Source organism: Pseudoclavibacter sp. CFCC 13611 (assembly GCF_008831225.1).
Lineage (GTDB): Bacteria > Actinomycetota > Actinomycetes > Actinomycetales > Microbacteriaceae > Pseudoclavibacter_A.
Genome location: NZ_WBKE01000001.1, coordinates 663382 through 721052, shown reverse-complemented (window position 1 = coordinate 721052; position 57671 = coordinate 663382). Strand labels below are relative to the sequence as shown.

The 57671-nt window shown below is 65.8% G+C and carries 54 protein-coding genes (1 of these 54 running past the window's edge); 14 read left to right on the top strand and 40 right to left on the bottom strand.

The genetic code is table 11. The features are described from left to right. A protein-coding gene (locus tag F8O08_RS03165) for a M23 family metallopeptidase (RefSeq protein ID WP_192497699.1) crosses the window boundary here: on the top strand, positions 1–383 show its 3' portion. Its footprint begins 166 nt before the window's first position; the window shows 383 of its 549 coding nt (coding positions 167–549); the start codon falls outside the window, past its left edge; its stop codon occupies positions 381–383. 99 nt (positions 384–482) lie between these two features. Here the strand turns inward: F8O08_RS03165 and F8O08_RS03160 are convergent, their stop codons facing one another. The 12 genes from F8O08_RS03160 to rpsP all read right to left on the bottom strand — a co-directional run bounded on the left by F8O08_RS03160 (position 483) and on the right by rpsP (position 9338). Then, positions 483–1409 carry a tyrosine recombinase XerC gene (locus tag F8O08_RS03160; RefSeq protein ID WP_158042511.1) on the bottom strand — a complete coding sequence of 309 codons (927 nt, stop codon included), beginning with the start codon at positions 1407–1409 and terminating at the stop codon, positions 483–485. Between the two features lie 20 nt (positions 1410–1429). Continuing rightward, complete coding sequence (gene dprA, locus F8O08_RS03155) at positions 1430–2665, bottom strand: DNA-processing protein DprA (RefSeq protein WP_158042510.1); 1236 nt, start codon at positions 2663–2665, stop codon at positions 1430–1432. Next, a complete protein-coding gene (locus tag F8O08_RS03150; protein ID WP_158042509.1) occupies positions 2655–4238 on the bottom strand; it encodes a YifB family Mg chelatase-like AAA ATPase in 1584 nt (527 codons plus the stop codon). The genes dprA and F8O08_RS03150 overlap by 11 nt, the downstream gene beginning before the upstream one ends. Then, complete coding sequence (locus F8O08_RS03145; protein WP_158042508.1) at positions 4235–4642, bottom strand: YraN family protein; 408 nt, start codon at positions 4640–4642, stop codon at positions 4235–4237. Before F8O08_RS03145 ends, F8O08_RS03150 begins: the two co-directional genes overlap by 4 nt. Before the next feature lie 159 nt (positions 4643–4801). Beyond that, positions 4802–5128, bottom strand: a complete 327-nt coding sequence (locus tag F8O08_RS03140) for a DUF2469 family protein (RefSeq protein WP_158031023.1) — start codon at positions 5126–5128, stop codon at positions 4802–4804. A gap of 13 nt (positions 5129–5141) precedes the next feature. Beyond that, the gene (locus F8O08_RS03135; protein WP_158038294.1) at positions 5142–5822 is read right to left on the bottom strand and encodes a ribonuclease HII; all 681 of its coding nucleotides are present in this window, start codon (positions 5820–5822) and stop codon (positions 5142–5144) included. Then, positions 5822–6577 (bottom strand): signal peptidase I, encoded by a 756-nt coding sequence (gene lepB, locus F8O08_RS03130; protein ID WP_225733452.1) that lies wholly within the window; start codon positions 6575–6577, stop codon positions 5822–5824. The genes F8O08_RS03135 and lepB overlap by 1 nt, the downstream gene beginning before the upstream one ends. A 113-nt stretch (positions 6578–6690) precedes the next feature. Further along, positions 6691–7035 (bottom strand): 50S ribosomal protein L19, encoded by a 345-nt coding sequence (rplS, locus tag F8O08_RS03125; RefSeq protein WP_158031021.1) that lies wholly within the window; start codon positions 7033–7035, stop codon positions 6691–6693. Positions 7036–7264: 229 nt separating this feature from the next. Continuing rightward, positions 7265–7948: a tRNA (guanosine(37)-N1)-methyltransferase TrmD gene (trmD, locus tag F8O08_RS03120; protein WP_158038392.1), complete on the bottom strand. Its 684-nt coding sequence runs from the start codon at positions 7946–7948 to the stop codon at positions 7265–7267. A gap of 20 nt (positions 7949–7968) precedes the next feature. Next, complete coding sequence (gene rimM, locus F8O08_RS03115; RefSeq protein WP_158042507.1) at positions 7969–8679, bottom strand: ribosome maturation factor RimM; 711 nt, start codon at positions 8677–8679, stop codon at positions 7969–7971. A 3-nt stretch (positions 8680–8682) separates the two neighbouring features. Next, complete coding sequence (locus tag F8O08_RS03110) at positions 8683–8919, bottom strand: RNA-binding protein (protein WP_158038296.1); 237 nt, start codon at positions 8917–8919, stop codon at positions 8683–8685. 2 nt (positions 8920–8921) lie between these two features. Further along, positions 8922–9338, bottom strand: a complete 417-nt coding sequence (gene rpsP / locus F8O08_RS03105) for a 30S ribosomal protein S16 (protein WP_158031018.1) — start codon at positions 9336–9338, stop codon at positions 8922–8924. Positions 9339–9555: 217 nt separating this feature from the next. On the opposite strand from rpsP, the gene F8O08_RS03100 reads away from it, so the two are divergent. After that, complete coding sequence (locus tag F8O08_RS03100) at positions 9556–10692, top strand: glutamate--cysteine ligase (protein ID WP_158038297.1); 1137 nt, start codon at positions 9556–9558, stop codon at positions 10690–10692. A 72-nt stretch (positions 10693–10764) separates the two neighbouring features. Here the strand turns inward: F8O08_RS03100 and ffh are convergent, their stop codons facing one another. From ffh to F8O08_RS03085, 3 genes are all read right to left on the bottom strand, one after another. Next, a complete protein-coding gene (gene ffh / locus F8O08_RS03095; RefSeq protein WP_158038298.1) occupies positions 10765–12399 on the bottom strand; it encodes a signal recognition particle protein in 1635 nt (544 codons plus the stop codon). Between the two features lie 118 nt (positions 12400–12517). Next, positions 12518–13585: a 6-phosphofructokinase gene (locus tag F8O08_RS03090; RefSeq protein ID WP_225733453.1), complete on the bottom strand. Its 1068-nt coding sequence runs from the start codon at positions 13583–13585 to the stop codon at positions 12518–12520. A gap of 94 nt (positions 13586–13679) precedes the next feature. Beyond that, entirely contained in the window at positions 13680–14651 is a 972-nt protein-coding gene (locus F8O08_RS03085) for a bile acid:sodium symporter family protein (RefSeq protein WP_158042676.1), read from the bottom strand. Positions 14652–14853: 202 nt separating this feature from the next. Here F8O08_RS03085 and F8O08_RS03080 point away from each other — a divergent pair, with 202 nt between their 5' ends. After that, positions 14854–15738, top strand: coding sequence for an A/G-specific adenine glycosylase (locus tag F8O08_RS03080; RefSeq protein WP_158042506.1), 885 nt, complete (start codon positions 14854–14856; stop codon positions 15736–15738). A gap of 45 nt (positions 15739–15783) precedes the next feature. Here F8O08_RS03080 and ftsY read toward each other — a convergent pair whose 3' ends face one another. From ftsY to F8O08_RS03060, 4 genes are all read right to left on the bottom strand, one after another. Continuing rightward, positions 15784–16680 (bottom strand): signal recognition particle-docking protein FtsY, encoded by an 897-nt coding sequence (gene ftsY, locus F8O08_RS03075; RefSeq protein WP_158038301.1) that lies wholly within the window; start codon positions 16678–16680, stop codon positions 15784–15786. Next, entirely contained in the window at positions 16677–20357 is a 3681-nt protein-coding gene (smc, locus tag F8O08_RS03070) for a chromosome segregation protein SMC (RefSeq protein WP_158042505.1), read from the bottom strand. The genes ftsY and smc overlap by 4 nt, the downstream gene beginning before the upstream one ends. 135 nt (positions 20358–20492) lie before the next feature. Then, a complete protein-coding gene (locus tag F8O08_RS03065; RefSeq protein WP_158042504.1) occupies positions 20493–22016 on the bottom strand; it encodes an FtsK/SpoIIIE domain-containing protein in 1524 nt (507 codons plus the stop codon). Then, the gene (locus F8O08_RS03060; RefSeq protein ID WP_158042503.1) at positions 22013–25171 is read right to left on the bottom strand and encodes an FtsK/SpoIIIE domain-containing protein; all 3159 of its coding nucleotides are present in this window, start codon (positions 25169–25171) and stop codon (positions 22013–22015) included. Before F8O08_RS03060 ends, F8O08_RS03065 begins: the two co-directional genes overlap by 4 nt. Before the next feature lie 271 nt (positions 25172–25442). Here F8O08_RS03060 and F8O08_RS03055 point away from each other — a divergent pair, with 271 nt between their 5' ends. The 4 genes from F8O08_RS03055 (at position 25443) to F8O08_RS03040 (ending at position 29417) form a co-directional block, all read left to right on the top strand. Next, positions 25443–25760, top strand: coding sequence for a hypothetical protein (locus F8O08_RS03055; RefSeq protein WP_158038304.1), 318 nt, complete (start codon positions 25443–25445; stop codon positions 25758–25760). Between the two features lie 185 nt (positions 25761–25945). Further along, positions 25946–27643, top strand: coding sequence for an alpha/beta hydrolase (locus tag F8O08_RS03050; RefSeq protein ID WP_192497698.1), 1698 nt, complete (start codon positions 25946–25948; stop codon positions 27641–27643). Between the two features lie 32 nt (positions 27644–27675). Next, complete coding sequence (locus tag F8O08_RS03045) at positions 27676–28539, top strand: hypothetical protein (protein ID WP_158042501.1); 864 nt, start codon at positions 27676–27678, stop codon at positions 28537–28539. 53 nt (positions 28540–28592) lie between these two features. Beyond that, positions 28593–29417 (top strand): hypothetical protein, encoded by an 825-nt coding sequence (locus F8O08_RS03040; RefSeq protein ID WP_158038307.1) that lies wholly within the window; start codon positions 28593–28595, stop codon positions 29415–29417. Positions 29418–29421: 4 nt separating this feature from the next. Here F8O08_RS03040 and F8O08_RS03035 read toward each other — a convergent pair whose 3' ends face one another. From F8O08_RS03035 to F8O08_RS02995, 9 genes are all read right to left on the bottom strand, one after another. After that, positions 29422–29868, bottom strand: coding sequence for an NUDIX hydrolase (locus F8O08_RS03035; RefSeq protein ID WP_158038308.1), 447 nt, complete (start codon positions 29866–29868; stop codon positions 29422–29424). 134 nt (positions 29869–30002) lie between these two features. Beyond that, positions 30003–30908 carry a bifunctional DNA-formamidopyrimidine glycosylase/DNA-(apurinic or apyrimidinic site) lyase gene (mutM, locus tag F8O08_RS03030; protein ID WP_158042500.1) on the bottom strand — a complete coding sequence of 302 codons (906 nt, stop codon included), beginning with the start codon at positions 30906–30908 and terminating at the stop codon, positions 30003–30005. Then, positions 30901–31608 (bottom strand): ribonuclease III, encoded by a 708-nt coding sequence (gene rnc, locus F8O08_RS03025; RefSeq protein ID WP_158038310.1) that lies wholly within the window; start codon positions 31606–31608, stop codon positions 30901–30903. Before rnc ends, mutM begins: the two co-directional genes overlap by 8 nt. Positions 31609–31626: 18 nt before the next feature. Continuing rightward, positions 31627–31830 carry a 50S ribosomal protein L32 gene (rpmF, locus tag F8O08_RS03020; protein WP_158031007.1) on the bottom strand — a complete coding sequence of 68 codons (204 nt, stop codon included), beginning with the start codon at positions 31828–31830 and terminating at the stop codon, positions 31627–31629. A gap of 6 nt (positions 31831–31836) precedes the next feature. Further along, positions 31837–32397 (bottom strand): YceD family protein, encoded by a 561-nt coding sequence (locus F8O08_RS03015; protein ID WP_158031006.1) that lies wholly within the window; start codon positions 32395–32397, stop codon positions 31837–31839. Positions 32398–32441: 44 nt separating this feature from the next. After that, on the bottom strand, positions 32442–34463 hold the full coding sequence (gene acs, locus F8O08_RS03010; protein ID WP_158042499.1) for an acetate--CoA ligase: 2022 nt from the start codon (positions 34461–34463) through the stop codon (positions 32442–32444). Positions 34464–34702: 239 nt separating this feature from the next. Next, entirely contained in the window at positions 34703–35956 is a 1254-nt protein-coding gene (gene dinB / locus F8O08_RS03005; protein ID WP_158042498.1) for a DNA polymerase IV, read from the bottom strand. Between the two features lie 67 nt (positions 35957–36023). Beyond that, positions 36024–36515, bottom strand: coding sequence for a pantetheine-phosphate adenylyltransferase (coaD, locus tag F8O08_RS03000; RefSeq protein WP_158031003.1), 492 nt, complete (start codon positions 36513–36515; stop codon positions 36024–36026). 145 nt (positions 36516–36660) lie between these two features. Then, positions 36661–38922: an ATP-dependent DNA helicase RecG gene (locus tag F8O08_RS02995; protein WP_158042497.1), complete on the bottom strand. Its 2262-nt coding sequence runs from the start codon at positions 38920–38922 to the stop codon at positions 36661–36663. 50 nt (positions 38923–38972) lie between these two features. On the opposite strand from F8O08_RS02995, the gene F8O08_RS02990 reads away from it, so the two are divergent. Next, positions 38973–39563, top strand: a complete 591-nt coding sequence (locus F8O08_RS02990; RefSeq protein ID WP_158042496.1) for an RsmD family RNA methyltransferase — start codon at positions 38973–38975, stop codon at positions 39561–39563. Between the two features lie 106 nt (positions 39564–39669). Continuing rightward, on the top strand, positions 39670–40113 hold the full coding sequence (locus tag F8O08_RS02985) for a DUF3515 family protein (RefSeq protein ID WP_158042495.1): 444 nt from the start codon (positions 39670–39672) through the stop codon (positions 40111–40113). Positions 40114–40117: 4 nt separating this feature from the next. Here F8O08_RS02985 and F8O08_RS02980 read toward each other — a convergent pair whose 3' ends face one another. The 6 genes from F8O08_RS02980 to F8O08_RS02955 all read right to left on the bottom strand — a co-directional run bounded on the left by F8O08_RS02980 (position 40118) and on the right by F8O08_RS02955 (position 46277). Next, complete coding sequence (locus tag F8O08_RS02980; RefSeq protein WP_192497697.1) at positions 40118–41218, bottom strand: D-alanine--D-alanine ligase family protein; 1101 nt, start codon at positions 41216–41218, stop codon at positions 40118–40120. Beyond that, positions 41215–42243, bottom strand: coding sequence for an NAD(P)H-dependent glycerol-3-phosphate dehydrogenase (locus F8O08_RS02975; protein WP_192497696.1), 1029 nt, complete (start codon positions 42241–42243; stop codon positions 41215–41217). The genes F8O08_RS02980 and F8O08_RS02975 overlap by 4 nt, the downstream gene beginning before the upstream one ends. Further along, positions 42240–42944 (bottom strand): lysophospholipid acyltransferase family protein, encoded by a 705-nt coding sequence (locus F8O08_RS02970; protein ID WP_192497538.1) that lies wholly within the window; start codon positions 42942–42944, stop codon positions 42240–42242. Before F8O08_RS02970 ends, F8O08_RS02975 begins: the two co-directional genes overlap by 4 nt. Then, complete coding sequence (leuD, locus tag F8O08_RS02965; RefSeq protein WP_158042492.1) at positions 42941–43540, bottom strand: 3-isopropylmalate dehydratase small subunit; 600 nt, start codon at positions 43538–43540, stop codon at positions 42941–42943. The genes F8O08_RS02970 and leuD overlap by 4 nt, the downstream gene beginning before the upstream one ends. A 1-nt stretch (position 43541) precedes the next feature. Next, positions 43542–45086: a 3-isopropylmalate dehydratase large subunit gene (gene leuC, locus F8O08_RS02960; RefSeq protein ID WP_158042491.1), complete on the bottom strand. Its 1545-nt coding sequence runs from the start codon at positions 45084–45086 to the stop codon at positions 43542–43544. 171 nt (positions 45087–45257) lie between these two features. Then, complete coding sequence (locus F8O08_RS02955) at positions 45258–46277, bottom strand: TerC/Alx family metal homeostasis membrane protein (protein WP_158030995.1); 1020 nt, start codon at positions 46275–46277, stop codon at positions 45258–45260. A 251-nt stretch (positions 46278–46528) separates the two neighbouring features. Between F8O08_RS02955 and poxB the strand changes: the two genes are divergently transcribed. Continuing rightward, on the top strand, positions 46529–48256 hold the full coding sequence (gene poxB, locus F8O08_RS02950; RefSeq protein ID WP_158042490.1) for a ubiquinone-dependent pyruvate dehydrogenase: 1728 nt from the start codon (positions 46529–46531) through the stop codon (positions 48254–48256). Between the two features lie 165 nt (positions 48257–48421). On the opposite strand, the gene F8O08_RS02945 is transcribed toward poxB, so the two are convergent. From F8O08_RS02945 to F8O08_RS02935, 3 genes are all read right to left on the bottom strand, one after another. Next, positions 48422–49756: a cation:dicarboxylate symporter family transporter gene (locus F8O08_RS02945; RefSeq protein WP_158030993.1), complete on the bottom strand. Its 1335-nt coding sequence runs from the start codon at positions 49754–49756 to the stop codon at positions 48422–48424. A gap of 126 nt (positions 49757–49882) precedes the next feature. Then, entirely contained in the window at positions 49883–51358 is a 1476-nt protein-coding gene (gene cls, locus F8O08_RS02940; protein ID WP_225733546.1) for a cardiolipin synthase, read from the bottom strand. A gap of 10 nt (positions 51359–51368) precedes the next feature. Further along, the gene (locus F8O08_RS02935; protein ID WP_158042489.1) at positions 51369–51677 is read right to left on the bottom strand and encodes a chorismate mutase; all 309 of its coding nucleotides are present in this window, start codon (positions 51675–51677) and stop codon (positions 51369–51371) included. Between the two features lie 74 nt (positions 51678–51751). On the opposite strand from F8O08_RS02935, the gene F8O08_RS02930 reads away from it, so the two are divergent. Then, on the top strand, positions 51752–52180 hold the full coding sequence (locus F8O08_RS02930) for a Rho termination factor N-terminal domain-containing protein (RefSeq protein ID WP_158042488.1): 429 nt from the start codon (positions 51752–51754) through the stop codon (positions 52178–52180). 92 nt (positions 52181–52272) lie between these two features. Here the strand turns inward: F8O08_RS02930 and F8O08_RS02925 are convergent, their stop codons facing one another. The 3 genes from F8O08_RS02925 to F8O08_RS02915 form a co-directional block, all read right to left on the bottom strand. Next, complete coding sequence (locus F8O08_RS02925; RefSeq protein ID WP_158042487.1) at positions 52273–52938, bottom strand: methionine ABC transporter permease; 666 nt, start codon at positions 52936–52938, stop codon at positions 52273–52275. A gap of 1 nt (position 52939) precedes the next feature. Then, entirely contained in the window at positions 52940–53971 is a 1032-nt protein-coding gene (locus tag F8O08_RS02920) for a methionine ABC transporter ATP-binding protein (protein WP_158038323.1), read from the bottom strand. 155 nt (positions 53972–54126) lie between these two features. Then, the gene (locus F8O08_RS02915) at positions 54127–55032 is read right to left on the bottom strand and encodes a MetQ/NlpA family ABC transporter substrate-binding protein (protein WP_225733455.1); all 906 of its coding nucleotides are present in this window, start codon (positions 55030–55032) and stop codon (positions 54127–54129) included. A gap of 176 nt (positions 55033–55208) precedes the next feature. On the opposite strand from F8O08_RS02915, the gene F8O08_RS02910 reads away from it, so the two are divergent. Genes F8O08_RS02910 through F8O08_RS02900 form a run of 3 tightly spaced genes read left to right on the top strand, consistent with a single transcriptional unit; the run spans position 55209 to position 57596 of the window. Then, a complete protein-coding gene (locus F8O08_RS02910) occupies positions 55209–56498 on the top strand; it encodes an aminotransferase class V-fold PLP-dependent enzyme (RefSeq protein WP_158042486.1) in 1290 nt (429 codons plus the stop codon). After that, the gene (gene sufU, locus F8O08_RS02905; RefSeq protein WP_158042485.1) at positions 56495–56941 is read left to right on the top strand and encodes a Fe-S cluster assembly sulfur transfer protein SufU; all 447 of its coding nucleotides are present in this window, start codon (positions 56495–56497) and stop codon (positions 56939–56941) included. The genes F8O08_RS02910 and sufU overlap by 4 nt, the downstream gene beginning before the upstream one ends. Before the next feature lies 1 nt (position 56942). Then, entirely contained in the window at positions 56943–57596 is a 654-nt protein-coding gene (locus tag F8O08_RS02900) for a trimeric intracellular cation channel family protein (RefSeq protein ID WP_158038327.1), read from the top strand. Positions 57597–57671 lie beyond the last annotated feature (75 nt).

The window sequence follows — 57671 nt, the reverse complement described above, 5'->3', positions numbered from 1 at the left end:
CTGCTCCGAGAACAGTGGTCAACCCATTTCGCGCACCACCGCATCCATACGGAGCGGGCCATCGCGGCATCGACGTCGCCGCAGCCGAAGGCACCGAGGTGCTCGCCGTCGACGACGGCACGGTATCGTTCGCCGGCCAGGTGGTCGATCGCCCGGTCGTAACGGTCACGCACGACCATTCCTGGCGTTCGAGCCACGAGCCGGTGCTGCCCGCTGTGGCGCAGGGAGACCACGTCGTACGGGGGCAGGTCATCGGGCACGTCGCCTCAGGAGGTCACTGTGTCGGGTGCCTGCACCTCGGGGCCCGTCACGTGGATGACTACTACTCTCCCCTTCTGCTGATTGAAGGATCCGACCCGTCGGTGCTGCTGCCGCTGCCATGACCTTCGGGTCGCATCACCGTCTCGCTCGGCTTCATTCCGAGCCCTTCGACTGCGACGAGCATGGCATCGATGGGCCGGCTGCGATGGATTTGGCTGCGATCAGGCGCGGGGATGCGCCTGCAGGTACGACGAGGCGAGCTGCTCGACAGAGACGTGCGTGTAGATCTGCGTCGTGCCGATGCTCGAGTGCCCGAGCAGGGTCTGCACGGCGCGCAGGTCGGCTCCCCCGTCGAGCATGTGCGTCGCAGCGGTGTGACGAAACGAGTGCGGGCCGGCATTGCGCGCGCCGACCGCTGTGAGTGCCTGTGTGACGACGCCGTGTACCGTGCGTGCGTTGATCTGGCCGCCTCGCGCGCCGAGAAAGAGATGATGCCCCGCATCAGGATGCGCTGCGCGCGCTAAGAGTGCACCTCGCGCCGTCTCAAGGTAGTGGTCGATCGCCGCGAGCGCGATGTCGCCGATCGGTACGACACGCTGCTTGTCTCCCTTGCCGACGACGGTGATCAGCCGGTTGTCGCGGTCGATGTCGTCCAGGGTGAGGCCGACCAGCTCGGAGACGCGCAGTGCAGAGGCATAGAGCACTTCGAGCATGGCCCAATCGCGTACTTTCACCAGGTCACCGGATGCCGCCGCCTCGTGGGCATGGTCGAGCAGCGCCCGCATCGTCTGGCGACTGTGGACGACCGGCAGGGTGCGACCGGTCTTCGGCACCTGGAGCCGCGCGGCGGGGTCGGCGTCGACGATGCCCTGTTCGAACGCCCAGCGCCCGAACGATCGTGCGACGGTGGAACGGCGCGCCAGGCTCGTCTCGGCGAGACCACGCTGCGAACTGTGCCACAGCCAGTCTCTGAGGTGATCGAGGCGCAACTGGCCGATAAGGGTCACCCGCGTGTCGGTGAGATCGGCAGCGAGGTCTTTCAAGTCGTTGCCATAGGCCTTCACCGTGTTCGCTGAAAGACCTCTGACCACCCGGAGTTCGCTCAGGTAGCGGTCAATCGCCGCGGCGACAGAGATCTCAGCAGTCATGCCACCAGAATGCCACGCGGTCAGCCGCGCAGCCACGCGCCGCCGCCACGATGGCAGGCCAGCTGCAGCAGCTCCAGCTCGTTCAGACACGATCTCACGGTCGTCAGCGGCATGCCGGAGAGCTGTGCGATGCCCAAGACGTCCTGCGCCTGTCTCGGGTGCAGCGCGTCATGCACACGCACCAGTTCAGGGCGCAGACCGTCGGTCTGTACCTGCGCCATCTCAAGCTCGGGCTGAGCGGTGAGCATCGTCAGACAGTCGTCGGCTCCAGTCACCAGCGAGGCGAGGCCGTCGCGGATGAGGTGATTCGTTCCTGCGGACATCGCAGAGAAGATCGACCCCGGCACGGCTGCGACATGGCGCCCCAACTGTGCCGCATGATGGACCGTGTTGATCGCCCCAGACCTGCGGCCGGCCTCGACCACCACTGTCATCGCTCCGAGCGCAGCGATCACTCTGTTGCGCTGCAGAAACCTCCACCGAGTCGGCGGAGTGCCCGGAGCCTGCTCGGCGATCAGACAGCCGCGGTCGGCGATCTCGCGCAGCAGCTCTTCGTTGCCGGCCGGGTACAGTCGATCGATGCCCCCGGCGAGCACCGCCACAGTGTCGCCCTGCAGGCTGAGCGCCGCGCGGTGCGCCTGCCGATCGATGCCGTAGGCGCCGCCTGAAACCACGCTGAAGCCGTGTCCTACACACCCCTGCACGAGTTCGGCGCAGGCTTCCAGCCCGTAGCTGCTGGCCGATCGTGCACCGACGATCGAAATCGTGCGAGGCCGGGTCAGCAGCGTCGGCCGGCCAAGCGCCCACAGACACATCGGGGCGTGTTCGGCGAGATCTGCGAACCGTGCGGGCCACGACGCGTCGCCTGGAATCAGCAGCGTCGCGTGCAGACTCGCCGCCGAAGAGAGCGAGTCGAGAAATCTGCGGTCGCCAAGCCGAGGGCTCCAACGCCGCAGCGCTTCTCGATACTGCGAAGTCTGCGCACCGTGTCGGCTCGAGTCATGCTGCGCTCGGATGTCGACGACGACCTGACGCAGCGCATCGACCACCCCGTGCTGACGCACCAGACTCCCGGCGACGCCGTCTCCCGGCTCGATCAGGGATGACCACCAGGCCGCAGCCAGGGCCGGTTCGATCGACTCCGCACGACCCGACTCGTGCAGCGCGTGCAGCTGGGCCGTCACCGCTGCTGTTTCTGACGACGTGAGCCCATGCACGTCGGCCATGATGTCGACGAGTGACCCGTTACCGATCATGTTCTCCTCCTCCCCGCCACGACATCGCCCTGGCTATGTGCTCGCTGTCTGGTGACCGATCGCCGGCGAGATCGCAGAGCGTCCAGGCGATGCGCAGCAGCCGGAAATATCCGCGCAGCGTGATGGTGCCGAGATCGAGTGCCCGGTCGAGCGTTGCCGTCGCCTGTGACGCGAGCCGCAGTCGACCGCGGAGCGTCTCGCCCGACACCTGACTGTTCAGCTCGTGCCCGAACGGCCGAAGCCGCTCGGCACTCGCCGCTCTGGCATGCTCGACCTGCACCCGAGCCTCAGCGCTGGTCAGCATCTCGGCGTCGTCGATCAGAGCTCGGTGGCTGCGCACCCGACCGACGCCGACTCTGAGATCGACTCGATCGAGCAGCGGGCCGCTCAGCCTGGCCAGATACCGTCTGCGCTGAGACGGCGTGCAGGTGCACGTGCTCTCTGGCTCGGTGGCATACCCACACGGGCAGGGGTTCGCCGCCATCACCAGCTGAAAGTCGGCCGGCAGGCGACCCACGATCCCGGCCCGGTGCAGCGTCAGCGTGCCCGTCTCGAGACATTGCCGCAGAGAGTCGAGCACATGGGTTCGGAACTCGGGCGCCTCGTCGAGAAAAAGCACTCCGTGTGCGCTCAGTGACACCAGCCCAGGCCTGAGTGAGCTGCCTCCCCCGATCAGCCCGGCCAGGGTGAGGCTGTGATGCGGCGCCTCGAACGGCGGCTGAGTCGGCAGTTCGCACACGCCGGTTCTCGAAGTGAGTGAGCGCACGGCGGTCACCTCGAGCTGCTCGCGCCTGCTCAGCGGGGGCAGCAGCGTCGCCAGACTGTTCGCCAACATCGACTTGCCCGCTCCCGGGCTGCCGGTGAGCATCAGATGATGCCTGCCGGTCGCAGCGACGATCAGCGCTTCGACGGCATCATGCTGACCCACGATCTCGCTGAGGTCGGGTGGCGTGTGCACACGCTCGGCGTTCGAAGGGGTCGGCTCATCAGCCTCGTCAGCAGACTCGCCACGCTGCGATCGCTCTGGCTGGGGCGCAGGCGGCCGGTCTCGTGGGTGCGGCTGGGCGCCCAAGAGCCGAATCAGCTCGATCAGATCGTCGACGCCCACGACATGGATGTCGTCGACGAACCGCGCCTCGGGCAGATTCTCGCGCGGTACGACCGCTTTCGTCACGCCGCCGCGCACGGCGCCCAGCAGTGCCGGCAGCACCCCGGGAATCGGACGGATACGGCCTTCGAGAGTCAGCTCGCCGAGCACCACGGTGTCGCGCGAGGGATGCGGGGGTACGATGCCCTGCGCGATCAAGACCGCCACGGCGATCGCCGCATCAAAGGCGGTGCCATGTTTGGGCGCACCGGCCGGCACCAGGTTGACGGTCAGCCGGGTATCCGGATACGGCTGGCCGGTATTGCCCAATGCGACACGCACCCGGTGCTCTGCCTGTGCGACGGCGGTGTCGGCCAGGCCCACGATGCGGGTCGCGGGAAGTCCCGCGCTCACGTCGGCCTCGATGTCGATGAGGCTGCCTTCGATGCCGGTCAGCGAGACCGCTCTGCACATGCCGAGGGTCATCGCACACCTCGTCGATGCTCCAGATGCAGACCGTCTCGGCGCATCCGCACGCCGATGGCGTCGATGCGCACCGGCCCGGGCCATGCCTCGTTGCTCTGCAGCCAGCGCCCGACCAGAGTGCGCAGCTGACGCATCTTGCGGGCGTCGATCGCTTCGAACGGGGTGCCGTGCTGGTCTCCGGAACGCGTCTTCACCTCGATGAAGGCGAGCGCATCACCGTCACGAGCGATGATGTCGATCTCTCCCGCACGGCCGGATCGCCAGTTGCGGTCGACGATCGTGTAGCCCAGATCGGTCAGAAACTGCGCAGCGAGTGACTCACCCCGTCTGCCGAGCGACAGACGGGAGTCGGTGGCCTTGCCCGGTCGTTTCGCTGCGCCTTCGGTGGTCTCGCGTGCTGTCATGCCACCAGTCTCGGCATGCGGCGATCACCCCGGCCAGAGCCATCACGGCACTGTGCAGAGATCCCAGCGGCACACCAGGCTGTGCAGAGAGCGTCGACGCGTCAGAACGTCGGGCGCTGTGCCCATTCGAGCACTCGAAAGACGTTCAGAAGACTGAGATCACTGTTCGTCGAGCGAGAGTTCGCTCGGCAGCTCAAGATCATGAGCGGCGAGCTCCTCCACGTTCACATCTTTGTACGTGAGCACCCGCACCTGTTTGGCGAAGCGATCGGAACGGTAGATGTCCCAGACCCAGACGTCGGTCAGATTCAGCTCGATGTAGAAGTCTGGCCCGACCTCGCGCCGCTCAAGCTTGACGTCATTTGCCAGGTAGAAGCGCCGTTCGGTCTCGACCACGTACTTGAACATGTGCACGACGTCGCGGTACTCGCGGTAGAGCGAGAGCTCTGCCTCGCGCTCGTAGTCGTCGAAATCCTGAGGATCCATATCGTCTCTCACTCTAGCTGCCCTTCTTGCTCTTGTCGCCTCTGCTGCCAGGCTGGTGCAGCCAAGTCATGCGGTGCAGCACAGATGGTCCGTGCTCGGCGATCGCAGCCATGTGCACGGCGCTGCCGTAGCCGCGATTGGTCTGCCATGAATACTGGGGGTACTGCTCGGCGTACACCGCCATGCGGTCATCGCGATCGACCTTGGCGAGCACGCTCGCGGCCGCCACGGACGCGCAGTCGCGGTCAGCTTTGGCTCGAATCACCACACGCACCTGGCACGGTGCCTGCAGCCCTGCGGTCAGCCAGTCAGACGAGCCGTCAAGAATGACCACCGCCTGCGCCTCGCGGGGCTGCTCCGCCAGCAGCGCACCGACGGCGCTCGACGCCGCCTCGCGCAGACAGGTCACGATGCCGTCGCCGTCGATGCGAGTGTTATCGACAGAGGCAACCGTCCAACCGGCCGCCCACTCCCGAATCGGCTCGACCAGGGCATGGCGACGACGGTCGGTGAGCGCCTTGGAGTCGCGCAGACCTGCGGGCCAGACTCCGGCATCCGCACATATCGCGACCGCCCCCACCGTGACCGGGCCGGCAAGCGCACCGCGACCGACCTCGTCGCAGCCGATCACGAGTGTGGCACCGTCGGCGAAGAGCCTTGTCTCGAGTTCGAGAGTGGGGTCGACCGCCGCCATCACTCAGCCGACGAAGACTGATCGGGAACGTCTGAGAACACCTCATGGTGTGCGTCGATGCCCTGCCAACGCGACGACGGCCATGAGATCACGAACGCACGACCGACGACCTGATCGACCGCGACCATCCCTCTGCCGGGTTCGTCTGTGTGTGCGCTCGAATCGCGCGAGTTGCCCCGGTTGTCGCCCATCATCCAGAGCGAGTTCGCGGGCACGGTCACGTCGAAGGTGCGCGCGCACGAGGCGTTTCCCGGAGCCAGATACGACGACTCGTCGAGCTGCACGCCATTGACGCTCAACGGCCCGCCGACGTGCTCGCACACCAGGTGGTCGCCTTCGACGCCGATGATGCGCTTGACTAGATACTGGTGGCTGTCAGAGTCACCGAGGCCGACGAACGTGAGAGCGTCCTGGATGCCCTTGCCCAGACTCCAGCCCTGTGCCGCAGCCGACGGGGCTGCCAGCCAGCCGCCCGGATCCTGAAAGACCACGACGTCGCCCCGCGAGACGCCGAAGGGCTTCGGCTGGAGTCGGTTGACCAGCACACGGTCGCCGACCTGCAGCGTCTGCTCCATCGATCCCGAGGGAATCGAGAACGTGCGCACCAGGAACGTGCGCAGCAGGGTCGAGAGTATGAGCGCTACGACGATGATCACGACGATGTCGCGCAGCATGAGCAGCGTGCGCGATGCGCCCGATCGCCCGTCGCCCGGGGTCTGCGACTCTTCTGAGTCAAGCACCTCTTCGCCGCTCACCGGTTCGCCTCTCTCTCATTCTCTGCATTTGCCGACCGAGACCGGCATGATGACGACAACGGCCAGCGGGCGCCGCACTGCGACGCATCCGCTGGCCGTTGAACGTGATTGGATCAGCGCTTCTCGCGGATCTTGGCTGCCTTGCCGCGCAGTGAGCGCAGGTAGTACAGCTTTGCGCGACGAACGTCGCCGCGCGAGACGAGCTCGATCTTGTCGATCACCGGCGAGTGCACCGGGAAGGTACGCTCGACGCCGACCTGGAACGAGATCTTGCGCACGGTGAAGGTCTCGCGCACACCGGCACCCTGGCGCTTGAGCACGACGCCCTGGAACACCTGGATACGGCTGCGGTTGCCCTCGATGATGTTGACGTGCACCTTGACGGTGTCACCGGCGCGGAAGTCTGGGATGTCGCTCTTCAGCGATGCTGCGTCGACTTTGTCCAGTGTGTTGCTCATGAGTTCTTCGCTCTCTGCACCTGCCGCAGGTCAGGAGCGTGAATACGTAACGATTCGGATTGTGTCGACGATCGCTCCCCTGCGGCAGAGACAAGCCGATGACACAATCTCTCATCTTGCCACATGCCGAGGTGAGCCGCAAACGTCTGCCCGCACTGCGCCGGATGCACCGCCCGCGCCCGCCTCTGCGTCTCAGCCCCAGCGCCAAGACTGCGCTCAGCCGCCCCCGTCAGGGCAGCAGGTCGGGTCTCATACGCCGAGTGCGGGTCACGCTCTGATCGTGCTGCCACTCGGCGACGAGACGGTGGTTGCCGCTGAGCAGAACCGGGGGCACTTCAAAGCCGCGCCATTCAGCAGGCTTCGTGTAGCTCGGGTGCTCGAGCAGGCCGCGATTGTGCGACTCTTCGACCAGCGACTCGGGATTGCCGATCACGCCGGGCAGCAGGCGGGCGACGGCTTCGACGACGACCAGCACGGCGACCTCGCCGCCGTTGAGCACGTAGTCGCCGATGCTGATCTCACCGGTGCGCCAGTGCGCTGCGGCGTAGTCGACGACGCGCTGATCGATGCCTTCGTAGCGGCCGCAGCAGAAGACGATGTGGCGTTCGTGAGAAAGCTCGACCGCACGCTGCTGGGTGAACACCGCGCCGGCCGGAGTGGTGAACAGCACCAGGGGATCGTCGGCGTCGGCCAGCACGTCGTCGAAGGCCTCACCCCAAGGCTCGGGGCGCATGACCATGCCCGCTCCCCCGCCATATGGAGTGTCGTCGACCGTGCGGTGCGCATCGTGGGTGTATTCGCGCAGACTGTGCACGCGCAGATCGATGATGCCTCGATCGACCGATTTGCCGACCAGCGACAGCTTCAGCGCGTCGAGGTATTCGGGAAAGATCGTGATGACGTCGATGCGCAGGCGCGCAGGCTCAGCGGCGCTCATACGTGGTTGGTGCGGTCGGCTTCAGGCGCAGCCTCATCGTTCGATGCGGAACTCTGCGCCTTCTCGGCGGATTTGGCATCAGGCGCAGCCGTGTCTGAGCCGGGCGCAGACTTGGCCGTCAGCTCTGCCACGACATCCGCCACCTCTTGAGCCGGCACCTCGTCGGCCTCGTCTTCGCCGTCGTCGGCGGGCTCGAACAGGCCGCCGGGCGGGGTGATGGTGACGGTGCGCTCGTCGAGATCGACGCCGCTCACAAAGTGTTTGACGAAGGGCAGCAGCACCTCGTCGCTCTCGGTCTGAATCGCGAGGATGTCCTGGCCGGGCAGGTGGTCGACTCGCGAGACCGTGCCGACGGCTTCGCCGTTGCGCATGACGACGAGATCGACGAGCTGATGGTCATACCAGGCATCGGCCTCATCAGGCAGCTTGGTCTCATCCTGATCGATGGTCAGAATGGCTTTGGCAATGCTCTCTGCCGCCGTACGATCGGGAATCTCAGCGAAGAACGCGACCGGGCTGGTGTTGTACCAGCGCAGCTCGCGCAGAGTGATGGTGCGGCCGTGCCATGAGGAATCGGCAGGCACCTGAAGATTGAATGTGGCGCCCGGAACCAGTCGCCGCTCGGGCTCATCGGTGTACAGCTCTACCTTGAGGCCACCTTTGAGCCCGTGCGGCTTGGTCAGACGGGCGATGCGAAGCTGCAGCATGACCTAAGCGTCGGTGTCGACGATGTTGACCCGCACGTGACGGCCGTCGGCCAGAGCGTCGACCACAGTGCGAAGTGCCTGTGCCGTGCGCCCTGAACGACCGATCACGCGGCCGAGGTCATCGGGTGCGACACGCACGTCGATGACCTCTGCCCGAGCGGTGTGCCGCTCGTCGACGGTGACGTCGTCAGGGCTGCTGACGATGCCACGCACCAGATGATCAACGGTCTGCTGCAGCATGCTCACGCCTCGTCGGCTGCGTCAGCGGCAGGCTCGGCTGCGGCCTCTGCGGCAGGAGCGGCCTTCTTCTCGGTCTTGGGCAGCAGCACCGACTTCTTGCTGGCGTCCCGCTCGAACTTCGCCTTGGGCTCAGGTGCCTTCACCGTGCTCTTGGCGTCTTTGTCGCCCTTGAACTTCGCCCAGTCACCGGTCAGGGTGAGCAGCTTGAACATCTGGTCAGAGGGCTGTGCGCCAACTGAAAGCCAGTACTGTGCGCGATCTGAGTCGATCTCGATCAGCGAAGGGTGACGGGTCGGCACGTAACGGCCGATCTCCTCGATGACGCGACCATCGCGCTTGGCTCGTGAATCGGTGACCACGACGCGAAACTCGGGTGCGTGGACCTTGCCGAAGCGCTTCAGACGGATTTTGACAGACACAATGCTCCTGTAATTCAGATTCGATTCGAACCCAGTCGTGGGTGTGGGGCCTCACGACGGAAAGCTCTGGATGATCGAGGGCATGCAGATGAGAGGGTCTGCGCACCCACGGGTTACCGACTGTCTATTGTGCCACACTCCGCAGCGTTTGTGTGTCACATGACGTTGTGACGCGCCATGACTTCGCGCGCACAGCGCAGACCACTACGCTTTACCCATGCGCATCGACTTCGCTCAGTCCCGCCCATCGACGCTCGGCGTCGAGTGGGAGGTCGTGCTGATTGACCGCGGCACTCGGCAGCCCGCCTCTCGAGCCGCCGAGATCCACGACGCGCTGCAGGGCACGCCGGTCGCCGCCCGCCTCGACCAAGAGCTGCTCGAGAACACCGTCGAGATCGTCACCGGGGTGCATGACACCGTGCCTTCGGCATTGGGTGAGATCGAGCAGGTGAGCACGTCGCTCTCCGAGGCAGCCGACGAGCTCGGCCTGGGAATCCTCTGTGCCGGGGTGCACCCGTTCGCCAAGGCGACGCAGCAGCCGTACACCTCGAACGAGCGCTACCAGAAACTGATCGACCGCACGCAGTGGTGGGGTCGCATGATGGCGATCTACGGTGTGCACGTGCACGTCGGCGTCGACGACCGCCGCAAGGCCGTGCCGCTGGTCAACGGTCTGCTCGGCTACCTGCCGCACCTGCAGGCGCTGAGCGCTTCGAGCCCGTGGTGGGAGGGCGTCAACACCGGCTACGCATCGAATCGCGCGATGATGTTTCGTCAGCTTCCCACCGCCGGGCTGCCGCCGCATGTCGAGACGTGGCAAGACTTCGAGGCCTTCGTGGCCGGCGCCCTGCAGACTGGAGTGATCGACCAGCTCAACGAGATTCGCTGGGACATACGGCCCGCGCCGAAGTTCGGCACCGTCGAGAACCGTGTGTGCGACGGGCTGCCGACACTGTTCGAGGTCGGGGCGCTCACCGCGTTCATCCAGTGCGCGGTCGACGAGCTCAGCGAGCAGATCGAGGCAGGCATGGTGCTCGATCGCATTCCAGACTGGGCGATCGCAGAGAACAAGTGGCGCGCGGCGCGCTACGGCCTGCCGACGGTGTTCATCGCCGACCACGATCTCAACGAGCGCAGTGTCATCGACGACACCCTGGAGCTTCTCGATCGCTGGCAGCCTCGCGCACAGCGGCTGGGCTGCGCCGAACAGCTCGCGGATGTCGAGTCCATCATTCGCGGCGGTGCGAGCTACCAGAGACAGCTGCGCGTCGCATCACGGCACGGCGATGACCTGAATGCCGTCGTCGATGCGCTGATGGCCGAGTTCGAGGCCGGGCGGCCGCTCGACCGCTGACCAGACTCAGCCGCTGCGCGCCGCCTCTCCGGCAGTTCGGGCAGCGCCACGACTCAGGGCCAGAGGGCTCGATCAGCGATTGAAGAGGCCGCCGAGGCCGGGCACCTCGTTCGGATCGATGCGAGGCGGCGCTCCTGCGGAGTCTCCCGTGCCCTCGTCACCGGCCGGGCCGCCAGCCGCGCCGAATGCCGAGCCCGCAGCGCCTGCTCCGAATGCGGAGGCCGCCTGCGTGAGCGAGCGTTCGGTCGCCTTGGACTGCTGGTCGCGAAGCTCGGCCTCTTGCTGAGCGCGCTTCGCCGGGTTGCCGCTCTTAGCCTTACCCTTCTTGCCTTTGCCTTTGACGTTCTTGCGTTTGGAGCCTCCGTGCCCCATGGCTCCCATTCCGGGCAGGTTCGGCACACCGCCGCGGGCCACCGACTTCATCATCTTGGCCGCCTGTTCGAAGCGCTGCACGAGGCTGTTCACTTCGCTGACCGTGGTGCCCGAGCCCTTCGCGATGCGCAGGCGCCGTGAGCCGTTGAGCAGCTTGGGATTCTCGCGCTCGGCCTTGGTCATCGACTGGATGATCGCCTCGGTGCGGGTCAGCTGCGACTCGTCGAACTGCTCGAGCTGCTGGCGCATGCCTGCTGCTCCGGGCATCATGCCGAGCAGCTTCTTCATCGAGCCCATCTTCTTGATCTGCTGCATCTGCTGCAGAAAGTCGTCGAGAGTGAACGCCTCTTTGGCGATCTTCTCGGCGACTTTGCGCGCCTCTTCTTCGTCGAAGGTGCGCTGAGCCTCTTCGATGAGCGTGAGCACGTCGCCCATGTCAAGAATGCGTTTGGCCTGACGATCGGGGTGGAAGATCTCCAGGTCGTCGAGACGCTCACCGGTCGAGGCGAAGAGAATCGGCTTGCCCGTGACGCTCACGACAGAGAGGGCGGCGCCGCCGCGGGTGTCGCCGTCGAGCTTCGAGAGCACGACACCGGTGAAGTCGACGCCCTCGTTGAAGGCCTGAGCCGTGGCGACGGCGTCCTGACCGATCATGGCGTCGATCACGAAGAGCACTTCGTCGGGGTCGATCGCCCGACGAATGTCGCTGGCCTGCTTCATCATCTCGGCGTCGACGCCGGTTCGGCCGGCCGTGTCGACGATGACCACGTCGTACTGCTTGTCGCGAGCGTACGAGATCGAATGCTTGGCGACTTTGACCGGGTTACCGATGCCGTTGCCGGGTTCGGGGGCGTAGACCGGCACGCCGGCCTGCTCGCCGACCACCTGCAGCTGACCGACGGCGTTGGGACGCTGCAGGTCGGCGGCGACGAGAATCGGCGTATGGCCATCTTTCACCAGGAACTTGGCAAGCTTGCCCGCGAAAGTGGTCTTGCCTGCACCCTGAAGGCCGGCGAGCATGATGACCGTCGGCGGCTGCTTCGCCAGCTGCAGCCGTCGAGTCTCGCCACCGAGGATGTTGGTGAGCTCTTCGTCGACGATCTTGACGACCTGCTGGGCGGGGTTTAGCGCCTGGTTGACTTCGTCTGAGAGCGCACGCTCGCGCACTTTGGCGGTGAAACCTTTGACCACGGTGAGCGCGACATCGGCGTCGAGCAGGGCGCGGCGGATCTCGCGCACGGTGGCGTCGACATCGGCCGGAGAGAGCTTGCCCTTGGTGCGCAGGTGCGCAAAGGTCTGGACCAGCCGTTCAGAGAGGTTCGAGAAAGTAGCCATATCGGGTCGATTCTAGCCGACGCGGGCGCATCACGCGGGGTCGGCTCTCAGCGCGTGCTCGGGACGCCCGGAATCTGAGATTCGACAGGGCCCGAAGCGCACCGAGAGCCCGGGGGGCTCACCCGAAGATCGCACGCACCTCGCGGTAGCGCTCAGACGGCACCTGCTTCGTCTCAGCCAGCTCGGCGAAAGGCACGCTGACGATGTCGGTGCCGCGCAGTGCCACCATGCGCCCCCACTGGCGACGAGCGACGAGCTCAACGACTTCGATGCCCAGTCGCGTGGCCAGCACACGGTCGAACGCGGTGGGCACTCCCCCGCGCTGAATGTGGCCGAGAACCGTCGCCCGGCTCTCGATTCCCGTGCGCTCCTCGATCAGCGGGGCGAGAACCTCCCCGATGCCGCCGAGCCGGGCACGTCCGAATCCGTCGAGGCCCTTGTCAGAGAATGCCTCGTCCATGTCGGGCAGTGTGAACCCCTCAGCGACGACGACCATCGGCGAACGCCCACGATCGCGCACCGAGGTCACCCACGCGCAGATCTGGTCGAGGCTCTCGGCCTGCTCTGGAATCAGAATCGCATGCGCGCCGCCGGCCGTGCCCGCGTGCAGCGCGATCCATCCGGCGTGGCGGCCCATCACCTCGAGCACCATGCAGCGCTTGTGCGCATTGCCGGTCGTGCGCAGCCGGTCGATCGACTCGGTGGCGATCGACACCGCAGTGTCGAACCCGAAGCTGTAATCGGTGCCGTCGAGATCGTTGTCGATCGTCTTCGGCACCCCGACGATCGGAATGCCGTCGTTGCGCAGCAGGTTCGCCGCTCGCATCGTGCCGTCTCCGCCGATCGCGATCACCGCATCCACACCGTGCTCGGCCAGGGTGCGCAGAATGTTCTCGGGTCGGCCCGCCTCGGTTCTGTATGGGCCGATGCGCGAGGTGCCGAGAATGGTGCCGCCCTCTTTGGCGAGCCCGCGCACCCGAGCGCGATCGAGCGTGATGTAGTCGCCTTCGATCATGCCGCGCCAGCCGTCGAGAAAGCCGACGAACTCCTGCCCGTAGACCTCGGTGCCTTTGAGCACCGCGCCTCGGATCACCGCGTTGAGCCCGGGGCAGTCACCGCCAGACGTGAGGATGCCGATGCGGCGCGGCATCTGTTCCAGAGCGGTCGGGTCGGTCAGTGTCTCCATGTGGCTCCCCTTCGAACGGCGGCTGTCGTCGGCTGCTGCGACGTGCACCACCCAGCGTATCGGCACAGAATGACGACACTATGAACGGAGCCGCTCACCTCTCCGTCGGAATCGGCTTGCGCGCGAGCCATGCCGCGACGAGCGCTCCGCTGATGTTGTGCCAGACAGAGAAGACCGCAGGTGCGAGCGCGGCAGCGGGGTTGAAGTGCACCGTGGCCAGCGAGGCTGCCAGCCCCGAGTTCTGCATTCCCACCTCGAACGCCAGCGCACGGCGCGCGGCGTGATCGAGGTGCACCGCTCGCCCGGCGAGATAGCCGAGCAGCAGCCCGATGCCGTTGTGCAGCACGACTGCGAGAATGATCAGCAGCCCTGCCTGCGCGAACGCGGCCGCGCTTTTGCCCATCACCGCAGTGACGATCGTCGCGATCGCGATCGCCGACAGCCATGGCAGCACAGGCTTGATGTAGTCGATGATGCGCCCGAACAGGCTGCGCACGATGACACCGGCGATCACCGGCAGCAGCACCGTCTTCAGGATGTCGAGAAACATCGCCTCGACCGGAATCGACATGTACTGCCCCGCGAACGCCAGTGTCAGCAGCGGCATCAGCAGAGGTGCGACCAGGGTCGAGACGGTCGCCACAGACACCGAGAACGCCACGTCGCCCTTCGCAAGGTACGTCATCACATTCGAGGCGGTGCCGCTGGGCGCACAGCCGACCAGGATGACGCCAACGGCCAGTTCGGCGGGCAGCTGCAGCGCCCACACCACGAGCAGCCCGGCCAACGGCATGATGACATAGTGCGCGACCAGTCCGAGCAGCACGACCAGCGGCCGTTTGGCGATGCGTTTGAAGTCGGCGCCGGTGAGGGTGATGCCCATCAGAAACATGATCAGCCCCAGCAGATACGGCACGATCGGGGTGATCGGGGTGAACGTCGCAGGCAGGCAGAAGCCCAGCACTGCGGCGACGATCACGATCGCTGGGAACACCGTCACGGCGAGAATCGCGTTGCGATCACGCTTCGGCCGTTGTGCGGATGCTCCGCTGCCGGAGCGCTGCAGAGGTGCGTCAGGTGATGGTTCGGTCTGGTCGGTCTTCTTCACGGCGCACAATGCTACTCTCCGCGGTCGTGTGCCCCGTCTGCCGCACTCGGGGCTCTCTCCGGCCGTTGGCTGCCTCGCCCTGCGACGGCGGATGGGCAGGGAGAGCCGAGGCTTCTGCGCGTGGCGACCAGAGCATCCGGCGAAGGCTACAGTGGTGTCGATGCTCCCCAGCTCTTCTCTCTTCGCCGACGACCTGATCGCCTGGTATCTCGATGAACGCCGCGATCTTCCCTGGCGCGCCGAGGAGGCGACGCCATGGGGCGTGCTGGTCAGCGAGTTCATGCTGCAGCAGACGCAGGTCGACCGTGTGCTGCCGCGCTGGCACGAGTGGATGCAGGCGTGGCCGACGCCCTGCGACCTTGCGGCTGCGAGCGCCGGCGATGCGATTCGTGCGTGGGATCGGCTCGGGTACCCGCGTCGGGCGGGCTGGCTGCACGCTGCCGCCCAGCAGATCTGCGCCGAGCACGCGGGCGAAGTGCCAGACGACCTCGACACACTGCTCTCGCTGAAGGGCGTCGGCGACTACACCGCCCGCGCCGTGCTGGTCTTCGCGTTTCACCAGCGGCATCCCGTCGTCGACACGAACATTCGTCGTGTGCTCGCCCGAGCCGTCGACGGCGAGGCGGAACCGGGCGCCCCAAGACCGGCGCACGACCTGCCGGCGATGTCGGCGCAGCTGCCGCAGGACGCCGAGCGCACGCGCCTGGCCACCTACGCGTTCATGGAGCTCGGAGCACTCGTCTGCACCGCCCGCACACCGAGTTGCGAAGTCTGCCCGATTCGTTCGCGGTGTGCATGGGTCGCAGCCGGGTCACCGCCGTCAGCGGCGCCGAAGCGTCGCACACAGGCGCGATTCGAGGGCAGCGACCGGCAGGCGCGCGGCCGCATCATGGCGCTGCTGCGGGCCGCCCGCGAGCCGATGGCGGTCAGCGCACTGCTGCAGGATGCTCCGGATCGCCCGCAGGCCGAACGCGCGCTCGCCTCTCTGGTCGCCGACGGTCTCGCCGTCGAGAGCACGCACGATGGCGGGTTCCGGCTGCCCTGAGTCGCCGACGGCACGCGGCCGCCCACCGCAGGCTGTCTTCGGCGGCTACCCCACCAGCTCGGCGGCGAAGGTGTTCGCGTTGAAGGCTGCGATGTCGTCGATGCCCTCACCGAAGCCGATCAGTTTGACCGAGATCCCGGTGGTCTGCTGCACGCCCACGACGAAACCGCCCTTGGCCGAGCCATCGATCTTCGAGAGCACGATGCCGGTGACGCCGGCATGGTCGATGAACGCCTGGGCCTGGCTCAGCCCGTTCTGCCCGGTCGTGGCGTCGAGCACCAGCAGCACCTCGGCGATCGGTGCGAGCTTCTCGACGACGCGGCGAATCTTGGTGAGTTCGTCCATCAGACCGGCTTTGGTCTGCAGGCGGCCGGCGGTGTCGATGATGACCACGTCGGCGTCGACGTCGATGCCGTGCTGCACAGCCTGGTACGCGACCGAGGCTGGATCCTGCCCCTGCTGCTGCGGCCGCACCACCTCGGCGCCGGCCCGCTGGCCCCAGGTGGCCACCTGTTCGACGGCGGCCGCACGGAACGTATCGGCCGCACCGATCACCACACGCTTGTTCGCCCGCGTGATGAACCGTGCGAGCTTGCCGATCGTCGTCGTCTTGCCGACGCCGTTCACCCCGACCACCAGCACGACCGCAGGCAGCAGGCGGCCGGTGGCAGCATCCTGCGGGCGGGTCAGACGCAACGTCGGGTCGTTCGCACTCAGCCGCTCGGCCAGCTCGTCACGCAGCACGTTGCGCAGCTCGCGTTCGTCGGCGATCGCCAGTCGCTCCACGTTCGAACGCACCGCCTCGACGATCGACTCTGACGCCTCAGCGCCGAAGTCGCCGAGAATGAGGCTGTCTTCGAGGTCTTCCCAGCTGCTCTCGTCGATGGGCCGCGTGCCCTGAAAGAGAGTGCGCAGACTGCCTCGCAGTGACCATTTGCTCATTTCCCGCTCCTGTCATGACCGTCTTGCTCATCGCGCCTGTCGTCGTCTGCCGCCCGGTCGCCCTCGCCCGCAGTGTGGTCGGCATCGTATTCGTCGTGCTCCATGCGCTGTCCAACCACGGCCGACACACCATCCTGCCGCATCGACACACCATACAGTGCGTCGGCAATCTCCATCGTGCGCTTCTGGTGGGTGATGACGATGAGCTGGGAGTCTCGCCGCAGTCGTTCGAACACCGAGAGCAGACGCCCCAGGTTCGCGTCGTCGAGCGCGGCCTCGACTTCGTCCATGATGTAGAACGGGCTCGGTCGGGCGATGAAGATCGCGACCAGCAGAGCGACCGCCGCCAGCGACCGCTCACCGCCCGAGAGCAGCGAGAGCCGGTCGATCTTCTTGCCTGCCGGCCTGATGTGCACGGCGATGCCGGTGGTCAGCGGATGCTCTGGGTCGGTCAGCGTCAGCGACCCGCGCCCGCCGGGAAACAGCACTGGGAAGATCTCGTCGAAGGCCCGCTGCGTGTCGTCGAACGCCTCTGTGAAGATCGACTGCATCTTCTCGTCGAGCTCGTCGCTGATGGCGATCAGATCGGCTCGCGTCTTGCGCAGATCGACGAGCTGGTCGTTCATGTAGTTGTACCGCTCTTCGAGCGCGGCGAACTCTTCGAGCGCGAGCGGGTTCACCCGCCCCAAGCGGCTCAGCGCACGCTGGGCCTTCACCAGCCGCAGCCGCTGCTGCTCATGGTCGTAGGGCACGGTCTCGACCGTCTCGTCGGCGTCGGCCCACTCGCCCGTCACCGGAATCGGCAGGTGCGGCCCGCTCTCGGCGATCAGCACGTCGACGTCGATGTTCAGTTCGGTGCGCACGCGTTCTGCGGCCGAGTCGCGGCGCACCCGCTGCTCGTGCTCACGCAGCTCGATGCCGTGCGCGCGTTCGGCGAGCAGTTCGAGCTGATGCTGCTGCTCGGTGATGCGTTCGCGCAGCTCGCGCAGCTGTCCGTGCTGCTGGTTGCGGGCCACCTCGTGCTCGGCGACGGTGAGTCTCGCCTGCTGCAGCGACGTGCCGATGTGCGCCATGATGTCGGGCAGCAGCGCCTGCACGTGCTCGGCGCGCTCCAGCTGGATGCTGCGGATCGCCTGCTCCCGAGCCTGTGCCTCGGCCTGCGCCTTCGACTGCTCGGCGTCGCGCTGCAGCGTCTCGGCGCGACGCTGTTCGGCCTTCGCGCGTTCGCGGGCGGTCTCGACCGAGACGCGCACCTCCATCTCGTGCGCTCGAGCCGCTTCAAGTGCGTCGAATGCAGGCTGGCGGTCGATGGGGTCGCTCAGCGGCTGCGGCTCGGCGTCGAAGGATGCCAACGCCGCGTGCGCCTGCTCACTCGCGTCGGTCGCCTCGTCGAGTCGCGTTCGCGCCTGCTCGGCCTGTGTCGTGAGACGCGCGAGTTCCGCCTCAGCGCTGTCGACCTGAGCACGCAGCGATCCGAGCCGTTTGGCCGTCTCGGCCGCGCGAGCATCCGCCGCACGCAGCTCGGCGAGCGCCTGATCGCGTTCGGCGCGCCGGGCATCCCGCTCGTCGCGGGCGACGTCGATGCGCGCGCTCGCCGACGCGACCGAGGCACGGGCCTCATCGGCGGCGCGCAGAGCTTCGTCACGCTGCGCCAGCAGCTGCAGTCGTGACTGCCCGGCATCGCCGCCGCCGCGCACCAGCGCACGGCCGATCACGTCGCCCTCGGGTGTGACGACCTGCCAGTCTCCGGCGGGCAGTGCGTCGAGCACGGCGACCGGGTCGACCACTGTCGCAGCGCTGTCGGTGACCTCTTTCTCTCGAACGATCACAGTGTGGGCGAGGCGCGCGAGCACTCCGGACGGCCCTTGTGCGACATCGGGCGCCCATGCCACCCCGGGCGGCAGCGTCGGACGGTCACTCAGTGCGCCTGCGGTCTCAGGCGCCGCGGGTTCGGCGACGACGCCGGTGACCTGTCCCAGATCACCCGCGCGGGCATCGCCCAGAACGGCTGCACCAGCTGCGCTGGAGTCGACCAGCAGCGCATCGGTCAGCGCGCCGAGCGCCGCGGCGACGGCCGCCTCGAAGCCTGCCTGCACCTGCAGTGCGTCGGCGACGCGCCCGCGCACGCCGATGGTCTCGGCATGGATGATCTGTGCCGAGCCGTCGCGCGATTCGAGGGCCATGGCGAGCGCCGCGGCACGGGCCTGCTGCGAGTCTGCCTCAGAGGTCGCCTTCGCCTGCAGATCGCGTGCTGCCGTCAATGCCCGTTCGGCGGCTTCGAGCCGGTCGGTCGCGGCACGGTATGCGGCGTCGAGGCCCGTGGTCAAGCTGCCCGATGTGTCTGACCCGTCAGGCGTCGGCTCTGCCGTCTGTTCGGCGGCGGTGGCCTCGGCGAGCGCCTGTGCCCGCTGGTCGCGGCGCTCGGTCGCCTGCTGCACCGCCGAGCCCTGCGACTCGACCTGTCGTTCAGCGGCCTCGACCTTGCCTGCGGCGACTTCGACGGCGTTCGCGAGCGCCGATCGACGCAGTTCGTGGCGGCTGATCAGAGCGGCCTGCTCGGCGATCTGTGCGTCGACGGCCTGCAGCGCGTCGAAGGCCTCGCGGGTGGCCGCCCGCTGCTCGTCAAGAGCTGTCGACAGCTCGGTCGCACGCTCGGCGAGCTCTCGTGCGGCGCTCCGAGCGCTGTCGGCCTGATCGAATTTCGCGGCGACGTCGAGGTCGAAGGTCTGCGGCCGCACCGAGAGCAGCGCGACCCGCTGCTCGGCGATCGATCGCAGCGAGCGAAAGCGTTCGGCCGCCGACTCCAGGCGGTGCACGACTGCACGCGAACGCTCCAGCTCGTCTGAGACCGTGGTCGCCTCGAGCTCGGTCTGACGGCTGCGGCTCGCCGCGACGGTCTCGCGCAGCACACCCTGCTCGTTCTCAAGAGCCTGTCGCTGGGTCGCGAGAGTGCCCAGATCGGTGTCGAGCTCTACGATCTCGGCGGCGAGCAGCCGAGAGGTCGCGTCACGCACCTCGGCCTGGATCTGCTGTGCCGAACGTGCGATCTCGGCCTGGCGGCCGAGGGGCTTCAGCTGGCGTCGCAGCTCGGCGGTGAGGTCGCTCACCCGCTGCAGGTTGGCCTCCATGGCATCGAGTTTGCGCACCGTGCGCTCTTTGCGGCGGCGGTGTTTGAGAATACCGGCGGCCTCTTCGATGAAGCCGCGGCGCTCTTCCGGCGACGCGCGCAGCACCTGATCGAGCTGCCCCTGGCTGACGATGACGTGCATCTCGCGGCCGAGGCCCGAATCGCTCAGCAGCTCCTGCACGTCGAGCAGTCGGCACGACTGCCCGTTGATCGCGTACTCGCTGCCGCCGTTGCGAAACAGCGTTCGCGAGATCGTGACCTCGGTGTACTCAATCGGCAGCGCGCCGTCGGTGTTGTCGATGGTGAGTTCGACCTGGGCGCGGCCGAGCGGCCCCTTCTTGGCAGTGCCTGCGAAGATGACGTCTTCCATCTTTCCGCCGCGCAGCGTCTTCGCACCCTGCTCGCCCATGACCCATGCCAGGGCGTCGACGATGTTCGACTTGCCCGACCCGTTGGGGCCGACGACCGCGGTGACTCCAGGCTCGAACTCGAACGTGGTCGCGTGCGCGAACGACTTGAACCCTTTCAGGGTCAGTCTCTTCACATACACGTCGAAGGCTCGCTTTCTCTGGGGCCACCTGCCGTCAGCCTGGTCGGTCGGCGGTCTTCCTCGCTGCATACAGGCTACCGGGTGCGCTCCCGGCGCCTGCACCATGGCATCCGCTCACCGTCTCGCGCGCCCGCCCTATTTCGCCACCTGAACCAGGCGGGTCTGCCCGCCGGCAACGAGATAGCCGCGCCCTGCTGGCCACCGAGACGTGTCGTCGGCAGGCACGTTCGCCCTGAGGTAGCGGTCGCTGTCATCGGTCTCGGGGCGCAGCAGCAGACCGCATCTGATGGTTCGCACGGCGCCGTGCAGCTCCCAGGCGGCGGGCAGCGTGGCTGGGTCGACGTCGACCAGGCAGGTGATGCTCTCTCGTCGGCAGTGTGCGACAAGTGCAGCGAGACGGGACTCGGCAGGGGTGCCCACGAAGTCGGCGGTGTGGTCGATCACGATCATCAGCTGATCGCTGTCGAGCGCTGGCCGTGTGGGCTCTGAAGTCTGGGCCGACTGCTTCGGCTGCACGTCGGTGCGTCTGGGGGCGGCAGACAGCCAGTCGTCGTCGGCAAGCCAGCCGGCGGTGTCGAACTGCGCCAGACTCGGCCGTTCAACCGGGGGCTCAACCGCCCCCAGTATCTCGTCGATCACGGTGATCACCTGGGCTTCGTCGTTCGCGACGCGCGACCATGAGATCGCCGCGTCGAGGGGTGACGTCTTCGGCGTGATGAGGATGCTCTCTGCCGCAGGCCGGGTTGTCGCGAGTGCTCGTGTGAGCACACCGAGCACCGCGGAGTTCTCGTCGCTCGAGCGCCCCTGCACCAGAAACGGCTCGTGTGACGGCAGACCGACCGGCGCGAGGGTGTCGTCAGCCACTGCGAAGACCGGAGCCTGATCGACGTCGAAGGCCGGCAGCGAATCGAGCGCGACCGTCTCGGGCAGACGACGGATGCTCGGTGTCGGCTCCGACCCCATGTCGGCCAGACGCGCGGCCACTTCGGCGAGCACCGCGGCCTGTTCGGTCACGGTGACGGCGCCGTGTGGCACCCCGATCTGCGTTTCGAGCCCGCCGCAGATGCCGCCGATGACGATGCCGCGGCCGGGAGGCGCATCATCGAGCACGCTGGTGTCGATGTCGAGCAGGCCGCCGAGGGCGGCATCCGTCATCCTGAGCGCGAGGGTCTGCCCCAGGCTGGACGCGATGGTCGCGGGCAGCCCGCTGGGTCGACTCGTGGTGAATGCGAAGTGGATGCCCACGTCGCGCCCGGACGCGAACAGCGCGGCAAGCGAGCCGATCACGTCGAAGCCTCGCGCGAACTCGTACTGCTCTTGCATGGCCGCCAGGTCGTCGATCAGCACGTAGACCCGGGGCAGACCGTCGGCTGTCGCCGTCGGCAGTTCGTCGATGGCCGAGGCTTTGGCTCGTCGCAGCAGCGCGATGCGCTCGGTGGCAGTGGCGTCGAGCTGACGCAGCAGGCGTTGGATGCGTTCGCGATCGTCTGCGGCGATGACCGCACCGACCGTCGGCAGCGTGTCAAGCTGTTCGAGCCCGGCCCCAGCGGCATCGATGACATAGATGTGTGTGGCCGCAGTGCCGCTCGGCCGATCGCTCAGCTGCCAGGCAAGGGTGCGCAGCACCTGCGTGCGGCCCGAGCCGGCGCTGCCGATCACGCATAGATCTGCTGCCGCTGATGCTGCGGGTCGTCGGCCAGCCCCAACACGATCTCGTGGGCACTCTGCGGTTGCTGGGCTGTCTCAGTGCTCGCAGACGGCCCAGACAGCCCAATCGACCCACAGGTTTCAGACGACTCAGGCAGTGGCAGCGCGAGCCGACTGGGCAGCGCGTCGAGCCACGGGCGACGCGGTGCATCAAGCCGCAGCCCCTCGGCGGCGGCGAGCATCGCGTCGCGCATGGCCTCGATCTCACGCTGCGCCTGCGCACCAGTGCGGTCACGCGTTGCGGGCTGCAGCCATTGTCGAGCCGTCTGAAAGGGCAGCTCGGCGATCGTGATCTGTGCGGCTTCACGGCCGAGGATCATCGGTGCGCCCAGATACGCCGTCTGAAAGTGCTGCACGCGCCCAGGACCGACGCGCACTGCGGCTCGACCTGGGGTGCTCGCCGAGAAGTGCGCGGCGTCCGGTATGCCCAGCACATCGGTACTGTCCTGCTCGTCTGCCATCCGCAGGGCGACTCGCAGGTTCGCATTGGCTCGAAGGTTGTCGTTGACGACGCCCGACGGGCGCTGGGTCGCGAGAATCAGGTGCACCCCGAGCGAGCGTCCGCGGGCCGCGATGTCGACGATGCCGGTGACGAACTCGGGCACGTCAGCCACGAGCGCGGCGAACTCGTCGACCACGATCACGAGCGTGGGCGGGGTGCGCGGGTCGCGCAGACGCTCCATGCCGCGCAGGTCTTTGGCTCCGACGGCATTGAACAGGTGCTCGCGTCGGGTGAGCTCTGCACGCAGCGATATCAGAGTGCGCTGCACGAGGTGCGGGTCGAGGTCGGTGACCAAGCCGACGGTGTGCGGCAGACCGACACACTCGGCGAATGCCGCCCCGCCCTTGTAGTCGACGAGCAGAAACGTCAGACGATCAGGTGCGTACTCAGCGGCCATGGCCATGATCCACGTCTGCAGGAATTCGCTCTTGCCACTCCCCGTCGTGCCACCCACTAAAGCGTGCGGCCCCTGTTCGCGCAGGTCGAGGGCGAAGGGGCCGTTCGTGCCGACGCCGAGACGTGCGGTCAGCCCGGAGCCGGCGTTCAGAGCCTGCGCCCGAGTGCCGCCAGTGCCCCACCCGGACATCAGCGAGTCGTTGGCCTTCCAACGCCTTTCGATCGCCAGCGGCTCTGAAAGGTCGGTGTCGCCGATCTCGCTGAGCCGCACGCGAGCAGGCAGGTCGGTCTCGTCGACGACGAGCGCACCGCTGTCGACCAGCGGAGCAAGTGCGCGAGCGATCTGAGTGGCGCGGTGCGCATCGAGTCTGTCGAGTCTGGTGACGGGAATGCTGCTGGCCGAGCGCACGCGGTGCAGCGCAGCGGTGAGGTCGTCGCCGATGTGCAGCCAGGTGCGGCATGCCGCTGGCAGAGCCTGCGCCGACTCGCCCAGCCAGAGCACATGCATATCGACATCGGGCCCCGCCTCGGCGATGTGCACAAGCCTGGCGGGGTCGACGCCGGGGTTGCCGATCACGACGGCGATCACCACAGGCGAATGCTCAGGCGGCGCGGCGGCTTCGTGATGATGCCGAATCGGGCGCTCCCCCGCCGGCAGGTGTGAGCGGGCCTGGCCGCGCGTCGGCGACATGCTGCGTTCTCCGAGCACCTCTTCAAGTCGCGTCGTCAGCTGCTGAGCACCTTCGGCGGTGCTGGCCAGATGGTCTCCCGAGATCGGCGAATGTGGCGAGGCGGTGTGCGGCAGCCACTTGAGCCAGCTCCAGCCCGACAGCTGATGTGGCTCGCAGAACGCCGCCACCACGACATCCGCAGGCGAATGCGACGTGGCGACCTGAACGATCAAGGCACGCAGAGCCTCTTCTGCGACACCGGCAGACCCCGTCACACCGATCGCACCGGCGCTCGACAGCTTCTCGAGTACGGGCACGTCGCTGATCGTCTCGAAACGGTCATGCAGATCGACGATCTGCGCCCAGATGTCATCGGGCAGCTCGCCTCGTTCAGCGGCCGGAATCGCGGTGAGGCTCAGATCAGTACCCGCCCCGAAGCGAAGTTCGAGAAACGTCTGGTGTTCGGGCCGTCGGTTCCAGAGAGCCGCGCCCGAACCCGGATTCGCCTGTTGACGCACCGCTCGCTCACGCTGCTGCTGCTCGGCGAGTTCGTCTGCGAGTTTGCGCACCGACTGCCGGTATTCGGTGAGTTCACGCCGATACTCACGCCCCGAGACGAAGCGACTGTCGAGCCAGGTCGCAGCCAGTGTCAGCGGAGAGAGCACGACGAGAATCAGGCTGTACGGCGACTTCGTGAGCGCGAACATCGCGATGCCGCCGAGCAGCGGTGCCAACGCCGCGAGCACGGGCATGCGCGACGAGTGCTGCCGGTGCGGCTGCGCTGGCAGCGCAAGATCTCTGGGCTCGAACCGTGGCACGATCTCGGGTGCCGGAATCACCGCGACCCGAGGCGCGAGAGCAGTCTCGCTCTGCATCTGTGTGAGCCCCGGTGCCAGCGCGTCGTAACGAAACAGTCTGGTGCCAAGCGTCAGCCGGTCGCCGTTGCGCAGGGGCGCATCCGTGACGATCTCGTCATTCACCTCGATGCCGTTGGCACTGCCGAGATCGTGCACAGAGGCGGTGCCGTCATCGGCAATGGTGATCTGAGCGTGGCGGCGCGACACATCGCGCGTGGTCAGATGAACCCTTGTGGCGGGGTCACGACCGATCAGATTCTCACCCACGACCAGCCCGTAGGCACGTGGCGTTCCCGAAGTGTCAGAGCGACGGCGGCGCGACGGCGCGCCCGCCTGCCCGGGTGGTATGAGCTCGATGAGGTGACCCGCCAGCGGATACTGGCGCCGTGCATCGCTGTTGGGCGCTGCATCGTCGACGACTGAGACGATGCAGCCCGGCTGCAGCGCAGACTCGCCCAGTGTGCGATGCCGGTCGAGAATCAGCGGCGTCGACTGGCTGGCGATTCTGACCCGCAGCGTCGCCTGTGCCTGGGCTGTCGGCCCTATGGTGCGCAGTGGATGTGACGGCGGAAGATACCCGCGCAGTCGATCGGCGATCTCGCCGAAGAGTGTCGCGGTATCGGTGGTGATGACGATATCGGTGCGTTGCGTGCCGGTATCGAGAGTGCATGCGATGCGCACAGACGGCCCCTTCCCCCCCTGCAGTTTCGACGGTCTCGGTCGCGATGACTCAGCGCCGCTCGATGTCGAATCTGCTAGCCTGTTCGCAACTTTATCGACGAGGCGGAGCGTCGGTTTTCGGCGATGTGGATAACTGGCAGTTCGTGACCGACCTCGGCCGGTACCTCACTCAGACTGCTGCCGCACTCGAGCAGGTCGACCAGGATCTCGCCTCGAAGATCGGCTGAGCGGCTCGACGCAGACGAGTTCGTTGGTTTCTGGGGGGGTCATTATGACGGTTGCGATGCTGCGCCTCGATCATGCCGTGCTCAGCGACGTGAGCGCACGGTTGTCTGCCTGCAGCGCAGAGCCTGCGCTGAGCGCGCTGCGCCATATCGTCACGGCCGAGGGCGTTGACTACGGTGACGCAGATGTGCAGGCAGCGCTGTCAGACGCCGGCTGTGCGCTGTCTCAAGCCGCAGTCGTCGTCTACGAGGGCACCGGCTATGGCAGCACTGCGGCGGCTCGAATCTCGTCTGGCGTCATTGATGCCGACATGGCAGCAGGGCTGGCTGCCGACCAGCTTTCTCGCGGTGGCGGTGGCATGTGATCAGTGTTGACGTGGTGTTGACCGGGGATCATCCAGGGCGTGGTGATGCTGCCGGGATCGACGGTCTGGCACGACATCTGCAGTCGCAGGGCTCTGCTGTGCGTGATGTGTCTGAGCGTGTCGGCGGGGCGATCGGTGCTCTCAATGGGCAGTCGTCGTCAGCGTGCGATCGGCTGGGCATGCTGTTGACTCGACCACGCGATCTCGCATCGCATCTGGCAGATGCGGCGGATGCTGTGGCTGTGGCCCTGCGAGACTACGGCGAACGTGTGCGGCAGGCACGTTCGCGCGGTGACGCCGTGCGCGACCGAGTCTCTGATCTGCTGCGCCAAGTGGATTCCTGCGCGTTCCGGTTGCAGGCATGCGGCGTGCTGGTGTCGAGCAGTGACTGGCATGCGCCTGCGTCGGCGATGATCAGCCCGGTGCCCGGGGTCGCAGCGGATGCGACCATAGAGCAGCAGCGCGCCCACGACCAAGCCGTCGGCAGGGCAGATCAGGCTCGCAAAGTGATCGCTCAATGGCAGCGAGTAGAATTCGACATTCAGCAAGAGATCGCCGCCTGGCAGCACCTGCAGGCCGAACGTGCCACAACCAATCAGACCATGGCCGCCCGCGTTCGTGGCATCAACCTCGTCGCCCAGGTCGGGCAGACCCCGTACGGCAACGGCCTCGTCACCATGCGCGCCACCTACGGCTGGGCCGAAGACACGCAAGCAGCCACCGCGTATCTCACACAGATCAGCGGCGCTCCCGCCGACGTCGCCCGCTACTGGAACACACTCGACGACCACACCAAACAGACGCTCGTCGACGCCGACCCCGACCTGATCGGCAACCTCGAAGGCGTCGAATACCGATGGCGCGACGTGGCCAACCGGGCACGCATCACACGAGACTACGAACAGGCCAAAGCCGACTACGAGGCCATGCTCAACAGCTCAGACCCAGATAAGCCGGATTGGGCCGATGTCGCAGACCGCCTCGCGAAGTATGAGGCTCTGTACCATCTGATCACTGACGAATCGTCATCCCAGAGCGCGCAGGTCGCATTCTACGACCCCAGCGACCGGCAGAACCCCTTGGCCGCTGTGGCCAACGGTGACCTCGATCGCGCAACGACCATCAGCACACTCGTACAGGGCATGGGTTCCAGCGTACGCAGCGTCGAAGGCGCCTTTCGCGCACTGAGCGGGTTCACAAACGCCGCCCGTGGAAATGTGGGAGTGGTGTGGAACGGATATGAGTCCCCAACACCTGCAACGGTATTGGAGAATGGATATGCGCAGAGTGGCGGCGAACAACTGGCTGCATGGCTAACTGAACTCCACCATGGATATTCTCGCGCCGGAACCGCCGCCACCCCAGACAGCCGTTCACCTGCAGTGTTGAACGTCGTCGCCCACTCCTACGGCACCACCGTCACAGCCTTCGCACTCAAGCTTCTTCATGAGGTGGGCTCAACAACACGCGTGCACGACTTCGTATCTCTCGGCTCGGCTGGTCTTCCCGACGGGGTGACGAATACAACACAGCTCGCCGCCGACACGGTCTACGCCACACAGGCCGACCAAGACCATGTCGCTGAATGGGGGCGCCCCGCTCCCGGAGCGCACAGCGAGAACCCGGTCGAAGACGTTGAAGGTGTTCGAGTGTTCTCATCCGAAGCAGACCCTGCACAAGGCACCAAAAGCGTCACCGACCATGATCTGACACCCACGGACGGAAAAGTCGCCTACCTCGACCCCGAAGCAAACTCAAGACGAGAGGCGTCGAAAGTCCTCGTTGACGGTGACGATTCGATCGGGACAGTAATGACTCGGGAAGAGATCACTCGGCAGCGACTCGCGCGTGCCTGGGATGCCTACGATCCGGACTTGGAGTGAAGACTTCCGCTGCAAGTTTGAGGAGGAACTCGATGTCCAGTCTGAGACGATTGTGCGCCTTAGTAGCATCACTCGTAGGGTGCGCCCTGTTGGTGGGGTGTTCGTCGCTGCCGCTGTATTCGGCGCCGAAGACCTATGCGCAGCCTGAAGGGGTCTGGGCTGACCCTGCCGATGCGAAGGTCGAAGCGTTCCGTCTGATCGACCTGATGCAGGACGCCGTCGGATACGTCCCCGTCAACACCTGGGAAGCACCATTCACTATCACCCCGTATTCGACCAGATGCGAGTCATCAGCAGGAACATTCGTCATGCGCGCATCGGGCGTGCGTGCGCAACAGATCCCGGATTCCATGCGTGACACGACCGCAGTACACGGATGGGCGATCATCGATCACATCGCCGCAGCACTCGACGCAGCCGGATACGGACCCGTGCAAATCCAGGGAGCTCGCGACGGCAACGGCGACAACCTCAGCCACGACGGCGCCGACACCGCTGCTGCAATCGCAGAACGAGACGACGGGCTGCTCATCCTCGTGACCAACTACAGCGCCTACGTCATGCTTGAAATCTACTCGCCGTGCTACGACAAGCAGTCTGTGTCTGACGATGCTGTGTACCCGTACCCGACTTGGGACTATCAGCAGCACCCGATTCCCGGCGTCACCCATCTCGATGGGAAATACGCACCCTGGGCGGCCATCGCCACCCAACACGAACTCACCGAACAGCAGACCGAACACCTCAAACAAGAATGGGAATACTACGGCGGCGCCACCACCACACCCGCACCAGACCCCACACCACAAGACCACCAAACACCAACACCAACACCAAGCCCAAGCCCCAGCCCGACACTGGCGCCCACGGCAACATCCACCCCTCGCAGACCATGACCCACACCCAACAGCCACGCCCTCGCACAGCATCACTACTCACCAGTATCACCATGGCGTGCGCCCTGTTGGTGGGGTGCTCGTCGCTGCCGCTGTATTCGGCTCCGAAGACCTATGCCCAGCCTGAAGGGGTCTGGGCTGACCCTGCCGATGCGAAGGTCGAAGCGTTCCGTCTGATCGACCTGATGCAGGACGCCGTCGGATACGTCCCCGTCAACACCTGGGAAGCACCGTTCACTATCACCCCGTATTCGACCAGATGCGAGTCATCAGCAGGAACATTCGTCATGCGCGCGTCGGGCGTGCGGGCGCAGCAGATCCCGGATTCCATGCGCGACACGACCGCAGTACACGGATGGGCGATCATCGACCGCATCGCCGCCGCCCTCGACGCAGCCGGATACGGACCCGTCAACATCCGCGGCACCCGCGACGGCAACGGCGACGACCTCAGCCACGACGGCGACGACTTGGCCAGTGGCCTTATGGAGCACGAAGACGGGTTATTAATCAAGTTCGTCAATTTCGGCTCCGATATTGAGTTCACAATCGCCTCTCCCTGCTACGACAAGCAGTCTGTGTCTGACGATGCTGTGTACCCGTACCCGACTTGGGACTATCAGCAGCACCCGATTCCCGGAGTCACCCATCTCGATGGGAAATACGCACCCTGGGCGGCCATCGCCACCCAACACGAACTCACCGAACAACAAACAGAACACCTCAAACAAGAATGGGAATACTACGGCGGCGCCACCACCACACCCGCACCAGACCCCACACCACAGGACCACCAAACACCAACACCAACACCAAGCCCAAGCCCCAGCCCGACACTGGCACCCGCGGCAACTTCCAGCCCGAGGCCCGAAAACTGACGAGCTATCGCTGGCCAGCGCGCTCGGCTGCGATCGGCAACAGCACGTCGCGGCTCAACGGAGCAACCTCCACACCCGGCCGTGCCGGATCTGCCCAGACGACCTCGGCGATCTCTCGATGCGCGCAGAGGGCTGCAGCATCGCCGAAAGGAGTTCGAACGAAGTAGGCGTCAGCGTCGACACGCGTGTGATCCTCGTTCAGCGCAGGGGCATCGAATCGCCCAAGATGTTCGAGATCACTGGGGTCTAGGGTCAGGCCCAGCTCCTCCCCGACCTCCCGCACGACTGCCTGCAGTGGCGTCTCGCCAGGTTCGAGTTTGCCGCCGCACTGCATGAAACCAGTCGTGCCTCGTTTGCGCACGAGCAGGGTGCGGCCAGCGCTGTCGTTAAGCACCATCGCAGCGATGCGCAGCACGTGTTCCTGGTCGTGATTCTCAGCTTTGTCGTTCATGGCTTTCCTCTTTCTATAGAAGCTCTGCAGCGAGGTCAGGTGCAGCAGCGCAAGAGTGACTGATCCGCACAGAAGTGCTTACCACCGGCACTCTAGCGCTGAAATCCGCAGGTACTGGCACTCCCCGCTCGGTCTCACCTCAGCCGCTGGCAGTACGTGCACAGATGCGAATGCCGATTCATGAACGCCACGCGCTTGATCGGCCTCCCGCACCGCGGGCACGGCTGCCCGGTCTGACCATAGGCGCTCAGTTCGATGGCGAAGTACCCCGACTCCCCGTTCACATGCTTGTACTGCTCGTCGAAGCTCGTGCCGCCGACGGCGACCGCCCGACGCAGCACCGCGACCACCGCATCCACCAGACGCAGCGCACGCGCCTGACTCAGCGAGTCGGCCGGCTGTTCGGGGTGCACCCGCGCTGCCCAGAGCGATTCGTCGGCATAGATGTTGCCGATTCCCGAGACGGTGGTCTGGTCGAGCAGCACGCGCTTCACAGCCGACCGGTGACGTCGGATGCTGCGCGCCAGCCGTGCACGATCGAAACCGGCTTCGAGCGGGTCGGGTGCGATATGCGCGGCCTGCCGCGGCACGAGACCACGCAACGCGAACCGGTCGGCGACGAGGACGTCGACCGCCAGCGACCCGAAGAGACGCTGATCGTGAAAGCTCAGCTCGCGGCGTCGGCCCGACTCAACGACCGTGTCGATGCGGATGCGCTCATGTCGCAGCGGCGGCGCGTCAGCAGACAGGTCGTGGGCGAGCAGCTGCCCGCTCATGCCCAAGTGCGCCAGCAGCGCGGGCGGCGGGGCCGATTCGACTGAGGATGCGTCAGCGAGTTCCAGCGGAATCCAGAGGAATTTGCCACGTCGCTGCGGCTGCCCGAGGTGCGCGCCGATCAAGGTCTGGATGAAGTCTTGGCTGTCGCCGGGATGGCGTTTCAGCGAACGCTCGTCGAAGACGCGAACCGCGTCGATTCGATGGCCGGCGAAGAGATGCTCGATGCCGAGGCGAACCGTCTCGACTTCTGGAAGCTCAGGCATCCGCTTTCTTGAGCTCGGCGTCGGTGATGCACTTCCAGGCGTTGAAGGCCGCGGCCATCTCGGCCTGCTTCTTGCTGGTGCCTTCGCCGTCGCCCTTCACCGTGTCGCCGCAGTGCACGCTCGCGGCCCAGCGACGCTCATGGTCGGGGCCCGTCGACGAGACGGTGTAGACGGGAAATGGCAGACCGTGCTCTGATGCGGATTCCTGCAGAGTGGTCTTGGGATCCATGCGCGCCGCCAGCGTCTCGATGCGCGGCAGCAGCGGTGAGAGCAGGCAGAGCACGAACGGCCGTGCCTTCTCGAGCCCACCGGTCAGGTAGGTGGCGCCGATCAGCGACTCGACCATGTCGGCCAGCAGAGAGGCCTTGTGGTGACCGCCGGTCAGCTCTTCGCCGCGCCCCAGCAGCAGGTAGCCGCCGATGCCGCGGTCTTCTGCGATGAACGAGAGCGCATTCGTGCTGACGATCGCAGCACGACGCCGCGAGAGCTCCCCCTCAGAGAGGTCTGGGAACTCGTGGAACAGCAGGTCTGTCGCAACCAGCTGCAGCACGGAGTCGCCGAGAAACTCCAAGCGCTCATTGGTTGGCAGACCGCCGTTCTCGAATGCGTACGACCGATGGGTCAGTGCGCGCGTGAGATAGGGCTCGTCGATCTGCACATCGAGCCGCTCCAGCAGCTCGACTTTGTCACTCTCGTTCACCGCTTGCTCCGCGTATGACTACGCGTCAGCGACCTTGCGACCCTTGTACTCGAAGTAGAGCGGGGTGCCGGCGGAGTCTTCGACGACCTTCGCGCGGTGCGGCAGGCTGTAGACGACCTTGCCGTTCTCGACGGTCTTGACGAGGTTGGGCACCTCGGCCTTCCACTGTGAGCGGCGGCTACGGGTGTTGCTGCGTGAGAGCTTGCGCTTTGGCACTGCCATGATCGATCATTCCTTCTCTGAATCGGCACGCGACGACGACGCGTCGTTCGGTAACTGAGCCAGTTTACCCAGATCTGCCCATCGTGGATCGATTTCGTCTGCGACAGCAGGCTCGATCGGGTCTCCGATGGAGTAGATCTCGGCAGCAGGCTCGTCTCCCACTGGTTTCAGAGGAAGATTCAGAACGATCGCATCGCGGATGCTCTGGCTGAGGTCGACATGTTCGTTCTGCAGAACCTGGATCTCGCCGTCGCCGTCATCGCGTGTTAAAGCTGCTTCTGAATCAGGATACGCGAAAAGGTCACGGAATTCGACTTCATCACGCCAAGACAGCGGCTCGAGCGTGCGCGAAGACTCCCCCACCACCTCGAAATCGATCGTGGCGGTGACCAGAATGCCCTCGTGCACCGACTCGAGTCGCAGATCTGCCTCGATGGGCGACCCTTCGGTCACCCGTGCCAGGCCGACGCCCAGATCGGCCTCTGCCGGCACCGTCACCTGCAGGCTGCGCATCGCGCCGGGTTTGCCGACCAGGTCATGAACGTTGATGAGATAGGGGTTCGCCATGGTGCCCAAGTCTAGACCAGCGCGAGGCAGCAGCTCTGCGACGTTCAGCCGTTCGTCGCCTGCACCTGTTCGGCGATCGAGGTGATCACCTTGGGGTCGGCCACGGTCGTGGTGTCGCCGATCAACCGGCCCTCGGCCAGATCTCGCAGCACTCGTCTGATGATCTTTCCCGACCTCGTCTTCGGCAGGTCGTTCACGATGTAGACCCGCTTGGGCCGGGCGATCGCGCCGATCTGCTGCGCGACGTGCTGCCGCAGCTCAGCCGGAGCATCTGCCGTCGAGACCAGCTGCTGGTTGCGTTTGAGCACCACGAAGGCGATCACGGCCTCACCGGTGTTCTCGTCGGCCACCCCGACCACGCCGGCCTCGGCGACCGCATGATGACCCACCAGTGCTGACTCGATCTCGGCTGTCGACAGGCGGTGCCCTGAGACGTTCATCACGTCGTCGACCCGACCGAGCAGCCAGATGTCGCCGTCGTCGTCGTACCGGGCGCCGTCTCCGGCGAAGTACCGATCGCCGAACGTCGCCCAGTAGGTGTCGACGTAGCGGCGGTCGTCACCCCAGATGCCGCGCAGCATCGAGGGCCACGGCCGATTGGCGACGAGCAGCCCGCCGTTGCCGTTGCCCACCGGGGCGCCACTGTCGTCGACCACGCCGAGACTGACGCCGGGCACCGCCTTCTGCGCACTGCCCGGCTTCATGGTCGTGACGCCGGGCAGCGGCGACGCCATGATCGCGCCCGTCTCGGTCTGCCACCAGGTGTCGACGATCGGCGCCGCGTTCGAGCCCACCACCTCGCGATACCAGAGCCAGGCCTCGGGGTTGATCGGCTCGCCCACGCTGCCCAGCAGACGGATGCTGCTGAGGTCATGATCGAGCACGACCTGCCGCCCGACCCGCATGAATGCGCGAATCGCCGTCGGCGCGGTGTACAGCGTGGTCACCCCGTACCGCTCGACGATCTGCCACCAGCGACCCCAGGTCGGCGTCTCGGGCGTGCCCTCGTACATCACCTGGGTGGCCCCGTTGACCAGCGGGCCGTAGACGAGATAGCTGTGCCCGGTGATCCAGCCCACGTCGGCCGTACACCAGAACACGTCGGTCTCAGGCTTCAGGTCGAAGACGACCCGATGCGTGAACGAGGTCTGTGTGAGGTAGCCGCCCGTGGTGTGCAGAATGCCTTTGGGGCGCCCAGTGGTGCCGCTCGTGTAGAGAATGAAGAGCGGGTTCTCGGCGGGAAAGCCCTGTGCCTCGTGTTCGGCGGATGCTGTGGCGACGGTGTCGTGCCACCAGAGATCCCGCCCGTCGGTCCAGTCGACGTCGTTCTCGCCTCGACGCACGACGAGCACGTGCTCGACGCTGTGCCGCCGCTCCGGGTGCAGGCCGAGCGCGGCATCCACCGTCGGTTTCAGCGGCGAGACCCGCCCCTTGCGCCAGCCGCCGTCGGCAGTGACCACCAGCCGCGCCTCGCAGTCGTCGATTCGAGCCCGCAGACTGTCGGCGCTGAACCCGCCGAAGATGACGGAGTGGATGGCGCCGACGCGGGCGATGGCCAGCAGCGTCGCGACGGTCTCGGGAATCATCGGCAGATACACTGCGACCCGATCGCCCTGCCCGATGCCGAGCGCGGTGAGCACGTTCGCGGCGCGCTTCACCTCATCGAGCAGCTGGGCATAGGTGATCGTTCGTCGATCGCCCGGCTCTCCCTCCCAGTGCAGCGCGACTCGGTCGCCGTTGCCTGCGATCACGTGCCGGTCGAGCGCGTTGTACGAAGCGTTGATCTCGCCGTCGTCGAACCATTTCGCAAAGGGCGGGCTGCTCCAGTCGAGCGTGCGGGTGAACGGCTTGTGCCAGTGCAGCGTACGAGCGCGGTCAGCCCAGAACGCCTCTGGATCGGCCTCGGCCTGCAGGTAGACGTCTGCGGTGCAGTTCGCCTGTGCAGCGAACGCCTGATTGGGAGGAAACCGATCGACGAGATCGAGATGGTGGCTTTCGATGACGCCATGCTGGTCGGTGATGAAGATGCGGTTGATCTGAGCCGTCGCTGGTGCTGGTTCGTTCATGGGCCCTCCTCGTTGAGCGCTCCACGGTGCCGAGCGGTGCCCGAAGTCGGTTCGTCTCTCACCTCGAACGGCCCCATTGCCGTCAGAGACGAATCCGGTTCGCGACACCACACCGTGATGGGTAGCTGTCAGACTAACGCAGCGCCCCGAGCGCACCACACGTGAGAACGGTGTTGCAGCGAGAAGAAATGCATTCCTGCACGCCTGGCGAAGAACCGAGGTTCTGCCGGCCGGCTCGCTCAGTGATCGGCTGTCGGCCCGTCACGACGCATCAGGCGAGCCGGGCGCACCGCACCGGGGCCGAACCGGTCGACCACGGCGTCTACCGCCTGATCGGTGACACGCCACTGGTCGTCGTCGCTCCACAACGCGGTCTCGGCGCCGTCGGCTCCGACCGGCGCGAGCTGTTCGAGCCGCACGCCGATCAGTCGAATGGCGCTGTTGGCCATGCCCGACTCGTCGAAGAGACGCCAAGCGGTCTCGAACACTGTGCGACCGGTCTGCGTGGGCTCGCGCAGCGTCTGCGAGCGGGTCACCGTGTGAAACGCGGCATCGCGCACCTTGATCGCCACGGTGCGCGCCACGGTGTGATGCCTGCGCGCTCGGGCGCAGGTGCGTTCGGCCAGATCGAGCACGGCTGATCGCAGCCGGTCGCGACCCTCGTTCGTCGCCGCGTCGATGTCGTCGTCGAAGGTGCGTTCGTGCCCGATCGACTTCTCAACGCGGCCGGGACTGACCGGTCGTCCGTCTCGACCGTGGGCGAGCTCGCGCAGACGCGTGCCTTGGGCGACGCCGACCGCGCGCAGGAGCACCTGTTCGGGGGCCTGCGCCAGATCGGCGACCGTCATCAGCCCGAGACGCTGCAGCTTCTCGGCGGTGCGACCGCCCACACCGGGCAGCGCGCCGACCTCGAGCGGTGCGAGAAAGGCCAGCGTCTGGCCAGCGGGCACGATGAGCATGCCGTCGGGCTTCGCCATGCCAGAGGCGAGCTTCGCGACGAACTTCGATGTGGCGACGCCGACCGAACAGTGCAGCCCGGTGGCCGCGAACACTTCGCCGCGAATGCGCTCGGCGATCTGGCCAGCCGACCCGAACAGCCGCTGAGCACCTCGCACGTCAAGATAGGCCTCGTCGACGCTGACCTGCTCGACCAACGGGGTGAAGCGCTGCAGCACCTGCATGACCGTGGCCGACGCGGTGCGGTAGCTCTCGAAGTGCGGTTCGATCAGCACGGCGCGTGGGCAGAGCTGCCGGGCACGGGCCAGCGGCATCGCCGAGTGGATGCCATAGCGGCGGGCCTCGTAGGTCGCCGTCGTGATGATGGATCGCGGCCCATCGTGGGCGACGATCACCGGAAGGCCGTGCAGATCGGGCCGTTCGAGCAGTTCGACGCTCGCGAAGAAGGCGTCCATGTCGATGTGCAGAATGTGTGCGGTGCCGTCGTCGACCGACGCGTCTGAGACGCGACGGTGCGAGCCGTCCTGTCTGCTCACCGACGGCCTTGGTCAGGCAGACTCGTCCGGCTCGGTCGTTGATCTCTGCAAGCGCTCTCGAACCGGCTCACTGCTGCCTCGAATGTTCGCGATAGTGGCGCGCGACCGGCTCGGGCACGTACGGAGAGACGTCACCGCCGAAGTCGGCGAGTGTGCGCACCAACGAGCTCGAGACGTGCGAGTGCTCGGGCTCGGGCAGCAGAAAGACCGTCTCGACCGCACCGAGGTTGCGGTTCACGATGGCCATCGGCGTCTCGTAGCTGACGTCGAGATCGCCGCGAATGCCCTTGACCAGAACGTTGGCCTGCTGCTGGTGGCAGTATTCGACAAGCAGCCCCTCAGAGAGAGTGTCGACGCGTACCTGCGTCAGGCCGGCATCGTCGAGTGCGGCGCGCAGAAACTCGACACGCTGACGCAATGAGAAGGCGGGGGTCTTCTTGGGGTTGTGCACCACGAGCGCGATGACATCGTCGAAGATGCGCGCTGCCTTGGCGAACACGTCAAGATGGCCGAGGGTCACCGGATCGAACGAGCCCGGGCATACAGCAGTCGAAGTCATGGCAACAGCGTACGCTGCACCACCGACACATACGGTCTCGGTGTCGGCCCCGGCGCCCTGGCCCCCGCTCAGGTTCGCGGCACGACCGTCTGCAGGCTGATCGCGCCGCCACGAGACAGGCCGCGAGGCAAGGCACGACGCTCTGTTACGAAGCACTCAGGTAGTGCTCGTCGGTCTCGGCGACCGCAGCGCGGATCGCGCGTTCGAGCGCCTCGGGCAGCGGCTCGCCGGTCTGCAGCTGCTCGTGAGCGGCCTGGCGTGCCTGCTCGATGATCTTGGCGTCGCGAGTGACCTGCAGCGCGCGCAGCTGCGAACGAGAGCCCGACTGTGTGGCGCCCAGCACGTCGCCCTCGCGTCGCAGACTCAGGTCGAGCTCGGCGAGTTCGAATCCGTCGGTCGTGTTCGCGACGGCGTCGATGCGCGCTCGGGTCGGCGTGCCCTCGGCTGCCGTCGTGACGAAGAGCGCCAGCGACGGATGCTCGCCTCGTCCGACGCGCCCACGCAGCTGATGCAGCTGAGCGACGCCGAAGCGGTCGGCGTCGAAGACCACCATCGCGCTGGCGTTCGGCACGTTCACGCCGACTTCGATCACCGTCGTGGCCACCAGCACGTCGAGACGACGCTCGACATAGTCGCGCATGACCTGTTCACGCTCTTCGGGCTTCATCCGGCCGTGCAGCGCCGCGACGCGCAGGTGTCTGGTCGCCGGGTGCTCGGCCAGCACGCGCAGCACCCGGTCGACGCTCCAGCGTTGCGCCGGCACGCCGGAGGCTCCGACGGCCGTGCCTGTGCCGGATGCGCCGACTGCGCCCGGTGCCGCTGCCTCGGCGTCGTCGATGAGCGGCGCGACGATGTAGCCCTGTCTGCCCTTCTCGACTTCTTCGGCCAGACGCTGCCAGACGCGCTCGATCCAGGCCGGCTTCTCGGCGAGCGGCACGACGAAGCTGGCCACCGGGCGGCGCCCGGCTGGCAGCTCGTGCAGCGACGAGATGTCGAGGTCACCGAAGACGGTCATGGCGACGGTGCGCGGAATCGGCGTGGCAGTGAGCATCAGCACATGTGGATGGTGCACGCCCTTGGCCTTCAACGCCTCGCGCTGCTCAACGCCGAAGCGATGCTGCTCGTCGACGACGACCAGCGCGAGATTCTCGAACTGCGTGGAGTCGCTCAGCAGCGCGTGCGTGCCGACGATCAGTCGTGAGCGGCCAGAGGCCACTGCCAGAGCCGCGTGACGACGTTGGGCCGTGGGCAGACTGCCGGTGATCAGCTGCGGCATCAGTCGCTGCCAGAGCTCATGCCCGAGCATGCCGTGCAGGCTCGCCAGATGCTGCGTGGCGAGCACTTCGGTGGGCGCGATGAGCGCCGCCTGCCCGGCGCCGTCAGCCGCCTGCAGCATGGCCCGCAGTGCGACGAGGGTCTTGCCCGAGCCCACCTCGCCCTGCAGCAGCCGATTCATGGGCGATCCCTGTGACAGCTCTGCGCTGATGGTCTCGCCGACGGCCCGCTGACCGGCGGTGAGGTCGAACGGCAGGATGCGGTCGAGCTCGTCGAGCATGCCGCCCGGCACGTGCGGAAACGCCTCGGCGTGCTGTGTTTCGAGCTCGGCGCGCTGACGCAGCAGTGCGGTCTGCAGCACATAGGCCTCTTCGAAGCGCGCTGAGCGCAGCCCGACGCGCAGCTGCGCATCGTCTTTCGGTCGGTGCACCGCTTCGAATGCGGCGCGTCGGTCGAGCAGCCGATGTCGGCGCCGCACGGCCTCGGGCAGCAGCTCGGGCAGATCTGCGAGACCGTCGAGCACGATGCCGATGCTGTTCGCGGTCTTCCAGCTGGGCAGGGTCGACGTGGCGGGATAGATCGGCAGCGGCTGACGTGCCCACGCGTCGGCCTGGTCGTCGGCGGCTTCGTCGACGACTGGTGCGTCTGAGGCCTCTGAGGCGTCTCCGTGATCGCGATCGGCCGTGTCCCGCCGGCGATCTGTGCCAGCGGCCGGTTCAGCGGCGAACAGCTCGTAGTCGGGGTGCGCGAGCTGCAGTGACCCGCGGTATTCTCCGATGCGCCCCGAGAACACGCCGCGCGCACCGGGCTGCAGCTCGGCGGCACGCCATGGCTGGTTGAAGAAGGTCAGGGTGAGAAAGCCCTGGCCGTCGGTGATTCGCGCCTCGGTGATCTTGCCGTGGCGTGCCCGCATCTCACGTTCGCGCGTTTCGACCACCTCGGCCACGATGGTGACCTGCTCGCCGGGGTGCAGAAACCGAATCGGGGTGAGCTCTCCGCGATGCGCATACCGACGCGGAAAGAGGCTCAGCAGATCGCCGACGGTGCGCACCTCGTATGCACGCGTGAGCGCTCGCGCGGTCTTCGCACCGAGTACCCGCTCAAGCGGGGTCTCGAGCGCGTCTGCAGGCATGCTCTCAGTGTAGAGGCACGCTGTGACACTCGCCGTGGCACAATGACCGCATGACTCGTCTGATCGCCGGCGTCGCCGGAGGCCTCTCTCTCGCGACTCCGGATTCGCGCACCCGCCCCACCACAGGTCGTACCAGAGAGGCGCTCTTCTCGCGTCTCGACGCGAGGCTCGATTTCACCGACCTGCGCGTGCTCGACCTCTACGCCGGGTCGGCGGCGCTGGGCCTCGAAGCGATCTCACGCGGAGCCGAAGAGCTCGTCGCCGTCGAGGCGGGCCGCACCGCCGCATCCGTCGCCCGTCGCAACGCACAGGCCGTCGGCGACGCGCTCGACCAGGCCTCGGCGCGACCGGCCCGCATCACCGTGGTCGAGCAGCGAGTGCAGAGCTGGCTGTCAGGTGCACCGGCCGCACACTTCGATCTCGTCTTCGTAGACCCGCCCTACGACGTCAGCACCGCCGCGCTCGAGACGCTGCTCGTCGACCTGCTGCCGGCGCTCTCGCCGCTGGCCGACGTCGTGATCGAACGCAGCTCGCGAACGCCCGATCTGCACTGGCCTGCCGGGTATGTCGGGCAGCCGCCCCGCCGCTATGGCGAGACGGTGCTGTGGTTCGGCGAGTCAGAGGATGCACGGGTAGGCTGACAGGGTGTCTGCCCGTCGAGAGAACCCGTCCGTTGCCGCTTGCGAGCGTTCAGCCGTGCGCGGCGCACCGACAGTGACCGACGCTCGCTCTCGTCGTCGGTGCTTGATGACTGCGCTGGCGTCGATCGGCGCAGTCGCTGCGCTCGCGCCCGCGCTGAGCGGATGCACCGGTACCGTTCCGATGGAGCCTGCGCCCAAAGCCGATGACCCGGCTTGCGCAGAGATTATCGTTCGTCTGCCTCCGACACTGGGCGAGCAGCAGAAGCGCCGCACCAATGCGCAGGCGACCGGGGCTTGGGGCAAGCCGGCGACGATTCTGCTGACCTGCGGGGTCGTCGAGCCAGAGGTCAGCAGCCAGAGCTGTGTGACCGTGAACGACGTCGACTGGCTCGTCGACGACACAGACGACCCGACCTACCGGTTCACCACCTATGGCCGCAGCCCGGCCACTGAACTGGTCATCGACTCGACTGCGGTGTCAGGCAACAGCGTGCTCGCCGAAATCTCGCCGGCGGTGCAGCGCATTCCTGCGACGAAGCACTGCCACTGAGGTCTCAGCGCAGCGGCTCGTGTTCGAGTGCCTGATCGATGAGATCGGTGATCAGATCTCCGTAATCGAGGCCGGATGCGTGCCACAGCTGGGGGAACATCGAGATCGGAGTGAACCCCGGGATGGTGTTCACCTCGTTGACCACGACCCCGTCAGAGGTCAGGAACACGTCGACGCGACACAGGCCGTGGCAGTCGAGAGCCTCGAACGCCGCTTTGGCCACTCGACGCAGCTCGGCGAGCTCGTCGTCGGTGACGCCTGCCGGGCACACCGTACGTGCCGGGCTGTCGGCCAGGTACTTGGCCTCGAAGTCGTAGAACCCCTCGCCTGAGACGACGATCTCGCCGGCCACCGCGCTGACGCGGGTGCCGGAGCCGTGCAGTGAGCCCAGCACGCCCAGTTCGATCTCGCGACCGGTGACCCCTGCTTCGATCAGTGCTTTGTCGTCTTCGGCGAACGCGATCTCAAGCGCCGCATCCAGCTCGGTGTCGCTGGTCACCTTCGAGACGCCGACGCTCGAGCCCGCACGGGCAGGCTTGACGAAGAGCGGCAGGCCGAGCCCTGCCGCTCGACCGTGCACCTCTGCGGGTGCGACGCGAAATTCGTCGGGGCGCACTGTCACGTAGCGGCCGACGTCGATGCCGGCGGCCTCGAGCACGATCTTCGTGTACTCCTTGTCTGTGCCGACGGCAGATGCGAGCACCCCCGACCCGACATAGGGCAGATCGGCCATCGCGAGCAGCCCCTGAATCGTGCCGTCTTCGCCGAACGGGCCATGCAGCAGCGGCAGCACCACATCGATCTCGCCGAGGTCGGTGACGGTGCCGTCATGGGCGATGGCACGCAGGTGGTGATCCTCTGTGCCGCTGGGCCAGATCACGGTCGTGTCAGAAGGGGCCAGTTCGGGCAGCTGTCCGTCGACGAGCTGAAAACGCTCGGCGTCGTCGGGCTGCAGCACGAAACGCCCTGAGGCAGTGATGCCCACCGGCACCACGTCGAAGCGTTCGCGATCGATCGCGCCGAGCACGCCGCCTGCCGTCGCGACGCTGATCGCATGTTCGCTCGAGCGACCGCCGAACACGACCGCGACTCTCTGCTTCGTCATCGGATCTTGTCTCCTCCGGCCGTGGCATCGGCCAGGGCCTCTTCGTTGCGGGGTGTGATGTGCACGGTGAGGTCGGCCGGATTCATGCGCCCGTCGAGCACCTGAGCCACTTGGCTGACGATCGGCATCTCGACACCGTGCTCACGGGCCAGATCGAGCACGGGCCGCACAGATCCGATGCCTTCGGCCGTCTGCTGCATGCGATGCACGACTTCGTCGAGCGGATGCCCTTGGCCGAGCAGACGCCCGGCGGTGTGGTTGCGTGACAGCGGCGACTCGCAGGTGGCGATCAGATCGCCGAGTCCGGCGAGCCCGACCAACGTCTCAGGTCGACCGCCGAAGGCCACGGCGAACCGACTGATCTCTTCGAGCCCGCGGGTGATGATCGCGGCCTTCGTGTTCTCGCCGTAGCCGACGCCCGCGACGATGCCGACGGCCAGCGCGATCAGGTTCTTCAGCACCCCGCCGTACTCCGTGCCGACCACATCGTCATTGGCGAATGCCGAGAAATACGGATTCGTGACGTGCTGCGCGACCCACTCCGCCAAGGCCAGATCGGTCGACGCCACGGCCGCGGCCGCCGGCTGCTCCGAGGCGATCTCACCGGCGATGTTGGGGCCGCTCAGCACGCCGAGCCGTGCGATGTCCCAGTCGATCTCGTTGACGAGCACCTCGCTCATCCGCAGCATGGTGCCGCGTTCCAGCCCTTTGATCAGGCTGACCAGCACGGCGTCACTGGGCAGGTGCTCTCCGATCGCCGAGAGACTCGCCCGCAGCTGCTGCGAGGGCACTGAGAGAAAGACCAGGTCGCTTCGCGACAGTGCGGCTGACGGATCTGTCGTCGCGTGCAGCGTCTCGGGCAGCGTCACATCGGGCAGGTACTGCTCGTTGCGGTGCTGCTCGTTGATCTGCGCAGCGACCTCGTTGCGCCGGGCGAGCACTGTGGTCTCGCAGCCCGCGTCAGCGAGCACCTTCGCGAAAGTGGTGCCCCAGGAACCGGCGCCGACGACCGCTGCGCGGATCACTTGACGTCTCCGGCGGGCTCGATCGGTTTGGGCCCACGCAGGGTCTCGACTTCGGCGGTGATCGCAGCCATGACATCCGCCGTCGCCTCGGCGAACTCGGCACCGGTGCGCAGGTTCGCGAAGCGCTCCGCGGGAATCGGTTCGCCGATCTGCACGGTGAAGTGTTTGCGGGGAAAGATGTGCAGCCCTTTGCCATACGGCGGCAGGATCTCTTGAGCGCCCCACTGCCCCACCGGCACGATCGGCACGTTCGCCTCTTGAGCCAGGCGCACCGCACCACTCTTGCCCTTCATCGGCCAGAGGTCGGGGTCACGCGTCAGCGTGCCCTCCGGGTAGATCTGCACGGTCTGTCCTTTCGCCAGCCACTTGGCCGCCGATTCGACCGACGCACCTCCGTGGCCGTGACGGTCGACTGGGATCTGACCGGAGTCGCTCAGCACCCAGCCGACGATCGGCAGTTTGAACAGCGAGGCCTTCGCCATGAAATGCGGCATGCGACGCGCCTCCCAGACGAAGCGGATCATCAGCAGCGGGTCGAGCTTGGTCACGTGGTTCGCAACGAGGATGTACGGCCCATCGGGCAGACGGTCGAGTCCACGGAACTCACAGCGCGCAAGGATCTTCGACACCGGCACGATGATCAGCGCCACGACGTACGCGATCAGGGGGTACTCGGTCTTGCGCCGTCGTTTTCTCGTCATGACCTCGCCGGTAGTGTCTTCGGGCGCCAAGCGGCGCGCTTGTCCTCGAAGCGGCTGATCGCCTCTTCGTCTCGCAGGGTCAACGAGATGTCGTCGAGACCTTCGAGCAGCCTCCATCGTACGTCGTCGTCGATGCCGAACGAGAACTCCTCATCGCCGACGCGCAGCGTGCGGGCGACAAGGTCGACCGTCGCCTCAAGCCCTGGGTCTTCGTCGATCAGCGCCCAGACCCGTTCGGTGTCCGCCTCGCTGAGCACTCCGGCGACCAGCCCTTGTTTCCCGGCGTTGCCACGGAAGATGTCGCCGAATCGCGGTGAGAAGACGGCGCGGAATCCATAGTCGTGCAGCGCCCAGACGGCATGTTCGCGCGACGAACCGGTGGCGAAGTCCGGGCCGGCGACCAGAATGCGCGCCGGTGCGAACGCGGGGTCGTTCAGCATGAAGTCCGGGTTCTGCCGCCAGCGGTGGAACAGCGCGTCTTCGAAGCCGGTCTTGGTCACACGTTTCAGATAGACCGCAGGCAGAATCTGGTCGGTGTCGACGTTCGACAGCTTGAGCGGCGCGACGACGGCGGTCAGCGTGGTGAACTTCTCCATGTCAGCGCACCTCCAACGGCAGCAGCCGGGTCTGTGGTTCGGGCATCGGTCGTGCGCTCTCCGGATGCTCGCCGAGCGGAGCGAAGTGCCTGCTGCGCCGCAGCTGCTCGTTCGAGATGCCCAGATCGCTCGGTGACGACAGCGTGCCGCGAACAGCGGTGGCGGCGGCGACCAGAGGCGACACCAAATGAGTGCGCCCGCCCTTGCCCTGTCGGCCTTCGAAGTTGCGGTTCGACGTCGACGCCGCCCGCTGCCCGGGTGAGAGCTGGTCGGGGTTCATGCCCAGACACATCGAGCAGCCTGCGAAACGCCACTCGGCACCGAATGATGTGAAGATGCGGTCGAGCCCCTCGGCCTCTGCCTGCATGCGCACTCGTGCCGATCCCGGCACGACCATCACGCGCAGCCCCTCGGCCTTGCGCCGTCCGTCCATCACCGAGGCGGCCTGTCTCAGGTCTTCGATTCGCCCGTTGGTGCATGAGCCGATGAACACAGTGTCGACCGCGATGTCGCGCATCGGGGTGCCGGCTTGGAGCCCCATGTACTCGATCGCACGGCGGGCTTCACGCTGGTCGTTCTCGTCGTCGTAGGATGCCGGATCGGGCACCGATGACGACAGCGCCACGCCCTGGCCGGGGTTCGTTCCCCACGTCACGAAGGGCTCCAGCGTGTCGACGTCGATGTCGACCTCACGGTCGAAGACGGCTTCGGAGTCACTGTGCAGCGTGCTCCAGTAGGCGACTGCGTCGTCCCACTCCTGCCCCTGAGGAGCGTGCGGGCGTCCTTTGACATAGGCGAAGGTGGTCTCGTCTGGAGCGACCATGCCGGCTCGGGCCCCGGCTTCGATCGACATGTTGCAGATCGTCATGCGACCCTCCATCGACAGCGCCCGGATGGCTGATCCGCGGTACTCGAGGATGTATCCCTGACCTCCGCCGGTGCCGATCTTCGCGATGACGGCGAGGATGATGTCTTTGGGCGTCACTCCGGGGCGAAGCCTGCCTTCGACGTTGATCGCCATGGTCTTGAACCGCTTGAGAGGCAGCGTCTGCGTCGCCAGCACGTGCTCGACCTCGCTGGTGCCGATGCCCAGCCCGATGGCGCCGAACGCGCCATGCGTCGAGGTGTGCGAATCGCCACAGACCACGGTGATGCCAGGCATGGTGAGCCCGAGCTGTGGGCCGACGACGTGCACGATGCCCTGGTCGTCGTCGCCGAGCTGATGCAGTCGCACGCCGAACTCTTTGACGTTCTGGCGCAGCGTGTCGATCTGCACGCGACTGACTGGATCGGCGATCGGGCGGTCGATATCGATCGTCGGTGTGTTGTGGTCTTCGGTTGCGATGGTCAGATCAGGCCGACGCACAGGACGACCAGCCTGGCGCAGGCCGTCGAACGCCTGCGGACTCGTCACCTCGTGCAGCAGATGCAGGTCGATGTAGAGCAGGTCTGGTGCCCCGTTCTCACCTGCTGTGACGACGTGGGCGTCCCAGATCTTCTCGGCCAGTGTGCGAGGGCGAGATGCTGAGTGCTGTGTCTCTGACATGTTGGTCATACTCTTCTCCATTCGGCTTCAGACCACGGTGAGACTCCGCGACGAGTGGATCTGTCAGAACTCGATCTCGTCGCGGCACCCAAGAAGAAGCCGCTGGAACTGCATGGCCGAGATTTTACCACGCAGGTCGGCAGCAGCCTGCGTCCGCCTGCGAGAGGAAGCTCAGAGACGCACGCCCGGCATCGGCCCTCGTTCCCCGCTTCGCCGTGCGTCTCGACGAGCTTTCATCAGACTCGCCACGGTGGCGGTGACCATCGACACCAAGATGACCGAGAGTGATGTCCATGTGCTGATCTCAGGGGCCCAAGTGATCGGCTGACCGCCGTTGACGAACGACAGCTCGTTCACGTGCATCGCGTGGAAGACGAGCTTCACGCCGATGAACGCCAGGATGAATGCGATGCCGTACTTGAGATATTCCAGCTTCTCGAGGAGTCCGCCGAGCAGGAAGTACAGCTGGCGCAGGCCCATCAGGGCGAAGACGTTGGTGGCGAAGACCAAGAAGGCGTTCTGTGTGATGCCGAAGATCGCGGGAATCGAGTCGAGTGCGAAGAGAAGATCAGTGCTGCCGATCGCCAGAAAGACGATGACCATCGGCGTCCAGAAGCGCTTGCCGTCAATGGTCGTGCGCAGCTTGGAACCATCGAACTCGTCGGTGATGGCCACACGCTTGCGAAGCGTGCGAATGAGCAGGTTGTCTTCTTGCCCCTCGTTGTCGTTCTCCTTGCCGAACGCCTGCTTCCATGCGGTGTAGACGAGGTACGCGCCGAAGAGGTAGAAGACGAAGCTGAAGCTCTCGATCAGCTGCGCGCCGAGCAGAATGAACACGCCACGCAGCACCAGCGCCACGATGATGCCCACCATGAGCACCTCCTGCTGGTACTTCTTCGGCACACCGAAGCGAGACATGATGATGACGAAGACGAAGAGGTTGTCGATGCTGAGCGAATACTCAGTGAGCCAGCCGGCGATGAACTCGCTGCCGTGCTGGGCATCGCCGATGACGAACAGCGTGCCGGCGAAGATCAGCGCCAGCAGCACATAGAAGCCAACCCAGAGGCTCGCCTCTTTCATCGATGGCACGTGTGGTCGTTTGACGACCAACAGCAGATCGGCCACCAGAATCAGCAGCATGACGATCGTCGAGCCGATTTCGAACGAGACGGGCAAAACGGGTTCCATAGACGGAGGTTTCCTCTCGAGGCCGGTCAGATGCACCGACCGATGGTGCACTGGTATGGCCGAAAGTCTCTCCCACGTCGCTCGGACGCCCGCCGGCCGGTCAGATGATGGCATCTGGCGTATTGACGACCAAACGATATCGGGATACTCCCCTTCGCAGGTGGCAACTCTAGCATGTCTCGCCGAGAGCCACAGCGGTATAGTCGGCAGCGTCGCGTTAACCCCACTAGACCTTGTCAGAGGAGAGCACCATGACGACGATCGCTCAGAATCTCATCGACACCCTTGAACAGAACGGTGTCTCACGAATCTACGGAGTCGCAGGTGACTCCCTCAACGGCATCACCGATGCCATCCGCACCAGCGACGGCATCGACTGGGTACAGGTGCGTCACGAGGAGTCAGCGGCCTTCGCCGCAGGCGCGGAGTCGCAGCTGACCGGAGAGATCGCCGTCTGCGCCGGCTCGTGTGGCCCGGGCAACCTGCACTTGATCAACGGACTCTTCGACGCCAACCGCTCCCGCACTCCAGTGCTCGCCATCGCCGCACACATCCCCAGCGAAGAGGTCGGCACCGGCTACTTCCAAGAGACCCACCCGCAGGATCTCTTCCGCGAGTGCAGCGTCTACGCCGAGCTGGTCTCGAACGCGAAGCAGATGCCTCGGCTGCTCGAGATCGCCATGCGCACGGCGATCGAGCGTCGTGGTGTCGCCGTTCTCGTCATCCCCGGAGACGTCGCACTCACCGAAGCTCTCGACAGCCGTGTGACGAAGATCGCACCGACGCATCCCGTGGTGCGCCCCAGCGACGACGAGCTGCAGAATCTCGCGAACGTGCTCAACGGAGCCGACAAAGTGACCATCCTGGCCGGTGCCGGCGTTCAGGGCTCGCATGACGAGCTGGTGCAGATCGCAGACACGCTCGGCGCGCCGGTCGTGCACGCGCTGAGAGGCAAGGAGTTCGTCGAGTACGACAACCCCTTCAGCGTCGGCATGACCGGGCTGCTCGGCTTCGCGTCGGGGTATCGGGCCATTGATGCGGCTGACGTGCTGCTCATGCTGGGCACCGATTTTCCGTACCCACAGTTCTACCCCGAGAATGCGACTGTCATCCAGGTCGACATTCGTGGTGAGCAGCTCGGGCATCGCACACCGCTCGACATCGGTCTGGTCGGCGATGTCGGCGACACTGTGCGGGCTCTGCTGCCTCTGCTTGACCGCAAGCAGAACCGCGAGCATGTCAAAGACGCGCTCAAACACTACAAGTCGACTCGCGCGAAGCTCGACGAACTCGCGACCCCGGGCCGCCGCGATCACGGCCCGCTGCATCCGCAGTACGTCGCGAAAGTCGTCGACGAACTCGCGTCAGACGACGCCGTGTTCCTGGCCGACGTCGGCTCTCCTGTGGTTTGGGCCGCACGCTATCTGACCATGAACGGCCACCGCCGTCTGCTCGGCTCGTTCACGCACGGGTCGATGGCCAACTCTGTGCCACAGGCGATCGGCGCGCAGATGGCGTACCCAGATCGCCAGGTCGTCACGTTCAGCGGTGACGGCGGACTCACCATGATGCTCGGCGACCTGCTGACGCTGACGCAGTCGAAGCTGCCGGTCAAGATGGTCGTCTTCAACAACTCGTCGCTCAACTTCGTCGAGCTTGAGATGAAGGCCGCTGGCTTCGTGAACTACGGCACCGGCCTGGAGAACCCGAACTTCGCCGACCTCGCCAATGGCGCCGGCATCTTCGGCCAGCGCGTCGAGCGTCCGAGCGAGCTCAAGCCCGCCCTTGAGGCGGCATTCGCCCACGACGGGCCTGCGCTGATCGACGTGGTCACCAACCGGCAGGAGCTCTCAATGCCTCCGACGGTGAAGGCGGAGCAGATGAAGGGCTTCGCGCTGTACGCCATCCGCACGGTGATGTCAGGACGCGGCGACGAGCTGCTCGACCTCGCGCAGACCAACTGGCGTCAGCTGTTCTGACGCACTGAGACGGCGACGCGCCGACGATTCTCTTTGGTGCATGACGAAGGGGCTCGCCCCGGAATGAGGATTCCGGGGCGAGCCCCTTCTGTGTCTACAGACTGAACGGTGTCTGCAGACTGACGAGGCGCACCTGCTGCCGCAGGCCTGACCCGTCAGCAGCGATCAGTGACCGCCGTCGAAGTTGGCCTCGTCGAACGGATCCTTGCCGCTCAGCACCTTCTTGACCTGCTCGTGATCGATCTCTTTCGTCCAGGTGCCGACGAGCACGGTCGCGATCGCGTTGCCCGCGAAGTTCGTCAGAGCGCGAGCCTCAGACATGAAGCGGTCGATGCCGACGACGATGCTGACGCCGTTGACCAAGTCGGGACGAGCCGCCTGCAGACCGCCGGCCAGCGTGGCGATGCCGGCGCCGCTGACGCCCGCAGCTCCCTTCGAGGCGATCATCATGAACAGCAGCAGACCGATCTGCTCCTGAATCGACATCGGGTTGCCCATGGCGTCAGCGATGAACAGCGACGACATCGTCAGGTAGATGGCCGTGCCGTCCAGGTTGAAGGAGTAGCCGGTCGGCACGGTGATGCCGACGACCGCTTTGTCGACGCCCAGGTGCTCCATCTTGCCGATCAGACGCGGCAGTGCGCTCTCTGATGACGAGGTGGCCAGAATCAGCAGGAACTCCTTGCCCAGGTACTTCAGGAACGAGAAGACGTTCACACGTGCGACGAGCCAGAGGATCGCTCCCAGAATGACGAAGACGAACAGCGCACAGGTGACGTAGAAGCCCACCATGACCGAGACCAGACTGCCGAGACCGCCCCAGCCGGTCGCTCCGATCAGGGCGGCCAGACCGCCGAACGCACCGATCGGCGCCACCCACATGATCATGCTCAGAATGCGGAAGACCACTTTCTGAATCGCACCGATGGCCTTGAGAATGGGTTCGGCGGCCGATCCCATGCCCTGCAGGGCGAACCCGGTGAGCAGTGCGACGAACAGCCCGGGCAGTACGTTGCCGCTGGCGAACGGCTCGACGAGGCTCGCCGGAATGATGCTCAGTATGAAGTCTGTGAGATTAGTTGCCTCACCGCTGGCACCGGGGATCTTGGCCGGGTTGGCAAGCAGCTCGGAGACGTCCAGGCCGGTGCCCGGCTTGATGATGTTGCCCACCACGAGACCGATCGCGAGGGCGACGACTGACATGATGATGAAATACCCGAGGGCCAGCCCGCCGATCTTGCCGACGGTGGCGGCTTTGGCGATCGAACCGATGCCGAGCACGATCGTGCAGAAGATGATCGGAACGATCATCATCTTGATCAGCGAGACGAACCCGGTGGCCAGCGGCTTCATCGCCACGGCGGCATGCGGCGCCACGAACCCGAACACGATGCCCAGGACCGCTGCGACGATCACCAGCACGTAGAGCCACGTGGTCTTCGGCTTTTTCTGTTTGGGCCGGTCGACGCCGCCCTTGGACTTATCAATCTGTGTGTTCATGACTGATCGCTCTTTCACTCTTCCCCATTGAAGCGACGCACGATCGCGGTGACCGTGTGCTGACGTCGGTGGTCAGGCCAACGACGAACGTATACACGATACACCTGTCGAGCAGCTGTCCGACTGCTACTGCAACGCCGATGTCAGACGACAGATGTTGTCGGCCATGCGCTTGTACCACGGGCGCGTGCTCCACTCGCCCAGAGTCAGCTGAACGCTGCTGCTGCGATAGAGTCGCGCGATGTCGCCCAGCACGTTCGCCGTGGCTTCGCCGTAGAGCAGCACTGTGACCTCCATGTTCAGCGTGAACGAACGCATGTCCATGTTGCTCGAGCCGAGAGCCGAGACCTGATCGTCGACGATGACGTACTTCGTGTGCAGCAGCGCCGGTGCTCGATAGCGCCAGATGCGCACTCCCATTTGCAGCAGCTGTTCGTAGTAGGAGCACTGCGCATGATGTACGAGAAACTGGTCTGCCATCTCTGAGACATAGAGGTCGACATTGATTCCTCGAGCGCGAATGTTCGCCATGGCGTACAGCATGGCGTCGTTGGGCACGAAGTAGGGGCTGACGATCTCGACGCTGTGGCGCGCGTGATAGAGCAGCGCCAGAAACATCTGCAGATTCGACTCGCTGGCGTAGCCCGGCCCGCTGGGAACCACCTGGCACTGCACCGGCCCGCGCAGCTCATGGACGTTGCGGGCGAAACGTCTCTGCAGCGACTCCTCGATGACCTCTTCGCCGACCTCGATGAACCAGTCGGTCGCGAATACCGCGTCGAGCTCGGCGACCACCGGCCCCTCGAAGCGGGCCATCAGGTCGATCCAGCGCATCCCCCGTCTGATCGCCTTCGGCTTGTGGTAGCTGGGATGCACCAGATTAAGCGACCCGGTGAAGCCCACCTCGCCGTCGACGGTGACGATCTTTCGATGGTTGCGCAGGTCGGGCCGCTGCATGTGCCCTCGCATCGGTTTGAACGGCAGCGTATAAGCCCACGACGCACCGATGGCATCGAGCTCGCGCCGAGTCTGGGCGAAGCCGCGGGTGCGGCGTGAGGCCCAATAATCGATGAGGATGCGTACAGTCACGCCGCGCTGCACGGCTCGTCGCAGCGCGGCGAAGAACGGCGCGGTCGTCTCGTCGTAGGCGAGGATGTAGAACTGCACGTGCACCCGTTGCTGCGCGCGGTCGATCTCTGCGATCATCGCGTCATACGACTCCAGGGTCTCGTGCATGATGTGCACCTGATTGCCGCCGACGAGCGGCATGCCGCCCAGCCGCTGGTTGAGATCGATGACTTCGACGAACCAGTCGGGCGCATTGCCCAGCGCCGTCTCGACGTGCAGCGTCGGCGACTTGCCGTTGATGCGCAGGGCGGCCTCACGCTGCTTCTCGCGGCGCTGCTTCGGCAGGTGGTTCGTGCCGATGGCCAGAAAGAGCAGAAAGCCGATCAGCGGAAAGAACGTGACCGTCATCAGCCATGCAGTGCCCGATGCGGGCGTGCGGTTGCGCGGCACGATGAACAGCGCCACGAGTCGCAGGGCCAGGTCGATGACGATCAGGATGCCAAGCACCCAAGTGAGCACGGTCGGGAATTCCACGAGCAGACGCTCAGGGCTTCAGACGGTTCGACGCCTCGGTGTGGTGATGGATCACTTCGGCGATGATGAAGTTGAGGAACTTCTCGGCGAACTCCGGGTCAAGGTTGGAGTCGACGGCGAGCGCTTTCAACCGCGCGATCTGTTGATGCTCGCGGTCGCTGTCAGTCGCCGGCAGGCCGTGTCGCGCTTTGAGCACACCGACCTCTTTGGTGCATTTGAAACGTTCGGCCAGAATGTGAATCAGCGCGGCGTCGAAGTTGTCGATGCTCTCTCTGATCTCGCTCAGTCGCACCGGAATCTGTTGTTCGTGTTGCACCATGTCTCCATCCTAGTTAACGCGCAGTTGATACGATCAGCAGGCCAGTGCAGTTCTATTGGGAAGGCTGGATCACGATGTCGAAGAGCAAGAAGGCCGAGAAGGCTGCCGAAGAGGCCTTTGAGAAGGCTGCGAAGGCAGTGAAAGAGGCTCGCCGCCTCGCCGACAAGGCCGGCAAAAGGGCCAAGAAGCAGGCCAAACAGCTGGAGTCGACGCTCGAGAAGCTCGCCAAACGCGCACAGGAGCGCCTGGCAGAGCGTTCGACGGTCACGACCCCTGAGGTGGCCGTGCCGAAGGCTCCGAAGAAGGCCGAAGCTGCGGGCAAGGTGGCGAAGCCCGCTCAGCAGGGCGCGTCGAAGTCGAAGGCAGCCGCCGCGAAGCGACCCGCTCAGTCTGATCTCAGCACGAAGACGGTCGTCGAGCTGCGCGCGCTGGCACGCGAGCGCGGTCTGAGCGGCTACTCCCGTCTGACCAAAGCCGATCTGATCGCACTGCTGCAGCGCTGATCGCGGCAGCAGCACGGCATCCGCAGTTCTGGCGCGGGTGCGTCTGCAAGGCCACCCGGGCACGCCCACCGGCGCCCGGGTAGCCTTGCCGTTTAACGCCGAAGTCGTCGCCGCGAGAGCCAGTTGCCGAGCCCCTGCACCACCTGCACGATGATCACAATGATCACGACTGTTGTCCAGGTGATAACCGGATTCGCCTGCCGGTAGCCGTATTGAATCGCATAGTTGCCGAGGCCGCCGGCCCCCACGACGCCGGCCACCGCAGACATGTCGATGATCGCCACGAAGGCGAAGGTGTAACCGAGGATCAGAGCGCCCAGCCCCTCGGGGATCAGCACTTGGAAGATGATGCGCGGCAGGCCGGCCCCCATCGCCCGGGCAGCTTCGATCACACCGGGGTTGACGGTGACCAGGTTCTGCTCGACCAGACGTGCGATGCCGAAGGTTGCCGCGAGCACCATGGTAAACGTCGCCGCCTGGATGCCGATGCCGATGCCGACGACCGCGCGAGCCAGGGGCTGCACGGCTGCGATGAAGATGACGAATGGAATCGGGCGGAAGAAGTTCACCAGCACGTTGATGATCTGGAAGACGAACCGGTTGGCCAGCAGGTTGCCTTTGCGCGTCAGGTACAGCACGAGGCCGAGCACTAGCCCGAGCACGCCGCCCAGTGCGACAGCGATGACGACCATGTAGAGCGTCTCGCCGGTCGCCGCGATGAGATCTGGAATGGTCTGGTTCCAGTCGATGGGCTTCATGTCAGGCCACCTCTTCGATGTTTGCGTCGTCGACGGCTGTCGCGATGAATTCGGCGACCACCGGCGTCGAGCCAGTGACCTCATAGAGCAGGTAGCCGAAGCCGCGGCCCTGGATCGTGCTGACCCCGCCGTAGATCAGCTCGAGATCGAGGCCGTCGCGGTCTGCTGCGGCATGTTCGAGAGCCTTCTGAGCAGTGTCGCCGTCGAGCACCCGCACGCTGAGCAGGCGGCCGGGGTGCAGAGCGCGGAGCTCCTGCATCTCGGTCTCGGGCGGGGTCGGACTCACCAGTGTGCGCACGAATCTGCGCGTGACGTTCTGCTTCGGGTTCGAGAACGTGTCGTAGACCTCGCCCTGCTCGACGACGCGCCCGTGCTCCATCACGACCACGTGGTCGGCGATGCTGCGCACGACGTCCATCTCATGCGTGATGATGACGATCGTGACGCCGAACTCGCGGTTGACCCGGCTCAGCAGGGCGAGCACCTCTTGAGTCGTCTCGGGGTCGAGCGCGCTCGTCGCCTCGTCGGCGAGCAGGATGCGGGGTGAGGTCGCGAGCGCACGAGCGATGCCGACACGCTGCTTCTGCCCGCCGGAGAGCTGCTCGGGGTAGTTGCGGCTGCGATCGCTCAGACCGACGAAGTCGAGCATCTCCTGGACGCGCGCCTGACGTTCGGCACGATCTCGCCCGGCGACTCGCAGCGGGAACTCGATGTTCTTCGCGACGGTCTTCGACTCAAGCAGGTTGAACTGCTGAAAGATCATGCCGATGTCGAGGCGTGCCCGTCTCAGATCTCGCTCGTTCAGCGCGGTGATCTCGCGCCCGTCGACCACGATGCGACCTGACGTGGCCGGTTCGAGCGCATTGATCAGTCGGGCGAGCGTGCTCTTGCCGGCACCGGAGTAACCGATGATGGCAGTGATGCTTCCTTCGTCGACCTCAAGATCAACGTCGTCGACGGCCAGAATCGGCTCGGCTCCGCGCTTTGGCGCAGGGTAGGTCTTCGACACCCCGTTCAGAGTGATGAGTGCCATACTGACTTTCCTTCCGGCGTGTGGGTTCCCTGCCCGAGGATACCCGGTGGGCGGTGTGCTGCAGGCTCAGACGTCATTCACCAGGCACCACGCCCAGAAAGACCGGAGGGCCGGAACCGAGTTCCGCCTCTCCGGTCTTCTCTGGCTGATCGAGATCAGGCCTTGTTCGTGATCTGATCCTGTGTCGTCTTGAGCAGCTCCTGCAGCTCAGACGCCGAGGTGGTCAGAGGCGTCGCAGTGTTACCTGAGGCCTCCTGCAGCGCGGCCTGCACGTCTGCGTTTTCCTGGAAGATCTTCACGAGCTTGAGGTAGGTCTCGTTGTCTTTGTCTTCAGCACGGGAGACGAAGATGTTGATGTACGGCTTGGCGCTCTCAGCGTCGGGCTTCGACTGCGCGAGCGGCTCTTTGCCCACGAGATCGGCGTTCTTCAGGAAGTCATTGTTGACGACCGCACCGTCGAGGTCTTGCAGACCATTCGCCGTCTGATCGGCGGAGAGCTCCTTCACCTTGACCTTAGACGCGGCTTCGTCGACGTCACGGGAGTCTGCGACGGCAGTCCACTCTCCTTTCAGCTTGATCAGCCCGGCGTCGACCAGCACGCCCAAGGCGCGAGCCCGGTTGGTCTCGTCGTTGGGCACTGCTACGGTGCCTCCCTCTGGAATCTGGTCGATGCTGTCATGCGTCTTCGAGTAGAGACCGAGCGGGTAGATCGCCGTCGCGCCGATCGGCGTCAGATCCTGGTTGTTCTTCACATTGGAGTTGGCCAGGTAGATGATGTGCTGGAACTCGTTGAGGTCGAGCTCTTTCTCGGCGAGTGCCGGGTTCGGCTGGGTGTACTCGGTGAAGTCGACGATGTCGACGTGGATGCCCTCTGCCGTGGCGGCCTTCTCGAATGCGGCCCACTGCGGGTCGCTCTTACCGACGACGCCAATCTTGACCGGGTTCGACTCGCTGCCCTTCGCAGCGTCAGAGCTGCCGCCGCTTGCGCAGCCGGTGAGCATGGCTCCGACCAACGGGATCGCCACGGCCAGTCCGAACAGTTTCTTTTTCGAGATTCTCAAGGTGCTGCCTTTCATCGTGAGTACAACCATTCAAGTCTGGCGGTCAATCGGGATCGGGCAAAATCTCGCTGACAGTTTGTGAAACAATTCGTCATCGTGGCGCGCAGGCGCGTACCCTTTCGTCCGGCTGACGACCGATCTATCCTTGGATCAGCCCTTAACGCAAAGGATTCTGCATGTCTTCAGTCGAGACTCTCCTTCCAGAAGAGATTGAGAGAATTCGCAACGACTTTCCCCTGCTCGAGCGACGCATCGGCGATCACCAGCTGATCTATCTCGACTCGGGCGCCACAGCGCAGCGGCCGATCAGTGTGCTCGACGCCGTGCAGGAGTTCGATGAGATGCGCAATGCCGCAGTTCATCGCGGGGCGCACACTCTCGCCGGCGAGGCCACCGAGCTCTTCGAAGAGGCGCGGCACAAGGTTGCGTCGTTCGTCGGTGCAGACGACGACGAGATCGCATGGACGAAGAACGCCACAGAGGCGTTGAACGCCGTCGCCTATGGGTTCGTCAATGCCACGGCGGGTCGCGGAGGCGAGGCCGCGCAGCGGTTCGTGCTGCGGCCCGGTGACGAGATCGTCGTCACTGAGATGGAGCATCATGCCAATCTGGTGCCTTGGCAGGAGGTGGCCGCGCACACCGGCGCCACGCTGTGCTACATCCCGTTGTCAGACAACGGCGCGCTCGACATGGATGCAGCCGAGGGCCTGATCGGAGAGCACACCCGGGTGCTGGCGTTCACTCACGTCTCCAACGTGCTCGGCACCATCAACCAGGTCGGCCGCCTCGTCGAGCTGGCGCAGGCCGCCGGCGCCTACACCGTGCTCGACGCCTGCCAGTCGGCGCCGCACCTTCCGCTCGATCTGCACGCACTCGGCGTCGACTTCGCCGCCTTCAGCGGGCACAAGATGCTCGGGCCGACAGGAGTCGGCGCGCTGTACGGTCGCAGCGAGCTGCTCAACGCGCTGCCGCCGTTCATCACCGGCGGGTCGATGATCACGACGGTGACCATGGAGCACACCGATTTCATGCCTGCGCCCACCCGCTTCGAAGCGGGAACGCAGATGGTCGCCCAAGCCGTCGGCTTCGGTGCCGCCACTGACTACCTGTCGCACATCGGGCTCGACCGCATCGCCGCGCATGAGCATGCGCTCGGTCAGCGTCTCGCCGAAGGCGTCTCGCAGATTCCGGGCGTGCGTCTGCTCGGTCCTGCCGCCGGCGTCGATCGTGCGGGTATGGTCTCGGTCGATGTCGACGGTGTGCACGCGCACGATGTCGGGCAGTTCCTCGACGATCGCGGGATCGCCGTTCGCGTGGGCCATCACTGCGCCCAGCCGGTGCATCGACGCTACGGCGTCACCGCCTCGACGCGGGCGAGCGTCTACCTGTACACCACCGAGGCCGAAGTCGACGCCTTCCTCAACGGGCTCTCAGACGTTCGCGGTTTCTTCGGAGCAGACCGTTGAGCGGCCTGCAGGATCTCTACCAGACCGTCATCATCGAGGAGTCGCGGGAGCGCCGCGGAGACGGCACATTTGCCGACGGCACTTGGACGGGGCATTCCCACCAGGTCAACCCCACATGCGGCGACGAGATCACGCTCGGCGTGCGGTTAGACGCCGACGACCGCATCGAGTCGATCGGCTGGCAGGGTGACGGCTGCTCCATCTCGATGGCGAGCGCATCGCTGCTGACCGATCTGCTGCAGGGCAAGTCGCGCGACGAAGCCCTCGAGCTGATCGGCGAGTTCCGCGACGTCATGCACTCTCGTGGTCAGCGTGAACCGGATGTCGAGCGTTTCGGAGACGCGGTCGCTCTCGGCGGCGTCAGCCGCTATGTGATGCGTGTGAAGTGCGCGATGCTCAGCTGGGTCGCGTTGGAGGACGCCCTGCGCAAGTCGGAGCGCTGAGATGGATGCGGACGCGATCATTCGCATCGTCTATCTGATCGGCATCAGCTCGTTCGCCGTCAGCGGCGTTCTCGCTGCTGCGCGTGCGCACCTCGACTTCTTCGGTGCGCTGCTGGTCGGGCTGCTCTGCGCCGTCGGTGGCGGCACGCTCCGTGAGACGCTGCTCGGCAACACTCCGGTCTACTGGATGCACGATCCCGTCATTCTGGCCACGGTGCTCTCCGTCGCCATCGCGGCGTTCGTCCTCGTCCGCTTCGTCATCATTCCCCGCTGGCTGCTCGAACTGACCGACATCGCCGGTCTGGCGATCGTGTCGGTCATCGGGGCCAAGGCCGCGATCGCGGCGGATGCGACGCCGCTGGCCGTCTTCATCCTGGCTGTGCTCACCGGGGTGACGGGCGAGATCATTCGAGATCTGCTGGTCGCGCAGTCTCCCCCGACGCTGCTCGTGCGAGAGATCTACGCCGCCGCGTCGTTCGCCGGTGCGGTCATGTACTGGGTGCTGCACGTGGCTGGCATCGGAGACCTCACTGCGACGGTGGTCGCCGTGCTGACCATCGCCACGATCCGTGTGCTCGCGATCTGGCGTGGCTGGCACCTGCCCAAGGCACGCCTGCGCGTGCAGCCGAACTCCGGCATCGCCGACGAGCTCTGACGCAGAGAGGCGGGGGCCCGCGGGGGCCAACCGGGGGGGGCGGGGCCCCGCCGCCCCCGGGGGGGGGGGGGGGAG

Bases quoted from the DNA above. Each gene is read 5' to 3' on its own strand.
- F8O08_RS03160 (WP_158042511.1), bottom strand. From the start codon at position 1,409: ATGACTGCTGAGATCTCTGTCGCCGCGGCGATTGACCGCTACCTGAGC.
- dprA (WP_158042510.1), bottom strand. From the start codon at position 2,665: ATGATCGGTAACGGGTCACTCGTCGACATCATGGCCGACGTGCATGGG.
- F8O08_RS03150 (WP_158042509.1), bottom strand. From the start codon at position 4,238: ATGACCCTCGGCATGTGCAGAGCGGTCTCGCTGACCGGCATCGAAGGC.
- F8O08_RS03145 (WP_158042508.1), bottom strand. From the start codon at position 4,642: ATGACAGCACGCGAGACCACCGAAGGCGCAGCGAAACGACCGGGCAAG.
- F8O08_RS03140 (WP_158031023.1), bottom strand. From the start codon at position 5,128: ATGGATCCTCAGGATTTCGACGACTACGAGCGCGAGGCAGAGCTCTCG.
- F8O08_RS03135 (WP_158038294.1), bottom strand. From the start codon at position 5,822: ATGGCGGCGGTCGACCCCACTCTCGAACTCGAGACAAGGCTCTTCGCC.
- rplS (WP_158031021.1), bottom strand. From the start codon at position 7,035: ATGAGCAACACACTGGACAAAGTCGACGCAGCATCGCTGAAGAGCGAC.
- rimM (WP_158042507.1), bottom strand. From the start codon at position 8,679: ATGCTGCAGCTTCGCATCGCCCGTCTGACCAAGCCGCACGGGCTCAAA.
- F8O08_RS03110 (WP_158038296.1), bottom strand. From the start codon at position 8,919: ATGCTGCAGCAGACCGTTGATCATCTGGTGCGTGGCATCGTCAGCAGC.
- F8O08_RS03100 (WP_158038297.1), top strand. From the start codon at position 9,556: ATGCGCATCGACTTCGCTCAGTCCCGCCCATCGACGCTCGGCGTCGAG.
- ffh (WP_158038298.1), bottom strand. From the start codon at position 12,399: ATGGCTACTTTCTCGAACCTCTCTGAACGGCTGGTCCAGACCTTTGCG.
- F8O08_RS03090 (WP_225733453.1), bottom strand. From the start codon at position 13,585: ATGGAGACACTGACCGACCCGACCGCTCTGGAACAGATGCCGCGCCGC.
- F8O08_RS03080 (WP_158042506.1), top strand. From the start codon at position 14,854: ATGCTCCCCAGCTCTTCTCTCTTCGCCGACGACCTGATCGCCTGGTAT.
- ftsY (WP_158038301.1), bottom strand. From the start codon at position 16,680: ATGAGCAAATGGTCACTGCGAGGCAGTCTGCGCACTCTCTTTCAGGGC.
- F8O08_RS03055 (WP_158038304.1), top strand. From the start codon at position 25,443: ATGACGGTTGCGATGCTGCGCCTCGATCATGCCGTGCTCAGCGACGTG.
- F8O08_RS03045 (WP_158042501.1), top strand. From the start codon at position 27,676: ATGTCCAGTCTGAGACGATTGTGCGCCTTAGTAGCATCACTCGTAGGG.
- F8O08_RS03040 (WP_158038307.1), top strand. From the start codon at position 28,593: ATGGCGTGCGCCCTGTTGGTGGGGTGCTCGTCGCTGCCGCTGTATTCG.
- F8O08_RS03035 (WP_158038308.1), bottom strand. From the start codon at position 29,868: ATGAACGACAAAGCTGAGAATCACGACCAGGAACACGTGCTGCGCATC.
- mutM (WP_158042500.1), bottom strand. From the start codon at position 30,908: ATGCCTGAGCTTCCAGAAGTCGAGACGGTTCGCCTCGGCATCGAGCAT.
- rpmF (WP_158031007.1), bottom strand. From the start codon at position 31,830: ATGGCAGTGCCAAAGCGCAAGCTCTCACGCAGCAACACCCGTAGCCGC.
- F8O08_RS03015 (WP_158031006.1), bottom strand. From the start codon at position 32,397: ATGGCGAACCCCTATCTCATCAACGTTCATGACCTGGTCGGCAAACCC.
- acs (WP_158042499.1), bottom strand. From the start codon at position 34,463: ATGAACGAACCAGCACCAGCGACGGCTCAGATCAACCGCATCTTCATC.
- coaD (WP_158031003.1), bottom strand. From the start codon at position 36,515: ATGACTTCGACTGCTGTATGCCCGGGCTCGTTCGATCCGGTGACCCTC.
- F8O08_RS02995 (WP_158042497.1), bottom strand. From the start codon at position 38,922: ATGCCTGCAGACGCGCTCGAGACCCCGCTTGAGCGGGTACTCGGTGCG.
- F8O08_RS02990 (WP_158042496.1), top strand. From the start codon at position 38,973: ATGACTCGTCTGATCGCCGGCGTCGCCGGAGGCCTCTCTCTCGCGACT.
- F8O08_RS02985 (WP_158042495.1), top strand. From the start codon at position 39,670: ATGACTGCGCTGGCGTCGATCGGCGCAGTCGCTGCGCTCGCGCCCGCG.
- F8O08_RS02980 (WP_192497697.1), bottom strand. From the start codon at position 41,218: ATGACGAAGCAGAGAGTCGCGGTCGTGTTCGGCGGTCGCTCGAGCGAA.
- F8O08_RS02970 (WP_192497538.1), bottom strand. From the start codon at position 42,944: ATGACGAGAAAACGACGGCGCAAGACCGAGTACCCCCTGATCGCGTAC.
- leuD (WP_158042492.1), bottom strand. From the start codon at position 43,540: ATGGAGAAGTTCACCACGCTGACCGCCGTCGTCGCGCCGCTCAAGCTG.
- leuC (WP_158042491.1), bottom strand. From the start codon at position 45,086: ATGTCAGAGACACAGCACTCAGCATCTCGCCCTCGCACACTGGCCGAG.
- F8O08_RS02955 (WP_158030995.1), bottom strand. From the start codon at position 46,277: ATGGAACCCGTTTTGCCCGTCTCGTTCGAAATCGGCTCGACGATCGTC.
- poxB (WP_158042490.1), top strand. From the start codon at position 46,529: ATGACGACGATCGCTCAGAATCTCATCGACACCCTTGAACAGAACGGT.
- F8O08_RS02945 (WP_158030993.1), bottom strand. From the start codon at position 49,756: ATGAACACACAGATTGATAAGTCCAAGGGCGGCGTCGACCGGCCCAAA.
- F8O08_RS02935 (WP_158042489.1), bottom strand. From the start codon at position 51,677: ATGGTGCAACACGAACAACAGATTCCGGTGCGACTGAGCGAGATCAGA.
- F8O08_RS02930 (WP_158042488.1), top strand. From the start codon at position 51,752: ATGTCGAAGAGCAAGAAGGCCGAGAAGGCTGCCGAAGAGGCCTTTGAG.
- F8O08_RS02925 (WP_158042487.1), bottom strand. From the start codon at position 52,938: ATGAAGCCCATCGACTGGAACCAGACCATTCCAGATCTCATCGCGGCG.
- F8O08_RS02920 (WP_158038323.1), bottom strand. From the start codon at position 53,971: ATGGCACTCATCACTCTGAACGGGGTGTCGAAGACCTACCCTGCGCCA.
- F8O08_RS02910 (WP_158042486.1), top strand. From the start codon at position 55,209: ATGTCTTCAGTCGAGACTCTCCTTCCAGAAGAGATTGAGAGAATTCGC.
- F8O08_RS02900 (WP_158038327.1), top strand. From the start codon at position 56,943: ATGGATGCGGACGCGATCATTCGCATCGTCTATCTGATCGGCATCAGC.